The organism is Hyphomicrobium sp., from assembly GCF_035687085.1.
In the GTDB taxonomy this organism is placed as follows: Bacteria; Pseudomonadota; Alphaproteobacteria; order Rhizobiales; family Hyphomicrobiaceae; genus Hyphomicrobium_B.
On sequence record NZ_DASRYS010000002.1, the window covers coordinates 339,678 to 395,809 of the forward strand.

General features: G+C 62.0%; 56 protein-coding genes (2 of these 56 cut by a window edge). 20 read left to right on the top strand and 36 right to left on the bottom strand.

What is annotated here, in order from left to right; translation table 11 throughout:
* The 3 genes in view from metG to VFG26_RS02040 are tightly spaced (at most 54 nt apart) and all read left to right on the top strand, a layout consistent with a single transcriptional unit that may run on beyond the window.
* Positions 1-885, top strand: partial view of a methionine--tRNA ligase gene (gene metG, locus VFG26_RS02030; protein ID WP_325021678.1) — the 3' portion only. It extends 657 nt beyond the left edge of the window; only the last 885 of its 1,542 coding nucleotides appear in the window; its start codon lies beyond the left edge, outside the window; the stop codon is at positions 883-885.
* Between the two features lie 54 nt (positions 886-939).
* Entirely contained in the window at positions 940-1,749 is an 810-nt protein-coding gene (locus tag VFG26_RS02035) for a TatD family hydrolase (protein WP_325021680.1), read from the top strand.
* The gene (locus tag VFG26_RS02040) at positions 1,746-2,543 is read left to right on the top strand and encodes an MBL fold metallo-hydrolase (protein WP_325021682.1); all 798 of its coding nucleotides are present in this window, start codon (positions 1,746-1,748) and stop codon (positions 2,541-2,543) included. Before VFG26_RS02035 ends, VFG26_RS02040 begins: the two co-directional genes overlap by 4 nt.
* A 37-nt stretch (positions 2,544-2,580) precedes the next feature.
* Here VFG26_RS02040 and VFG26_RS02045 read toward each other — a convergent pair whose 3' ends face one another.
* The 10 genes from VFG26_RS02045 to rpsF form a co-directional block, all read right to left on the bottom strand.
* On the bottom strand, positions 2,581-3,351 hold the full coding sequence (locus VFG26_RS02045; protein WP_325021684.1) for an SDR family NAD(P)-dependent oxidoreductase: 771 nt from the start codon (positions 3,349-3,351) through the stop codon (positions 2,581-2,583).
* Positions 3,352-3,382: 31 nt separating this feature from the next.
* On the bottom strand, positions 3,383-4,870 hold the full coding sequence (gene purF / locus VFG26_RS02050) for an amidophosphoribosyltransferase (protein ID WP_325021686.1): 1,488 nt from the start codon (positions 4,868-4,870) through the stop codon (positions 3,383-3,385).
* Positions 4,871-4,955: 85 nt separating this feature from the next.
* Positions 4,956-5,591 (bottom strand): CvpA family protein, encoded by a 636-nt coding sequence (locus VFG26_RS02055; protein WP_325021688.1) that lies wholly within the window; start codon positions 5,589-5,591, stop codon positions 4,956-4,958.
* Positions 5,592-5,646: 55 nt separating this feature from the next.
* The gene (gene radA, locus VFG26_RS02060; protein WP_325021690.1) at positions 5,647-7,023 is read right to left on the bottom strand and encodes a DNA repair protein RadA; all 1,377 of its coding nucleotides are present in this window, start codon (positions 7,021-7,023) and stop codon (positions 5,647-5,649) included.
* A gap of 4 nt (positions 7,024-7,027) precedes the next feature.
* Entirely contained in the window at positions 7,028-8,170 is a 1,143-nt protein-coding gene (alr, locus tag VFG26_RS02065; RefSeq protein ID WP_325021692.1) for an alanine racemase, read from the bottom strand.
* A gap of 22 nt (positions 8,171-8,192) precedes the next feature.
* The gene (locus VFG26_RS02070) at positions 8,193-9,704 is read right to left on the bottom strand and encodes a replicative DNA helicase (protein WP_325021694.1); all 1,512 of its coding nucleotides are present in this window, start codon (positions 9,702-9,704) and stop codon (positions 8,193-8,195) included.
* A 146-nt stretch (positions 9,705-9,850) separates the two neighbouring features.
* On the bottom strand, positions 9,851-10,426 hold the full coding sequence (gene rplI / locus VFG26_RS02075) for a 50S ribosomal protein L9 (protein ID WP_325021697.1): 576 nt from the start codon (positions 10,424-10,426) through the stop codon (positions 9,851-9,853).
* 40 nt (positions 10,427-10,466) lie between these two features.
* The gene (locus VFG26_RS02080) at positions 10,467-11,417 is read right to left on the bottom strand and encodes a DUF2232 domain-containing protein (protein WP_325021699.1); all 951 of its coding nucleotides are present in this window, start codon (positions 11,415-11,417) and stop codon (positions 10,467-10,469) included.
* Positions 11,418-11,529: 112 nt separating this feature from the next.
* Entirely contained in the window at positions 11,530-11,784 is a 255-nt protein-coding gene (rpsR, locus tag VFG26_RS02085) for a 30S ribosomal protein S18 (protein WP_045836217.1), read from the bottom strand.
* Positions 11,785-11,787: 3 nt separating this feature from the next.
* The gene (gene rpsF / locus VFG26_RS02090; RefSeq protein WP_325021703.1) at positions 11,788-12,339 is read right to left on the bottom strand and encodes a 30S ribosomal protein S6; all 552 of its coding nucleotides are present in this window, start codon (positions 12,337-12,339) and stop codon (positions 11,788-11,790) included.
* Between the two features lie 371 nt (positions 12,340-12,710).
* On the opposite strand from rpsF, the gene VFG26_RS02095 reads away from it, so the two are divergent.
* The 8 genes from VFG26_RS02095 to gmk all read left to right on the top strand — a co-directional run bounded on the left by VFG26_RS02095 (position 12,711) and on the right by gmk (position 20,141).
* The gene (locus VFG26_RS02095) at positions 12,711-12,953 is read left to right on the top strand and encodes a hypothetical protein (protein WP_325021705.1); all 243 of its coding nucleotides are present in this window, start codon (positions 12,711-12,713) and stop codon (positions 12,951-12,953) included.
* Positions 12,954-13,189: 236 nt separating this feature from the next.
* Positions 13,190-14,137 (top strand): ACP S-malonyltransferase, encoded by a 948-nt coding sequence (fabD, locus tag VFG26_RS02100; protein WP_325021707.1) that lies wholly within the window; start codon positions 13,190-13,192, stop codon positions 14,135-14,137.
* Positions 14,138-14,147: 10 nt separating this feature from the next.
* Positions 14,148-14,894 carry a 3-oxoacyl-[acyl-carrier-protein] reductase gene (gene fabG / locus VFG26_RS02105; RefSeq protein ID WP_325021709.1) on the top strand — a complete coding sequence of 249 codons (747 nt, stop codon included), beginning with the start codon at positions 14,148-14,150 and terminating at the stop codon, positions 14,892-14,894.
* Between the two features lie 395 nt (positions 14,895-15,289).
* The gene (locus VFG26_RS02110; RefSeq protein WP_013215676.1) at positions 15,290-15,532 is read left to right on the top strand and encodes an acyl carrier protein; all 243 of its coding nucleotides are present in this window, start codon (positions 15,290-15,292) and stop codon (positions 15,530-15,532) included.
* Positions 15,533-15,665: 133 nt separating this feature from the next.
* Positions 15,666-16,928, top strand: a complete 1,263-nt coding sequence (gene fabF / locus VFG26_RS02115; protein WP_325022010.1) for a beta-ketoacyl-ACP synthase II — start codon at positions 15,666-15,668, stop codon at positions 16,926-16,928.
* A 205-nt stretch (positions 16,929-17,133) separates the two neighbouring features.
* Positions 17,134-18,420, top strand: coding sequence for an endolytic transglycosylase MltG (gene mltG, locus VFG26_RS02120; protein ID WP_325021716.1), 1,287 nt, complete (start codon positions 17,134-17,136; stop codon positions 18,418-18,420).
* A gap of 139 nt (positions 18,421-18,559) precedes the next feature.
* Positions 18,560-19,450: a YicC/YloC family endoribonuclease gene (locus VFG26_RS02125; protein WP_325021718.1), complete on the top strand. Its 891-nt coding sequence runs from the start codon at positions 18,560-18,562 to the stop codon at positions 19,448-19,450.
* Between the two features lies 1 nt (position 19,451).
* Complete coding sequence (gmk, locus tag VFG26_RS02130) at positions 19,452-20,141, top strand: guanylate kinase (RefSeq protein ID WP_325021720.1); 690 nt, start codon at positions 19,452-19,454, stop codon at positions 20,139-20,141.
* Here gmk and rsmA read toward each other — a convergent pair.
* The 6 genes from rsmA to lptF form a co-directional block, all read right to left on the bottom strand.
* Complete coding sequence (rsmA, locus tag VFG26_RS02135) at positions 20,138-21,019, bottom strand: 16S rRNA (adenine(1518)-N(6)/adenine(1519)-N(6))-dimethyltransferase RsmA (protein WP_325021723.1); 882 nt, start codon at positions 21,017-21,019, stop codon at positions 20,138-20,140. The two genes, gmk and rsmA, sit on opposite strands and share 4 nt — an antisense overlap.
* Positions 21,016-22,065 carry a 4-hydroxythreonine-4-phosphate dehydrogenase PdxA gene (gene pdxA / locus VFG26_RS02140; RefSeq protein WP_325021725.1) on the bottom strand — a complete coding sequence of 350 codons (1,050 nt, stop codon included), beginning with the start codon at positions 22,063-22,065 and terminating at the stop codon, positions 21,016-21,018. Before pdxA ends, rsmA begins: the two co-directional genes overlap by 4 nt.
* Complete coding sequence (locus VFG26_RS02145) at positions 22,049-23,407, bottom strand: peptidylprolyl isomerase (RefSeq protein ID WP_325021727.1); 1,359 nt, start codon at positions 23,405-23,407, stop codon at positions 22,049-22,051. The genes pdxA and VFG26_RS02145 overlap by 17 nt, the downstream gene beginning before the upstream one ends.
* Positions 23,408-23,548: 141 nt before the next feature.
* Complete coding sequence (locus VFG26_RS02150) at positions 23,549-25,987, bottom strand: LPS-assembly protein LptD (protein WP_325021729.1); 2,439 nt, start codon at positions 25,985-25,987, stop codon at positions 23,549-23,551.
* A gap of 96 nt (positions 25,988-26,083) precedes the next feature.
* Complete coding sequence (gene lptG / locus VFG26_RS02155; protein WP_325021731.1) at positions 26,084-27,178, bottom strand: LPS export ABC transporter permease LptG; 1,095 nt, start codon at positions 27,176-27,178, stop codon at positions 26,084-26,086.
* Entirely contained in the window at positions 27,175-28,365 is a 1,191-nt protein-coding gene (gene lptF / locus VFG26_RS02160; RefSeq protein ID WP_325021733.1) for an LPS export ABC transporter permease LptF, read from the bottom strand. The genes lptG and lptF overlap by 4 nt, the downstream gene beginning before the upstream one ends.
* Before the next feature lie 395 nt (positions 28,366-28,760).
* Between lptF and VFG26_RS02165 the strand changes: the two genes are divergently transcribed.
* The gene (locus tag VFG26_RS02165) at positions 28,761-30,281 is read left to right on the top strand and encodes a leucyl aminopeptidase (protein WP_325021735.1); all 1,521 of its coding nucleotides are present in this window, start codon (positions 28,761-28,763) and stop codon (positions 30,279-30,281) included.
* A 102-nt stretch (positions 30,282-30,383) separates the two neighbouring features.
* Here the strand turns inward: VFG26_RS02165 and VFG26_RS02170 are convergent, their stop codons facing one another.
* The 3 genes from VFG26_RS02170 to VFG26_RS02180 all read right to left on the bottom strand — a co-directional run bounded on the left by VFG26_RS02170 (position 30,384) and on the right by VFG26_RS02180 (position 32,694).
* Positions 30,384-31,232 carry a hypothetical protein gene (locus VFG26_RS02170; RefSeq protein ID WP_325021737.1) on the bottom strand — a complete coding sequence of 283 codons (849 nt, stop codon included), beginning with the start codon at positions 31,230-31,232 and terminating at the stop codon, positions 30,384-30,386.
* Between the two features lie 227 nt (positions 31,233-31,459).
* Positions 31,460-32,188: a hypothetical protein gene (locus VFG26_RS02175; protein ID WP_325021739.1), complete on the bottom strand. Its 729-nt coding sequence runs from the start codon at positions 32,186-32,188 to the stop codon at positions 31,460-31,462.
* An 80-nt stretch (positions 32,189-32,268) separates the two neighbouring features.
* Positions 32,269-32,694 carry a hypothetical protein gene (locus VFG26_RS02180; protein WP_325021740.1) on the bottom strand — a complete coding sequence of 142 codons (426 nt, stop codon included), beginning with the start codon at positions 32,692-32,694 and terminating at the stop codon, positions 32,269-32,271.
* An 82-nt stretch (positions 32,695-32,776) separates the two neighbouring features.
* On the opposite strand from VFG26_RS02180, the gene VFG26_RS02185 reads away from it, so the two are divergent.
* Positions 32,777-33,451: a DUF2306 domain-containing protein gene (locus VFG26_RS02185; RefSeq protein ID WP_325021742.1), complete on the top strand. Its 675-nt coding sequence runs from the start codon at positions 32,777-32,779 to the stop codon at positions 33,449-33,451.
* A 67-nt stretch (positions 33,452-33,518) separates the two neighbouring features.
* On the top strand, positions 33,519-34,424 hold the full coding sequence (mazG, locus tag VFG26_RS02190; RefSeq protein ID WP_325021744.1) for a nucleoside triphosphate pyrophosphohydrolase: 906 nt from the start codon (positions 33,519-33,521) through the stop codon (positions 34,422-34,424).
* Here the strand turns inward: mazG and VFG26_RS02195 are convergent.
* From VFG26_RS02195 to dusB, 9 genes are all read right to left on the bottom strand, one after another.
* Positions 34,421-35,647, bottom strand: a complete 1,227-nt coding sequence (locus tag VFG26_RS02195) for an FAD-dependent oxidoreductase (protein ID WP_325021746.1) — start codon at positions 35,645-35,647, stop codon at positions 34,421-34,423. The two genes, mazG and VFG26_RS02195, sit on opposite strands and share 4 nt — an antisense overlap.
* 11 nt (positions 35,648-35,658) lie before the next feature.
* Positions 35,659-36,963 (bottom strand): GTPase HflX, encoded by a 1,305-nt coding sequence (hflX, locus tag VFG26_RS02200; RefSeq protein WP_325022012.1) that lies wholly within the window; start codon positions 36,961-36,963, stop codon positions 35,659-35,661.
* Positions 36,964-37,073: 110 nt separating this feature from the next.
* Positions 37,074-37,322: an RNA chaperone Hfq gene (hfq, locus tag VFG26_RS02205; RefSeq protein ID WP_325021748.1), complete on the bottom strand. Its 249-nt coding sequence runs from the start codon at positions 37,320-37,322 to the stop codon at positions 37,074-37,076.
* A 184-nt stretch (positions 37,323-37,506) separates the two neighbouring features.
* Positions 37,507-38,367 carry a D-amino-acid transaminase gene (locus tag VFG26_RS02210; protein ID WP_325021750.1) on the bottom strand — a complete coding sequence of 287 codons (861 nt, stop codon included), beginning with the start codon at positions 38,365-38,367 and terminating at the stop codon, positions 37,507-37,509.
* A gap of 12 nt (positions 38,368-38,379) precedes the next feature.
* A complete protein-coding gene (locus VFG26_RS02215; protein ID WP_325021752.1) occupies positions 38,380-39,780 on the bottom strand; it encodes a sigma-54 dependent transcriptional regulator in 1,401 nt (466 codons plus the stop codon).
* A 32-nt stretch (positions 39,781-39,812) separates the two neighbouring features.
* Positions 39,813-42,143, bottom strand: a complete 2,331-nt coding sequence (locus tag VFG26_RS02220; RefSeq protein WP_325021753.1) for a PAS domain-containing sensor histidine kinase — start codon at positions 42,141-42,143, stop codon at positions 39,813-39,815.
* A 260-nt stretch (positions 42,144-42,403) separates the two neighbouring features.
* Entirely contained in the window at positions 42,404-43,849 is a 1,446-nt protein-coding gene (gene ntrC, locus VFG26_RS02225) for a nitrogen regulation protein NR(I) (protein WP_325021755.1), read from the bottom strand.
* Positions 43,849-45,015, bottom strand: coding sequence for a two-component system sensor histidine kinase NtrB (locus VFG26_RS02230; RefSeq protein WP_325021757.1), 1,167 nt, complete (start codon positions 45,013-45,015; stop codon positions 43,849-43,851). Before VFG26_RS02230 ends, ntrC begins: the two co-directional genes overlap by 1 nt.
* A complete protein-coding gene (gene dusB / locus VFG26_RS02235; protein WP_325021759.1) occupies positions 45,012-45,998 on the bottom strand; it encodes a tRNA dihydrouridine synthase DusB in 987 nt (328 codons plus the stop codon). The genes VFG26_RS02230 and dusB overlap by 4 nt, the downstream gene beginning before the upstream one ends.
* Before the next feature lie 274 nt (positions 45,999-46,272).
* Between dusB and VFG26_RS02240 the strand changes: the two genes are divergently transcribed.
* The 5 genes from VFG26_RS02240 (at position 46,273) to VFG26_RS02260 (ending at position 50,160) form a co-directional block, all read left to right on the top strand.
* The gene (locus VFG26_RS02240) at positions 46,273-47,460 is read left to right on the top strand and encodes a bifunctional 2-C-methyl-D-erythritol 4-phosphate cytidylyltransferase/2-C-methyl-D-erythritol 2,4-cyclodiphosphate synthase (RefSeq protein ID WP_325021761.1); all 1,188 of its coding nucleotides are present in this window, start codon (positions 46,273-46,275) and stop codon (positions 47,458-47,460) included.
* Entirely contained in the window at positions 47,457-48,077 is a 621-nt protein-coding gene (locus tag VFG26_RS02245; RefSeq protein WP_325021763.1) for a cation transporter, read from the top strand. Before VFG26_RS02240 ends, VFG26_RS02245 begins: the two co-directional genes overlap by 4 nt.
* 166 nt (positions 48,078-48,243) lie before the next feature.
* Positions 48,244-48,720, top strand: coding sequence for a MarR family winged helix-turn-helix transcriptional regulator (locus VFG26_RS02250; RefSeq protein WP_325021765.1), 477 nt, complete (start codon positions 48,244-48,246; stop codon positions 48,718-48,720).
* A 106-nt stretch (positions 48,721-48,826) separates the two neighbouring features.
* The gene (locus tag VFG26_RS02255) at positions 48,827-49,318 is read left to right on the top strand and encodes a CinA family protein (protein WP_325021767.1); all 492 of its coding nucleotides are present in this window, start codon (positions 48,827-48,829) and stop codon (positions 49,316-49,318) included.
* A complete protein-coding gene (locus tag VFG26_RS02260; RefSeq protein ID WP_325021769.1) occupies positions 49,315-50,160 on the top strand; it encodes a pentapeptide repeat-containing protein in 846 nt (281 codons plus the stop codon). Before VFG26_RS02255 ends, VFG26_RS02260 begins: the two co-directional genes overlap by 4 nt.
* Here the strand turns inward: VFG26_RS02260 and VFG26_RS02265 are convergent.
* From VFG26_RS02265 to VFG26_RS02300, 8 genes are all read right to left on the bottom strand, one after another.
* Positions 50,157-50,627, bottom strand: coding sequence for a type II toxin-antitoxin system RatA family toxin (locus VFG26_RS02265; protein ID WP_325021771.1), 471 nt, complete (start codon positions 50,625-50,627; stop codon positions 50,157-50,159). The genes VFG26_RS02260 and VFG26_RS02265 overlap by 4 nt on opposite strands.
* Positions 50,628-50,718: 91 nt before the next feature.
* Positions 50,719-50,973, bottom strand: coding sequence for a GlsB/YeaQ/YmgE family stress response membrane protein (locus VFG26_RS02270; protein ID WP_325021773.1), 255 nt, complete (start codon positions 50,971-50,973; stop codon positions 50,719-50,721).
* 72 nt (positions 50,974-51,045) lie between these two features.
* Positions 51,046-51,333, bottom strand: a complete 288-nt coding sequence (locus tag VFG26_RS02275; protein ID WP_325021776.1) for a hypothetical protein — start codon at positions 51,331-51,333, stop codon at positions 51,046-51,048.
* Between the two features lie 201 nt (positions 51,334-51,534).
* Positions 51,535-51,945 (bottom strand): hypothetical protein, encoded by a 411-nt coding sequence (locus VFG26_RS02280; protein WP_325021778.1) that lies wholly within the window; start codon positions 51,943-51,945, stop codon positions 51,535-51,537.
* A gap of 231 nt (positions 51,946-52,176) precedes the next feature.
* Positions 52,177-52,506, bottom strand: coding sequence for a DUF5076 domain-containing protein (locus tag VFG26_RS02285; RefSeq protein WP_325021780.1), 330 nt, complete (start codon positions 52,504-52,506; stop codon positions 52,177-52,179).
* Positions 52,507-52,646: 140 nt separating this feature from the next.
* Complete coding sequence (locus VFG26_RS02290; RefSeq protein WP_325021782.1) at positions 52,647-52,916, bottom strand: FtsB family cell division protein; 270 nt, start codon at positions 52,914-52,916, stop codon at positions 52,647-52,649.
* 169 nt (positions 52,917-53,085) lie between these two features.
* Complete coding sequence (locus VFG26_RS02295; protein WP_325021784.1) at positions 53,086-53,433, bottom strand: hypothetical protein; 348 nt, start codon at positions 53,431-53,433, stop codon at positions 53,086-53,088.
* A 267-nt stretch (positions 53,434-53,700) separates the two neighbouring features.
* On the bottom strand, positions 53,701-55,017 hold the full coding sequence (locus tag VFG26_RS02300; RefSeq protein ID WP_325021786.1) for a porin: 1,317 nt from the start codon (positions 55,015-55,017) through the stop codon (positions 53,701-53,703).
* 230 nt (positions 55,018-55,247) lie between these two features.
* Between VFG26_RS02300 and VFG26_RS02305 the strand changes: the two genes are divergently transcribed.
* A protein-coding gene (locus VFG26_RS02305; RefSeq protein WP_325021788.1) for an FAD-dependent monooxygenase crosses the window boundary here: on the top strand, positions 55,248-56,132 show its 5' portion. It continues 348 nt past the right edge of the window; only the first 885 of its 1,233 coding nucleotides appear in the window; the start codon lies at positions 55,248-55,250; the stop codon falls past the right edge of the window.

Consider the following 56,132-nt stretch of genomic DNA (forward strand, 5'->3'; position numbering starts at 1 on the left):
GGCGACCCCAAGCACGTGATGTACGTGTGGGTCGACGCCCTGACGAACTACATCACCGCTGCGGGCTATCCCGATACGAACGCGGATAAGTGGAAGTTCTGGCCGGCCGACGTTCACATGATCGGCAAGGACATCTTGCGCTTTCACGCCGTCTATTGGCCGGCCTTCCTGATGTCTGCCGGCATCGAGCTACCGAAACGCGTTTTCGCGCACGGATTCCTGTTCAACCGCGGCGAGAAGATGTCGAAGTCGGTCGGCAATGTCGTCGATCCGTTCGAGCTCATCCAAACCTACGGCCGCGACGCGATGCGCTACTTCTTCCTGCGCGAAGTGATGTTCGGGCAGGACGGAAACTGGTCGCAGGAAGCGATCATCAATCGCATCAATGCGGATCTCGCCAACAACCTTGGCAATCTCGCGCAGCGCTCTCTGTCGATGATTTTCAAGAATTGCGATGGCGCGATACCGGCTCCGGGTGCGCTCAGTGAAGCCGATCAAGCCATCCTGTCGGCGACGGATGGTCTTTATGTCGTCGCGCGTGCGGAGATGGAACGGCAATCCATCACCAAGTATCTCGACGCGGTTTGGGCCGTGATCGCCGACGCGAACCGCTATTTCGCGGCCGAAGAGCCCTGGGCGAAGAAGAAAACCGATCCGGCGCGCATGGCCACGATTCTCTACGTCACGGCGGAGATTGTTCGACAGTTCGCCATCCTGGTGCAGCCCGTGATGCCCGACAGCGCTGCAAAGCTGCTCGATCTTCTCGGCATTTCAACCGAGGCGCGCGATTTCGCGCATCTCGGCGAAAAGGGCCGTCTGCAGGCAGGCGCTAAAATCCCTGAACCGCAGGGTGTTTTCCCACGTTACGTGGAGCCTGCGGCGTAAACGACGACAACGCGCCGCACGGCCCAAACACGGCTCCGAAGAGTAAAAGACCTGATGCTTGTCGATCATCATTGCCATCTCGATTTCCCCGAGTTCGCACCCGAGCTCGATCAGGTCGTGGCGCGCGCAAAGCAGGCGGGCGTCGGAACTCTCGTGACCATTTCGACGCGTATCCGCAAGTTCGACGACGTGGAAGCCGTCGCCGAGCGCTTCGATGATGTGTTTTGCTCGGTCGGAACGCATCCCCACAACGCGCACGAGGAACTCGATATTCCACTTGAGCGGATCATCGAGCTGTCAAAGCATCCCAAAGTCGTGGCGATCGGCGAGGCGGGGCTCGATTATCACTATCAGCACTCGACGCCCGCGGCGCAGGCGGAGGGGTTTCGCCGGCACATCGCGGCCGCGCGCGAAACCGGACTGCCGCTCGAAATTCACACGCGCGAGGCTGACGAAGACACGATTGCAATTCTTGAGGAAGAGCACGCGAAGGGCGCTTTTCCTGCCGTGCTCCATTGCTTCACGGGAGGACGCGAGCTTGCCATGCGTGCGCTCGATCTCGGGCTCTACGTCTCGTTCAGTGGCGTGATCACCTTCAAGAATTCGGAGGCCTTGCGCGAGATTGCGCGCGATGTGCCGCTCGACCGGATGCTTGTCGAAACGGATGCGCCGTTCCTGGCGCCTATTCCGTTTCGCGGTAAACGCAATGAGCCGGCCTATGTCGTTCGCACAGCCGCGGCGCTTGCGGGGGTGAAGGGCGTCTCCGCCGACGACCTCGCGCGGGCGACGACGGACAACTTCTTCAGGCTTTACGGCAAGGCAAAGCGCCCAGCGTCCGATGTGAGCGGGTCCGCCGCTGCATGAGCTTTCGGTGCACCATATTGGGTTCCGGCTCGTCGGGCGGCGTTCCGCGTATCGGCATGAATTGGGGGTCGTGCGATCCCAACAATCCGAAGAACCGTAGGCTCAGATGTTCCGCGCTTATCGAGCGCACAGGGTCGAACGGCCGGACGTCGGTGATCGTCGACACGTCGCCTGATTTCCGCGAGCAGATTCTGTCAACGCGGCTGACCGCGCTCGATGGTGTTCTCTACACGCACGATCACGCCGACCATACGCACGGTATCGATGATTTGCGCATGGTCGCATTCGCGATGAAGCGGCGGGTGGACGTGTACTTCGATAAGGATACCGGGGCCAGCCTGCGCTCGCGCTTCGCCTATTGCTTCGAGACGCCTGAAGGTTCGGCGTATATGCCGATGCTCAACGGTCACGAGATCGATGGGTTCTCGCCGGTCGTCATCAAGGGCGCGGGCGGTCCGATTAGCGCGCAGCCGATCCCGCAATGGCACGGGTCGATGCAGACGCTCGGCTATCGCGTGTCCAATCTTGCGTATTCGCCCGACGTCAACGACATCCCGGAAAAGTCGATCCCGCTCTTGGAAGGGCTCGATGTTTGGATCGTCGATGCCTTGCGCCATCAGGGTCATGAATCGCATTTCAGCGTGAAACAGGCGCTGGCGTGGGCGGAGCGGTTGAAGCCGAAGCGCACGATCCTCACGCATATGACGAGCGAACTCGATTACGAGACGCTAAAGCGTCAGCTGCCGGAAGGTGTCGAGCCGGCTTACGACGGCATGATGATCTCGTTCACATGAACGGGGGGCGTTGCGTTTCGCCCGCTGTGAGCAGCTTTTACTGCGCTTCCGGCGATGCCGCGGCTGCTGCAACTTTCATCGATTGCTCATCGCGCCACTCGCGGAAGTTTATGACCTCGCCATTTCGCTGGCAGGCCGGAGACGCCAGTTCCACGAAAAGGGGCGCGAGCGCTTCCGGTGCGGGGAGCGTTGCGGGATCTTCGCCGGGGAAGGCTTTGGCGCGCATGCCGGTGCGCGTGGCGCCGGGATTGATGAGGTTCGCCTTGACGGGCGTATTGACGAGTTCTGCCGCCCAGGTTTTCACAAGCGCTTCGAGCCCCGCCTTGGAGGCCGCATAGGGGCCCCAGTAGGCGTACTTGCCGGTGGCGGCGCCTGACGTCACGAAAATGGCCCGGCCTGCATCGGAGCGCTTCAGAAGCGGATCGAGCGTGCGGATGAGCCGCCAGTTGGCAGTGAGATTGATGTCGAGCGTGGAGAGGAAGCCGTCATCCGTCGTATGTCCGAGGGGCGACAGGGGGCCCAAGATGCCGGCGTTCGCGACAAGGATGTCGAGGCGCTGCCAGCGTTGGAAGATCGTCGGCCCGACCTGATCGACGCGGTCGCCCTTCTTCAGATCGAGCTGGAGGAGCGTGGCCGCTCCGCCATTTGCCTGGATTTCGTCATCGAGGGATTCGAGTGCGCCGACCGAGCGGGCCGCGATGATGACGTGGGCGCCGGCATTCGCGAGTTCCAGCGCCACCGCACGGCCGATGCCCCGCGACGCCCCCGTGACTAGTGCTATGCGACCGGAAAGAGGGCTGTCGCTCATGGCTCACTTACGAAGTTGAAGGGCGCGCGGCTCAGCCGACTTCGGCCAGCAGCGAAAGCTGACGCGGGATGACCTCGCCACCGTGATCCGTCAGGTTGGTCGGGTAATCGCCCGTGAAGCAGTGGTCGGTGAACTGCGGCGCACGGTTGTCGCGATGGTCGAGACCGATGGCGCGATAGATGCCGTCGACCGAGAGGAACGCCAAGCTGTCCGCGCCCATGAAGTCGCGCATTTCTTCGAGCGACATGTTGGCGGCGAGCAGGTCTTTCTTGCTCGGCGTGTCGATGCCGTAGAAATCGGGATGCGTGATGGGCGGCGACGAAATCCGCATGTGGACTTCCGTTGCACCGGCGTCGCGGATGAGCTGCACGATCTTCTTGGAGGTGGTGCCGCGTACGACGCTGTCGTCGATGAGGACGACGCGGTTGCCGCGGATCACGCCCGAGTTCGCCGAATGCTTCAGCTTGACGCCGAGCTGGCGGATGCGCTGCTCGGGCTCGATGAATGTACGGCCGACGTAGTGGTTGCGGATGATGCCGAGTTCGAACGGAATGCCGCTCTGCTGGCTGAAGCCGATAGCGGCGGGAACGCCGGAGTCCGGGATTGGCACGATGACATCGGCAGCTGTCGGTGCTTCACGCGCGAGTTCAACGCCCATCCGCTTGCGGATGTCATAGACGGTCTGGCCGCCGACGATGGAGTCGGGGCGCGCGAAGTAGATGTATTCGAAGATGCACGGCCGCGCCGGGCGCAGCGGGAAGGGACGGTGGCTTTCGAGCCCTTCGTCGGTGATGACGACGACTTCGCCGTTATCGACTTCGCGGACGAATTCGGCGCCGACCATGTCGAGCGCGCAGGTCTCGGAAGCGAGGACGTAGGACTGGCCGAGGCGGCCGATGACGAGGGGGCGGATGCCGATCGGGTCGCGTACGCCGATCATCATGTCGTTCGTCAGGCAGACGAGAGCGTAGGAGCCTTCGACCTGGCGGATGGCATCGACGAGCCGTTCGACGATGCGGCGCTTCTTGGAGCGCGAGAGGAGGTGGAGGATGACCTCGGTGTCGGAGGTCGACTGGCAAATGGCGCCGGAGGAGATGAGCTCGCGCCGCAGCGTCAGAGCATTCGTGAGATTGCCGTTGTGGGCTACGGCGAAGCCGCCGGTATCGATATCTGCGAAGAGCGGTTGAACGTTGCGGATGAGTGCGTCGCCGGTGGTCGAGTAGCGAACGTGGCCGATGGCCATGCGACCTTTCAAGCGGGCGAGAACGTCGGCCCTGGAGAAGTTGTCACCCACGAGGCCCATGCGGCGCTCGGAGTGAAAGTTGCGGCCGTCGTAGGAGCATAGGCCTGCTGCTTCCTGGCCGCGGTGCTGGAGTGCGTGGAGGCCCAGCGCACTGATCGCTGCGGCATCGGGATGGTCGAAAATACCGAAGACGCCACACTCTTCCCGGAGCCGATCATCGCCGTAGCGAGTCATGGTCAGACCGTCGATTGTGGTCGTGCCGCCTTGCTGTGCCATGGGCACCCTCCCGCGATTGAGCCGTCCGCACCGGCCCGATATGTCGGTTAACTCAGAACGCCCTTGGCTACGTTCGACGCCCTTGTCACGCGAGCGTCATATAGAACCGGACGCCATCGATGACCAGCGCGACTGAACGACCCTTTGGAGCATTAAATCCTTGTTGCCCAGGCTGTTCGTTAGGCGAGGGCGGCGGCGGCGCCGTCGAAGGCTGCGGGATCACCTGCAGCAGAACATTGCGGATCGCTTCGCCCGTCTCCTTAACGTAGTCGCGGAAATATGCGTCGCGAACAAGGGGATGCTGCTTTTCCTTATCGGGCGAGATGAACGCCTCGTAGGCCATGTAGGGAATAACGAAGAGCAGGAACCCGCGCAGCACGCCGAAGATGAAACCCAGAATGCGGTCGATCATCCCGACCTGACTGTCGAGAATCGCATCTGATATGCGCGCAGTGATGAGGTGTACAATGATCAACACGATCAGGGCGACGACGAAGGCAACCGCGATCGTCGCAATCTGCGGCGGAAGGCCCGTCTGTGCCGCTATATCGGCGGTCATGTCCTTCTTGGTCGCGAAGATCCAATAGCCGACGCCGGCTGCGGCGATCCACGACACGATCGAAAGGAGTTCGCGTGCGAAGCCCCGGTACATCGCCAGAAGACCGGAAATGAACGCAACGGCGATCAATGCCAGGTCCAAGTAGGTAAATGGACCGATCATGGCCGTAATCCCTCGTTGTTCGACTGCTCCCCGCGCTTAAGACTCGCGCGAAAATTCAGTCGCATGGCGCGATAACCTCTGCAAGGGACTTGAGATGGGAGAGGCGCGATAGTGTCAACTTCATCCCCAGTGTGTCGACCTCGCCGCTCTCGGGCATAAAGGCCCGCCCGAACCCGAGTTTCGAGGCTTCTTTCAAGCGCGAGTTCGTCATGGATGCGGCGCGGACCGCCCCCGACAGGGAAACCTCGCCGAAATAGACGGCATCGCGCGGCAGCGTCACGCCGGACATGGACGAGAGCAGGGCTGCGGCGGCGGCCAAATCTGCTGCCGGTTCAGTGATCTTCAGGCCGCCTGCCACATTCAGGTAGACGTCGTGGCTGCTGAAGGAGACCCCGCAGCGGGCGTCCAAAACGGCGAGCAGCATGGCGAGGCGGTTGCTATCCCAGCCGACGACGGCGCGCCGCGGCGTCCCAAGGCCCGAGGGTGCGACAAGGGCCTGGATTTCGACGAGCAGGGGGCGGGTGCCTTCGACGCCGGCAAAGATCGAGGCTCCGGGGCTTCTGCTCTCGCGATCTCCCAGGAACAGCTCGGACGGGTTGGCGACTTCCTGCAGGCCGCCGCTGACCATTTCGAAGACGCCGATTTCGTCGCTCGGTCCGAAGCGGTTCTTGACGGCGCGCAGGATGCGGTAGGTGAGGCCGCGATCGCCTTCGAAGTACAACACGGTGTCGACCATGTGCTCGATGACTTTCGGTCCGGCGATCTGGCCGTCTTTGGTGACATGGCCGACGAGGAGCAGGGCGGAGCCTGCCATCTTGGCGTAGCGGATGAGCGACAGCGCGGCGGCACGGACCTGGCTGACGGTGCCGGGCGCTGCATCCAGCGTATCGGCCCACAGCGTCTGGATCGAATCGATGATGATGAGATCCGGCGGACGGTCGTCGCCGAGCGTCGCCAAGATATTCGAAAGGTTCGTTTCGGATGCGAGGCCAACAGGGGCGCTATCGAGCCCGAGCCGCGCGGCGCGCAGACGGACCTGGGCGACGGCTTCTTCTCCGGAGAAATAGACGGCGCGGCCGCCGCTTCGCGAAACGTGCGCGGCGAGCTGCAGAAGGAGCGTCGATTTTCCGATACCGGGTTCGCCGCCGATGAGGATTGCGGAACCGGGAACGATGCCGCCACCCGTTACGCGGTCGAGTTCGGCGATGCCGCTGGAGAAGCGCGGCGCTTCCTGGGCTTCGCCTTTCAGCGGCTCGAGCTTGACGATGCGGCCCTTCGATTGGCGGGTGACACCGGAACCGGGCGGGGGACCGGCGTCGGTCTCCTCGACCATGGCGTTCCATTCACCGCAGGCGGTGCACTTACCCGCCCAGCGCGATGAGGTCGCTCCACAGGATTGGCAGACGTAGAGCGATCGAGAGGCTTTTGCCATGGCGTTACGAATTGTCGTCCAGGTAGAGGCGCGCGAAGCGGTGCCCCAATCGCGTCAGGATTTCATATCCGATCGTGCCCGCCGCGAAGCCTGCGTCCTCGATCGTCAGGCCTTCGCCGATCAGCTTGGCGAACTCGCCGGGCATCGCTGCGCCTTCGGGCAGATCCGTAACGTCTACGGTGATGAGGTCCATCGAGACGCGTCCGACGATCGGTGCGAGATGGCCGCTGATGAGAACGTGTCCTCCTGGCCGGCCATCGGGGGCGCTCGCATTGCGCGGCACGCCGTCAGCATAACCGGCGGCGATGGTGGCGATACGGCTCGGGCGTTTGGCGCGCCATGTTGCGGAGTACCCGACCGTTTCGCCAGGCACCACGTCGGCGACGGCAAGAATGCGCGCTGAGACGGTGACTGCGGGTTTCACCGGCGCCGGATTGCTTTGTGAGGCCTGGCCGCCGTAGAGCGCATATCCCGGCCGTACGAGATCGAAGTGGAAGGCGTGGCCCAGCATCAACCCGTCTGACGCTGCGAGGCTGCGCGGTGTGCCCGGGAACAGGTTTGTCAGCGTTTCGAAAGCCAGCAGCTGATCGCGATTTTTCGGGTCGCGCGGATTATCTGCGGAGGCGAGGTGGCTCATGATCAGATCCACCGCCACGCCTTGCATCATCGAGGGTTCGGCCGCGAGACGGCGAACATCGCGGACAGGCAGTCCCAGACGATTGAGACCCGTGTCGATGTGGAGTGCTGCGGGCAACTCGCGGCCCCGCGCTCGGCTCAGCGCCGACCAGGCGACGACATCGTCGAGCGTTGACAGCACGGGTTTGACCGAGAGGCGGTCGAAGGCCACGGCGGAATTTCCGACGAGACCATCGAGCGCATAGATGCTGGCGTCCGGCGCAATTTTGCGCGCCTGTTCGGCCTCGCCTGGGGTGGCGATGAAGAACGTGGTGCAGCCTGCTCGCGCCAGCGCACCGATGACCCGCTCGGCGCCGAGGCCGTAGGCGTCCGCCTTCACGACCGCTGCGCAGCGGGCGGGCGCGACCTTGATCGAAAGCGCGCGCCAGTTCGCAACGATTTGCGCGAGATCAACCGTGATCGTGCCGGTGGCGCTGGCAAGACTTTCCGGCATGCGCGTGTTGACCGTCATTTCGTGGTTTCCACCCGATCTCTTATCGCTCGGGCACCATATAGTCTCGGGCCAGATTGCCGAAGCGGGTGTACTGGCCTTCGAATGCCAGTTCGACCGTGCCGACGGGACCGTGACGCTGTTTGCCGATGATAACTTCAGCCTTGCCAGATACCTGGCTCATCTTGGTCATCCAATCGGCAAATTCGGGCGTTCCTTCGGCGGGCTTCAGGCGTTCGACGTAATATTCCTCGCGGAAGACGAACATCACGACGTCGGCGTCCTGCTCAATCGAGCCCGATTCGCGAAGGTCGGACAGCTGCGGCCGCTTGTCTTCGCGCTGCTCGACCTGACGCGACAGCTGCGAGAGTGCAATGATCGGCACCATCAGTTCTTTGGCAAGTGCTTTGAGGCCCGTCGTGATTTCGGTGATTTCCTGCACGCGGTTGGCGCTGCTGCTCGATTTCGATCCGGCCAGAAGCTGGAGGTAGTCGACGATGAGCAGATCGAGCCCGTGCTGCCGCTTCAACTTTCTCGCGCGTGCGGAAAGCTGTGCGATGGTGATACCGCCCGTCTGGTCGATGTAGAGCGGGATGCGCGACATTTCCTGTGCGACTTCCGAGAGCTTCCGGAACTCGTTCTCGTCGATCATGCCGCGGCGGATCTTCTCCGAGCTGATCTCCGCCTGCTCGGCAAGAATACGAGTCGCGAGCTGCTCGGAGGACATTTCGAGCGAGAAGAAGCCGACGATGCCGCCGTCGATCGCCTTGTGCGTTCCGTCAGCCTGCACCTCGGACTTGTAAGCCTTGGCGACGTTGTAGGCGATGTTCGTGACAAGCGCCGTCTTACCCATCGAGGGACGGCCCGCGAGGATGATGAGGTCGGAGCGCTGCAGGCCGCCGAGTTTGTTGTCGAGGTCGGACAGGCCGGTCGAGGCGCCGGACAGATGGCCGGAACGCTGGAACGCGCTGTTGGCCATTTCGACGGCGGTGGCGAGCGCCGACTTGAAGGTTTCGAATCCCTTGCCGTACTTGTTCTGCTCGGCGAGCGAGTAGAGACGGCCTTCGGCCTCTTCGATCTGCGCGCGCGGCGGATGGTCGACGGGGCTATCGTAGGCGGCATTGACGAGATCTTCGCCGATGATGATCAGCGAGCGCCGCGTGGAGAGGTCATAGATCGTGCGGCCGTACTCAGCCGCGTTGATGATCGTCGTGGCGTTGGCGGCGAGGCGGCCGAGATACTGCGGCACCGTCATGTTGGCGTCGATCGGCTCGGCATTCTCGAAGAATGTCTTCACCGTGACCGGCGTCGCCGTCTTGCCCGCGTGAATGAGTGTGGCCAGCGTTTCGTAGATCCGCCCGTGCAGGGGATCGTAGAAATGTGCCGGGGTGAGAAAGCTCGAGACGCGATCCAAGGCCTCGTTATTGACGAGGATTGCACCAAGAAGCGCCTGTTCGGCTTCGATGTTGTGGGGCGGTTGACGGAAGGTCACCGCCTCTTCTGTCGAGACGGCCTGCTTCAGCCGCTCGGTTGCGAGGTATGCGGGATTTGCCATGGCTCGGATCTAGCAGATTCCGAGATCGCATTGGCGGCTCTGGGTCATACAACCCGTAAAGCATCCCCGTTATTAACACGGGCGCCGGGAAGTGCTTGGCCGTGGGAATCGAGCCACGACCAAGCACAGGTGTTGAAGGCCTGAGATCAGGCCGATTCTTCGTCGGAAGCCGGGCCGCGGTCTTCGAACTCTGCGTCGGGGTTGAACGTCTCGAGGTCGAGGCCCTCTTCCTTGACGACGGCGACGTCTTCGCCGCGCGCCTGCTTGTCGGCTTCGTCCTGCGAACGCGCGATGTTCAGTTCGATTTCAGCGACGACTTCCGGGTGCAGCTGGACCTTGGCGGCGGTGACGCCGAGCGTCTTGATCGGCTTGTCGAGGACGATCTGGTTGCGATCGACCGTGAAGCCGCCTTCGGTGATGACGGCTGCGATGTCGCGCGTGGAGACCGAGCCGTAGAGCTGGCCGGTGTCGCCGGCGGCGCGGATGAGGACGAACGACTTGCCCGAGAGCTTGGCCGAGATCGATTCGGCTTCAGATTTGTGCGCGAGGTTGTCGGCTTCAAGCTGCGCGCGGCGGCCTTCGAACACCTTCTTGTTTTCTTCGGTGGCGCGGAGGGCCTTCTTCTGCGGCAGCAGATAGTTGCGTGCGTAGCCGTTCTTGACGTTGACGATGTCGCCCATCTGGCCGAGGCGGCCGATACGCTGGAGGAGAATGACTTGCATGGTTTGAAGCTCCTAGTTTGATCGAGTTGGTGTTGAATTTTCAGGTGGGTGTTTCAGGTGGCCTGCCGGCCGCCCGATAGTTGAAGATGGTTTCGGCGATGCCGGTGAGGGCGAGCAGCAGGCCGATGTAGGGGACGAAAAGAACGCCGATATAGAGAGCGGTCAGAATGAACGTGCGCCACGGCGAGCCGCGCGTCAGGGCATGGACAACCGCAAGACCGACGAGTGCGAAGGCGAGCGTGAAAGGCGCCGCGACCGCTGCCGCGAATAGACCGGGCATGCCGCCGGCGAAGGTGAGGGCGATTGCGACGAGCAGCACAAATACCGTGGTTGTCGGCATCGCGAATGCCGCGAGGTCCGGCCACGGCCGCTGCAGCATTCCGGACGCGAGCGTGATCCGCCCCGCGAGCCAGAGATTGAGCAGGATCGTGGACATCGCCAGAAGGCCCAGCGCCCAGGGAAGCGAAGACAGCGTCGAGCGCGTGATCGCATCGATTTCGGCCGGCCCGACGGCGGGAGCGCCCGGCACCTGAGCAAGCTCGTTCTTGACGAAGGATTCTACGATCGTACGCAGGAGTTTCGTCAGCGAGTCGATGTCGCCGCCCATCAGCATCAAGGCGAGCATCGCGAAGATGGCTGCGAAGATCGCGGCCGCGACGGAGACGCGGCCCGGCGGATACCATTCGCGTTCGCCGTCGAATTCGCGGTTCAGAAGCGCAAGGCGTGTGCACACGACGGCTGGAAGCGCGGTGCTGATGGCATAGACGGATGCGGCCAACGGGTTCGCGATCAGCAAAACGACTGCGGTGGCGGCGATTGCGGCGATGGCAGCTGCGACGTAGCCGATCCCGAGACCGGCGAGATAAAGTGGCAGCGGCGTCAGCAGGAAGAGGACGACGCGAAGCAGGAACGCGCCGGTCGTCGCCGAAGCGAAGACGACTGCTGAGATTAAGCCCGCGGCTATGGCGAGCATGAAAGCTTTAGACTGCATTCGTTTGCTGTCCCGCGACCTTGGCGGTTAGAGGCGGATCCGGTTACCCGTCCCGACCCAACGTAAGAAGAGAGAAGGCGGAGCGAACGAAAAGCCCGCTCCGCCAGCTGGATTACTTGATCACGTACGGCAGAAGACCGAGGAAGCGGGCGCGCTTGATGGCACGGGCCAGCTCGCGCTGCTTCTTGGCCGAAACAGCCGTGATACGGCTCGGGACGATCTTGCCGCGCTCGGAGATATAGCGGCCGAGCGTGCGGACGTCCTTGTAGTCGATTTTGGGTGCGCCGGCGCCCGAGAACGGGCAGGTCTTGCGGCGACGTTGGAACGGACGGCGGGCTCCGCCGCCTGAAGAGGCGATTTCAGCCATTGGTTAGCCCTCCGAGCCAGGTGTGGAATCACGACGAGGTGCGCGCGGCGCTTCGCCTTCACGGGGCGGACGCGGACCGCGGTCGCCACCAGGTGCGCCGCCTTCACGGGGCGGGCGCGAACGGAACGTGGAGCCGCCTTCGCGACCACCACCAAAGCCGCCGCGGTCACCGCGCGGGGGGCCGCCACGGCCGCCGCCGAAGCCACGATCGCGATCGCCGCGGTCGTCACGGTCCTGCTTGCGCATCTGAACGCTGGGCTCGGTCTCGAGCTCTTCGACGCGGACGGTCATGAAGCGGATGACGTCGGTGTTGAGGCCCATGCGGCGTTCCATTTCGGTCACGGCGGCAGGGGGAGCATCGACGTTGAAGAAGGCGTAGTGAGCCTTGCGGTTCTTCTTGATCTTGAAGGCGAGGTTCTTGAGACCCCAGTATTCCTGCTTGGTGATCTTGCCCTGGCCTTCTTCGATAACGCCCTGAAATTCCTTCATGAGCGCTTCGACTTGGGCCTGGGTGATGTCCTGGCGTGCCAGGAATGTATGCTCATAGAGCGGCATACGTTTGGCCTTTCGGTTGGAGTTTCAAATGTCTTGCGACATCCGCTTTCCCGCCGGCGCAAAGCCCCAAAAGGCCGAGAAGGCCAATCTGGTACCAAATAGGAGAAGACACTGGGGGACGGCGCGCGAAGCGCCCCTCGGATATTAGCGGCCGTTCAGCCAGCACAACCCAAGCCCCCGTTCAGCCTCCTGCCGACACGGGAAAGCGGGCTTATACAGCAATTTGGGGCGAGGGCAAGCCGCGCCGACGCCCTCGCGGCCGTTAATTTCTACTCAGTAGCCGCGTAAGTGCCACCCGCCCAACACAGGAATCATGGCCTAGATGCGCTGCCGGGGGGAAGATCCCGGCGCGTGAAGGGAGACGAGAAGATATGAAGTATGCAGCTTATACCGAAGAAACGATCTGGGCGGTCGAGGACGATGAAGAGACCGCGCGGAGCGAAGGCGAGGCGGCGATGGAGGAGAACGGGGTCGAGGACGTCTCTGCCCTGAAGGTCGCGCCGATCGACGATAACCTCGTGGAGGCCCTTGCCGAGGCCGAAGAGTCCGGCGGCGACGTGCTCTTCGACCTGATCGACGGAGAGCTTTGCGAGGTCGAGACCGTCGAAGGCTGATTGAGACGCACGCCGCAGTTCGCCTTCAACGTTCGCCTTCACACATTCGACTTCAAATGGGGCGCCGCGTTCGCGCGGCGCTTTTCTTTTGGGCACTCTGGGAAGCAGACGCCCGGCGCGGCAGATTCGGGGCCGTCTCTTGACTCCGGCAGGGCGCAGGTGGACTAAGGCCGCCAAATCTCGCCGCGGGGGGAGCTTCCCCGGCAATCCAGCACAAGAGGGTGTTTTCCAAAACGATGGCACGTGCATTCGTTTTTCCGGGACAGGGCAGCCAGGACGTCGGGATGGGCAAGGCGCTGGCCGATGCCTTTCCGTCTGCGCGCGCCGTTTTCGACGAGGTTGACGAGGCGCTTGGCGAAAAGCTCTCGGCAATCATGTGGGAAGGGCCGAAAGAGACCCTGACGCTGACTGAGCACGCTCAGCCCGCTCTGATGGCGGTATCGGTCGCAGTCATGCGCGTGCTCGAGCAGGAGAAGGGCTTTTCTCTCGCCGGCAACGTGGCGTTCGTCGCCGGGCACTCGCTTGGTGAATGGTCGGCCCTGACGGCCGCCGGGGCGTTCTCGCTGGCGGATGCTGCACGCCTTCTCAGGCTGCGCGGTCAGGCGATGCAGAAGGCCGTGCCGGTGGGCGTCGGCGCAATGGCGGCGCTGCTCGGCGTCGGCGTCGACGTTGCCGAAAAGGTTGCGGCAGAAGCGGCGCAGGGCGATGTCTGTCAGATCGCCAATGACAACGAGCCGACACAGGTCGTGCTTTCGGGGCATAAGTCGGCCATCGACCGCGTGGCCGAAATCGGCAAGGCACACGGCGTCCGCCGCGCCGTACCGCTGCCGGTCTCGGCGCCGTTCCACTGCACGCTGATGCAACCTGCGGCCGACGCGATGGCGGAGGCTCTTGCCTCGGTCACGGTTCGCGCACCAACGGTGCCCGTGGTTGCCAACGTTCTTGCGCAGCCGATTTCAGATCCAGATGAGATCAAAAAGCGCCTCGTCGAGCAGGTTACAGGCACGGTTCGCTGGCGAGAATGCGTGGCCACCATGGCTGCCGCCGGCGTGACGGATTTCTACGAGATCGGCGCGGGCAAGGTCCTCGCCGGGCTCGTCAAGCGCACAGCGCCTAATGTCAACGCGACGAGCATCGGCACACCTGCCGACGTCGACGCGGCAATCGCCGCACTCACCAAGTAAGGAGACTTGAATGTTCGATTTGACGGGCAAGACCGCCCTCGTCACAGGCGCTACGGGCGGCCTTGGCGCGGAGATTGCGCGGACGCTGCACAAAGCGGGCGCATCGGTCGTGATTTCCGGCCGCAAGGTCGAAGCTCTTGACGCCTTGGCCAAGGAACTCGGCGAGCGCGTCCATGTTGCTCCCTGTGACCTCGCCGACCGCGCAAGCGTATCGAAGCTGGTCGATGAGGCGGTGAAATTGCTGGGCGGACGGCTCGACATTCTCGTCAACAACGCCGGTCTCACCAAGGACAACCTCTTCATGGTGATGAAGGACGATCAGTGGGACGACGTCATCGCCGTCAATCTGACGTCGACCTTCATGCTGTGCCGCGCCGCGTCACGCCACATGATGCGATCGAAGACCGGCTATGGCCGCATCATCAATATCGCGTCCGTTTCGGGCGTCTTCGGCAACCCCGGCCAGGGCAACTATGCCGCGTCGAAAGCCGGGATGATCGGCATGACGAAGTCGCTCGCCCGCGAAGTTGCCTCCCGCGGCATAACGGCCAACTGCATCGCGCCGGGCTTTATCAAAACAGCTATGACCGATGTTTTGACGGACAAGCAGAAGAGCGAGATTGCCCAGATCATTCCAGCGCAGCGCTTTGGCGAGCCTTTGGATATTGCGGCGGGCTGCCTGTACCTTGCGTCCAACGAAGGCGGCTACATCACCGGGCAAACGCTGCATATCAATGGCGGCATGGCTATGGTTTGATGTGATCGACGAGGTTGGTAAATGTCCAGAATGCCTGATTTATTGGCCATTTCGGCTTCAGGCATTCAGATGCTGAACGGTGCGTCACCACGTGCTTTGCATTGCTCCTGAAGTGTGTTAACGACACCTCGGTTTTGAGGCGTCAAAATCGCGTCATCGGGACGGTGCGAAGCTGGGGACAACTCAGCGCCGTGCAAGTTGGGGACGGTGCCTAGCGTTGAGACTCACGCTACGGCGACTAAGGAAAAAAGACTCAGAACGGGGCGAACCCCTATCCGAGCAGGCTAGACTTCTCGTAAGTTGATATCCTGTCATGCGGCTTTTAGCGGGTTCTGCAGGGCGAACAGGCGAGCAATAAAAGGCCGCCAAAAATTAGAAAGACACGAGGATTGACGATGAGCGATGTCGCAGAGCGCGTGAAGAAAATTGTCGTAGAGCATCTTGGGGTCGAGGCCGACAAGGTCACCGACAATGCAAGCTTCATCGACGACCTGGGTGCAGACAGCTTGGACACTGTTGAGCTCGTGATGGCGTTCGAAGAAGAATTCGGCTGCGAGATCCCGGATGATGCTGCTGAGCACATCCTGACGGTCGGCGACGCTGTTAAGTTTCTCGAGAAGAACGCGAGCGCGGCTTAAGAGCCCTGCTCTTCCGTTTCAGTCCGCAGCGCGATAGCGCATGATGGACAGACCTTCAGGGGGCTGGGCAACCGGCCCCCTTCACGCGCCCAGCGTGGTTTGCAATCAGATCAACGGTTATAAGAACACATCGATGCGCCGTGTCGTCATTACAGGAATGGGTCTCGTCTCGCCGGTTGGATGCGGTGTCGAGGCCTCGTGGTCCAACCTTCTGGCTGGGCAAAGCGGTGCACGGCGTATCGAAGAATTCGAAGTCTCCGACATAACGTGCCAGATCGCGAACTTCATTCCGCGCGGGGCAACGTCGGAAGGCAAGTTCAATCCCGACGATTGGATGGAGCCGAAAGAGCAGCGCAAGGTCGATGATTTCATCATCTACGCCGTTGCGGCTGCAGACCAGGCGATCGCCGATTCGGGCCTGAAGCTCGACACCGTCGAGGCGCAGGAGCGCGCCGGTGTTCTTATTGGTTCGGGAATCGGCGGCCTTTCGGGAATTGCCGACACGTCGATCCTTCTCAAGGAGAAGGGGCCGCGCCGTGTTTCGCCGTTCTTCATTCCCGGCCGTCTCATCAATCTTGCGGGCGGCTACGTTTCGATCAAGCATCAGCTGCGCGGGCCGAACAACGCGGTCGTGACCGCGTGTGCAACGGGCACGCATGCGATCGGCGATGCCGCGCGCATCATCGCGCTCGACGATGCCGATGTGATGGTCGCGGGCGGAACGGAAAGTCCGATCTGCCGGATCGCGATGGCTGGCTTTGCCGCTTGCCGTGCGCTCTCCACCGGCTTCAACGACGATCCAACGCGCGCTTCGCGTCCTTACGATAAGGACCGCGACGGCTTCGTCATGGGTGAGGGTGCCGGCGTCGTCATTCTTGAGAGCTACGAGCACGCCAAGGCGCGCGGAGCAAAGATCTACGCTGAAGTCATCGGCTACGGCATGTCGGCGGACGCCTATCACATCACGGCGCCTGCTGAAGATGGCGACGGCGGCTATCGCTGCATGAAGATGGCGCTGGCGCGTGCCGGCGTCGACGCGAGCGAAGTCGACTACGTCAACGCGCACGGCACCTCGACACCGATGGGCGATGAAATCGAGCTCAAGGCTGTTGAACGCTTGTTCGGCAACAGTGCGGGCAAGCTCGCGATGTCATCCACGAAGTCGGCGATCGGTCACCTGCTTGGTGCGGCCGGCGCCGTCGAGGCGATCTTCTCCGTCCTTGCCATTCGCGACAACATCGCTCCGCCGACGCTCAATCTCGACAACCCGTCGGTTGAGACGGCGATCGATCTTGTGCCTCACAAGGCACAAAAGCGTGACATCAATATCGCGCTTTCGAACTCGTTCGGCTTCGGCGGAACAAACGCCTCGCTGGTGCTTCGCCGCGTTGCTTAAAGCGGCGGCGAGTACGGGTTTTTGCCACATTTTACGTTGAGCGTCCCGACGGGGTGGGGGATGGAGCAGCGCAGTCCGGGGCGAACGGTCCGGTCTGCAGCGCTCTTTCAATGACGGTGCTCGCGGTATCATGAGTCAGAACAGGAAGCGTCCAGACGGTGTTAGAACGTCTCGGACTGCTGGGGCTCGAAGCCCTGCCGAACGATTGGAGCCTGGTCGCGCGCCGGGGCGGCCGCGCGGACTGCAGGCGCGCGAGCCATCGCGGGCGCTGGCGAGCTTCGTTCGCGTCATCAGCGGCGTTCTGACAGTCACGCTCGTCGTCATGCTGCTCGTGGGCGGCACGGTGTTCGCCATCTTCAACAACTTCGAAAGTCCGGGGCCGCTTGAGGGGCCGCGCATCGTCGTAATTCCCAAAGGCGAAGGCCGCATTGCCATCGCCGAGCGACTGGAACGGGAAGGCATCATTACCAATCGCTGGACATTCGTCGGCGGTTACCTGCTGCAGGGCCTTGTCGGTTCCAAGAAAGCGGCCGAGCTTCGTGCCGGTGAGTACGAGATCAAGGAACACGCCTCGATGCGAGAGGTGATCGACACCCTCGCCGAGGGTAAGTCGATCCTCTACAAGACGACGCTGCCTGAGGGCCTGACGAGCGAGCAGATCGTCGAACGCCTCAAGGCCGAGCCGAACCTCAGCGGTGAGATCACAAGCATTCCGCCTGAGGGTTCGCTCCTTCCCGATACGTACCATTTCTCGAAAGGCACGGCGCGGAACGAGATTCTCGACCGCATGCGCGAGGCCATGGAACGATCTCTGGCCGAACTCTGGGAGGGCCGCGATCCCGATCTTCCGATCCGGTCCGTCGAAGAGCTGGTGACGTTCGCCTCTATCGTCGAGAAGGAAACGGGACGTGACGATGAGCGTGAACGTGTCGCCGCCGTTTTTTACAATCGGCTGAAGAAGGGAATGCGGCTTCAGTCGGACCCTACGATCATCTACGGCATCGTCGGCGGACAGGGCGTGCTTGGCCGCGGGATTACGAGGTCCGACATCGAGGGGAAGACGCCTTACAACACTTACCAGATCAACGGTCTGCCGCCGGGGCCGATCTGCAACCCCGGTAAATCCGCATTGCACGCGGCATTGCATCCGGCGAAAACGTCGGATCTCTATTTCGTCGCCGACGGCACGGGAGGTCATACCTTCACGGAGACGCTGAAGGACCACAACTCGGCTGTGCAGAAATGGCGTGCGGTCGAGAAGCAGGCGAAAGCGAAACAGAGCGCGGCCGATGCTGCCGATCAGGCCGCGGGAGCTGCGCCCATTCCGCCGAGCAGCGAGGAAGGCCCCAAGACTGGTCCGGTGACGACGAAAGGCCAGAAAGCTGCGAAAGCGGCTTCGGCATCGAACGGCGCCGACGGCACGGTTTCGTCAACGGCGCCAGCGAACACGACGACTGTACCGTTGCCTGTCCGGAAGCCGAAAAAGGAATAGCCCATATCGGCGTAAGGCTACTCCGCGGCGCGGAGCCGGGCGGGGACAGCGAAATACCGGCATAACGCCTGTTGGCGGGCGCGGCGCTTCCCGTTAAGTTGCGCGCCGCATAACTCACCCCGTCAACGAGACCTTTTCCATGACAATTTCCAGTATGACGGGATTTGCCCGTGTCGATGGCTCGGCCAATGGGCTGGCCTGGACATGGGAAGCACGCAGCGTCAATGGCCGCGGGCTCGACGTCCGGCTGCGGCTGCCGCCGGGCTACGAATCTCTTGAGGTGGCGGCGCGTGAAGCCGTCTCGAAGCGGTTCGTGCGCGGCAACATCGCCCTCTCGCTCGCGCTCGAACGGCAGCAGGGTAACGGCTCGGTGCGGCTCAACGAGCTCGTGCTGGCCGACGTGGTGAAGGCAGCCGAACGGGTATCGGCGCTTTCGGGTGCGGCGAAGCCCGATGCGGCGCAGTTTCTGATGATCAAAGGCGTGCTCGAAATCGCCGATCAGGCGGCTGAGGATGCCGAGGCGCGCGCGGCGCGGGAGGCTGCGCTTCTGAGTAGCCTCGGAACGGCGCTGGACAAGCTTGCCGAAGCGCGGCGAGCGGAAGGCGCGCGTCTTGCCGAAATCGTTCGCGATCAGCTGGCGCAAATCGAGCGGCTGGCCGGAGAGGTGCGGGCCTCGCCATCGCGCACGCCCGAGGCGATCACCAACCGGCTCAAGGATGCGATCGCGCGTCTCTTTGAGACGACGGCGGCACTCGATCACGACCGGCTGCATCAGGAAGCGATGCTGATGGCGACCCGCGCCGACGTCGAGGAAGAACTGCAGCGGCTTGCCGCTCACGTCGCTGGCGCGCGCGATATCATGGGCGAGCCGGGGGCCGTCGGCCGCAAGCTCGATTTTCTCGCGCAGGAATTCAATCGCGAGGCCAACACGCTTTGCTCGAAGGCCAATGCGGTCGATATCACGCGGCTCGGGCTGCAATTGAAGACGGTCATCGACCAGCTTCGCGAACAAGTGCAAAATGTCGAATAAGATGACCAAAAACAGCGCGGAAAATTCAGCGAGCGGAGCAAGCAGCGAAGATATTTCCGAGCCGCACATCGCGCGCCGGGGACTGCTCTATATCGTCTCCTCGCCATCGGGAGCTGGCAAGACGACGCTGGCGCGGCGCGTGCTTGCTGCCGACAGCAACATCGAGATGTCGGTGTCGGTGACGACGCGGCCGCCGCGGCCGGGCGAACAGGACGGCGTCGATTATCACTTCGTCGACCATCGCGCCTTCGAAGACATGAAGGAACGCGGTGAGCTTCTCGAGTGGGCACGCGTGTTCGACAATTACTACGGCACGCCGCGCGCGCCTGTCGAAGCTGCCATTCGCGACGGCCGGGATGTTCTCTTCGATATCGATTGGCAGGGAGCGCAGCAGCTGTCGGAGAAGATGCCTCACGACGTCGTGCGCGTATTCGTTCTTCCGCCGTCCGGCGAAATCCTCGAAGGCCGCTTGAAATCGCGGGCGCAGGATTCCGCTGAAGTCGTCGCCAAGCGGATGGCTGCGGCGTCGTCCGAGATCAGCCATTGGCCGGAATACGATTACGTTCTCGTCAACGCGCAGATCGAGCAGAGCACGGCCGCGGCACTCGCCATCCTGACGGCGGAGCGGTTGAAGCGCGGGCGTCAGCTCGGGCTTTCCGAGTTCGTTCGGAAGCTGCAGTCGGCGCTTTAGGTTTGCGGCGGCGGCGCTTCGGCGCCTGCATCAAATATGGCGGCAAGGCGGGCAAAGTCGGAGACGGAGAGTTCCTCCGCCCGGCGCTCGGGCGAGAGGCCCGCACGCTGCAGGAGAAGCTCTGGGAAGGGCGTCAACTGCTTGAGGCTGGAGCGAAGCATCTTGCGGCGCTGGCCGAACGCTGCCGCTGTGACCCGCGCCAGGGTTTTGACATCGCAGGCGGGCTCGGGATTGGCGCGCGGGCGAAGCTCGACGATCGCAGAGGACACCTTCGGCGGCGGCGTGAACGCTTCGGGCGGCAGGTTCATGACGATTTTGGCTTCCGTCCGCCACTGGGCGAGGACGGAGAGCCTGCCGTAGGCCTTCGACCGCGGCGCGGCGACGATGCGTTCGGCCACCTCGCGCTGGAACATCAGGACCATGCGGTCATACCAGGGCGGCCAAGGCTCGGTTTCGAGCCAATTGACGAGCAGCAGCGAGGCGACGCCATAGGGGAGGTTCGCGGCGATCGTCACGGGACCTTCGCCTTCCAGGAGCTTCAGCCAATCGACCTCAAGTGCATCGTCGGCGTGCACCTCCAGGCGGCCGGGAAACGCTGCTGAAACTTCGGCTAGCGCTGGGAGGCAGCGATCGTCCCGTTCGATGGCGACGACGCGCTTGGCGCCTTCGATCAGGAGCGCGCGCGTCAGGCCGCCGGGCCCGGGACCGACTTCAACGACGGTGCGGCCGCTCAAGTCGCCGGCGAGGCGCGCGATTTTGCGCGTCAGGTTGAGGTCGAGCAGGAAGTTCTGGCCAAGCGATTTCTTGGCGCTCAAGCCATGGCGTTCGATGACGTCGCGCAGGGGCGGCAGACCGTCAGGCGCAGTGGAGGCGTTCATGATGCAGCCGCGTGGATCCGGCGCGCGGCCATTTCACCGGCGAGCTTCAATGCAGCCTTCAGACTGGCGGCCGATGCAACGCCCTTGCCTGCGATGCCGAAGGCGGTGCCGTGATCGGGTGAGGTGCGAACGAAGGGCAGGCCGATCGTTGCGTTGACCCCTTCGTCGAAGCTGAGCGTCTTGATCGGGATCAGTCCTTGGTCGTGATACATGGCGAGCGCCGCATCGTAGGTCTTGCGGGCCGCCGCATGAAACATCGTGTCGGCGGCGTGAGGTCCTGACACTTCGTGCGCCTCGGCCTTGAGAGCGTCAATGGCGGGCTTGATGATTTCGCTGTCCTCGGAGCCGAGCGCGCCATCTTCGCCTGCGTGCGGGTTCAATCCCGCGATGGCAATGCGCGGGCGCTCAATGCCGAAGTCGCGCCTGAGTGAGGCCGCCATGATGCGCGCGGTCTTGATGATCTTATCGCTACTCAGGAGGCCGGGCACGTCCTTCAGGGGGACATGGATCGTCAGCGGCACGACGCGGAGTTCGGACGAGGCGAGCATCATCACCGGCTCTGAGGGTTCGCCCGGCCAGAATTCTTCTGCCAGGGCACCGAGGTATTCGGTATGTCCGGGGAACTCGAAGCCCGCGCCGTAGAGCACAGATTTGGCGATGGGGTTGGTGACGACGGCCGACGCGCGGCCGGCTGCTACGTCGGCCACCGCGGTGCGGATGGCGCTGATGGTGGCGGGTCCGTTGCGTACCGAGGGCTGGCCGAGCTTAGCCGGTTCTGCGAGCGGGATCGGCAAAACAGGAAGCGCATCGGCAAAGATCGTTGCGCCGGTGGCGGCATCCGGCACAGGAACGATCACCGCTTCATCGAGGCCTGACGCGCGAGCGGCGGCGCGCATCAGATCGGCGTCGGCATAGAGCACGAACGCCGGCAACCGATCGGCAGCGCGGTCTTTCCAGGCTTTGATGGTGATCTCGGGGCCGATCCCCGCAGCGTCACCCATCGTGAGTGCCAGGGGCGGGGTCTGCTCCTTAACGGGAGCCGACATTAATCCGGTACTCGATGTGGGCGTCCTCGCGGAGGTCCTTGATGTAGCGCTTCGCCATCAGCTCGAACTCCTTTTGCTTGAGTTCGCCTTCTGCCGCCGTGCGCTTGGCATCAACCGCTTTCACGACCGTGCGTCCGCATACGACCCACAACTCGATGGCGCCCTCATTCACGGTCGGCGGCAGCATCTCGCCGTCGCTGGCGTTGACGAGCAGCGTTCGCGTGGGCTCGGAGATCGTTGAAGGACGGCGCTTGCCGAGATCTTCGAAGGTCGCGCCGGGAACGCCCGCAGCGGCTGCTGCCGTGGATTGGCAGCCGGAGAACTTCGCTTTGATCTTGTCGGCTTCCTGGATGCGGGCCGCGACGCCGTTTTCCTCGATCTTGACCGGCATCGCGATGCGAACGCGCTGGACGTTCAACTCGACATCGTCGTTACCGGCGACCGAGGAGGCGGCGACGAACTTGTCGACGTCCTTGTTGGAGACGTTGATCAAGGGGCCGAACCGGCGGCGCACGACCTCGTTCCACGAGAGCGTGGCCTTGATGCGCGATTTGATGGGCTCGAGGCTGCCGCCGATCTGCTTGGCGAACTGCTCGGTCGTCATCTTGTTGCGTTCGGCGATGCTGGCGACGATGCGATCGACCTCGGCGTCCTCAATGGTGACGCTCTGCTTCTTGGCTTCCTGCATCTTGAGGCGGTCGTCGATCAGCTCTTCGAGCGCCTGCTTCTTCATGGCAGGAAGCGCGGAGTTTCTCGCGTTTTCGAAAGCCTGCTTCTGCAGGTTCATGCCGAATTCTTTTTTGCGGCGCTCGAAGATCGCGATGATTTCCTCGCGCGATTTTCCTTCGTTGGCCTTAACGGTCTCCTGCAAAATCGCCTTCAGGCGTTCCGACGTCTTCGGATTTTTGACAAGAGCTTCGAAGTTGGTTTTTGCCTGCTGCTGGATGTTCGTGCCGCTCAGCATCATCGCGCGCTGATCGATCTCGAAGCCCGTAATCGGCTCGTCGTTGACGAGGGCCGCGATGGCGCGCTGATCTTTGGTCGGCGCGGCGAGGTCCTGGGCTGCGGAAGCTGCGGCAGCGGGCGGCGATTTCTTGGATTTTTTGCTTTTGCCTTTGGTCTCAGTCTCGGTGGCCGATGCTCCGGCCGCGCCACCCACCGACGGCTTGGGCAATGCGGAGGTGCCGTCGCCGGTCACCGCGACCGTCCCGGTCTGGCCTGCGGCGGCCAGCGGTGTTGTGACGGAAAGGCCCGCCAAGAGGGCAACGCCGGAGAGGCTCGCCAAGGCGCAACGCGCTGCAAAGCTTGAGAAATGTGCGGCAGTGGTGCGTGGCAAGGGCATGCTTAAGCGACATCCATAAGTCCGAATCGGCGTGGGCTTCAGGATAGCGTGCCTGCGGCCGATGATTGGGGGCTTATCCACATTAAGAGTGGCCAAAATCCGGTTCCCCTTGGCTCAAGGGCGTGGTCACCGCCAGCCGGATCAGTTCGTACGCTGGTCGCCGCCCATATTGAAGTCGAGATTGCCCGTCCTCGCCGCGAAACCGCCAAGGTGCTTAAATTCGAAGCGCAGCATAACCGTCTGGTCCGGCTCGATCGAGAAATCGGAGTAGTTGGACTCGATGTAGGACGCCGTCAGGACGAAGCAGTCGTCGGCGTATTTCACGTTGACGCTATCGTAGCGGAAGTTGCCGCTCTCGAGGTCGTAACGGGTCGAGCCGCCGATGCTCCAGTTCGCCGTTAGCTGCAGCGTGGCTGCCGCCAAGAGTTCTTCTTCGCGCGTTGGGACGGCGATGAAGTCAGGGTCCTCGGGGTTGGTGAACAGGGCCTGAGCGTCATACGAGTAGCCGGCCGTCATCGAGAGCGGACCGTATCTGGCGACGGCCGCCAGGTCTTCGCGTTTCAAAGCCAACGTCGATTGATCGAACCGGCTCTGCGAAATGATGCGGAAGTTCTCGATCGGAGCGAAGTAAGCACCCAGGACGTAGTCCGAGCGCGAGGTCTCGAGGCCGCTGTAGGGCGTGTAGACGAAGTTGCCGTCGTCCGTCCGGCCGGGATTGCGATAGATGTTATCGCCCGACAGTTGATAGCTCTGACCAGCGAGGAAGCGGGCGTAGCCGCCGTCATTGGACTGGAAGGTGTACTGCAGGCCGACGTTTGCGCGCGTGCCCGTTTCGATGCGGTCGTAGCCGGAGAACTTCGACGTTGCGAAGAGGTTGGTGTCGTCGAACACGAGGCTTTGCGCGTCTTCGTCCGGCATACGGCGCTGCGGCAGGCTTTCCTGGTGGAAGACCATCTGGCCGATCGGCTCGATGATGTGCGATCCGTTCGCCCTGTTGGCAACCCACGGATAGGACACGAGCAAGCCGCCATCGACGACGCCGCGCGTGATCGTGTCGTCATACACCCTGGTCGTCGCAGGATTCACCTCCAGCATGCCATCCTCGCCCTGTTGGAGGGTGACCGTGGTGGGATCACTGACGTTGCTCAACCCGTAGACGTCGCCCCGCACATCGGCGAACGGCGTGTAGCTGATGCCGATCGCGTCTGTCAGGCGGCGGCGCCAATTGAATTCGGTGATGATGCGATTGATATTCTGGTCGCGTTTGCGCGGATCCGTGATTGAGCCCTCTAGGGACCCATCGGCGCGCGTGAAGCTCAAGACGTTCGTGTTCCATTTGAGTTCGCCGCCCAGAACGGGATCAGCGAACACGTAATTGTAGTTGATGACGGGATGCGCATAGCTTTCGGTGCGCGGCGTGTCGTCCGTCAGCAAGCCGCCGAACTGATAGAACGTGGCGTTGAAGTAGTTCCGATCCGACTGGCCGGTCAGGTAGACCTGATTGACGCGATCGGTGACCAGAATGCTGTCGAGCTTATAGAAGCGGCGGAACTGATCGTCGCTTTCGATGATCGCATCCCAGCCGAATCTCCACCAGCTGGAGAGCGAGAAGAGGCCGTGGGTCTCGACGCTGCCGCGGAGGCCGTCGAGCTTTTCATTCTTTGCTCCACCACCCGGCAGATTGTCGGCGTCCTGATCGATGCCGGCGAGAATGACGTTGTATTCGCCGTTCGCCAGGCGATGCCGCCACTCGCCCTTCAGGAACAGGCCCTGCTCGCTCATGTAGAGCGGCTGGAACGTGACGTCGTAGTTGGGCGCGAGATTCCAGAAATACGGGATGCCGGTGATGTAGCCCAGCGTGCTGGAGTGACCGTAGTCGGGCGTCAAGAAGCCGGACTTCCGCTTCACCGAAGGATCGGGGCTCTGGAAGTAGGGCAGGTAGAAGATCGGCTGGCCGTAGATCTGGAAATACGCGTCCTGGTAGGTGAGGGTCGCGGCTTCCTGATCGTGGATGATGCGAGCGGCGCTGATGCACCAAAGGGGCGGCGTGTTGCCATCGCTTTGGCACGGCGTGAACTTGGCGTTCGCAAATTCGGTGACGTTGCCCTCGCGCCGTGTGGCGTGGTCGGCGGAGATATGGGACTTGTCGGCCGACACGATCGACAGGGCCGACACGAAGCCGTCACGGAAGTCGTCCGTCAGCGTGTAGCGGTCGGCATGGACGATGTTGCCTTGCGGCTCTTTCAGGGTGACGTTGCCGACGGCCGTCAGCGTCCCGCCGCTCTGATCGTAGACGACCTCATCGGCGGTGAGGATGTAGTTGTTGTAGAAGATCTCGACGTTGCCGCGTGAAATGACGCGATCGCCCGATTTGTCGTAGATCAGCTGGTCGCCCTGCAGGCGCAGAGGCTGCGCGCGGTCGATGTTCGTGTTGACCTTGCCGAAGATCGAGCTCGGCGAATTTGCGGCTCCGAACGACGATTGGTTTTTCTTCGTGCGGGTGGTGCCGCCCTGATCGAATTCCTGAGCGTGCGCAATGCCCGAGATCGCTGCAAGCGAAGCGAAGAGAACAACGCGCAAAAGCGCGCGACCGGCCTCGTGCGCCTTCCGGCGACGACGAGAACCTTCGCGTAACGGCCCGCAACCCCCTTGCGGTGTCCGCGCTTCACGCATCACTCAGCCGTCCTCCTGGTGCAACAGCACCGTGGTTGCAATGATCAAGACGAGCGCGACGGGCAACCATGCCGCCGCCCACGCGGGTGCCAGACCTGCGATTCCAATTTGTCTTGCGATTTCCGAAAGCAAGAAGAACCCGACCCCACCGATCATCCCTGTCGTAACCATAGTCTGGATGCCACCGGAGCGGAATGACCGCAATGACACAGTTGCTGCCAAAAGGACCATGGCGACACAAAGCAGGGGACGGACCAGCAGGGACTCGTACTGCACCTTCAGGCGTTCGGTCGAAAGTTTCGCTTTTTCAGCGGCTTCGATGAGTTCCGGCAGGTCCCAGAAGGAGACCGAAAACACCGTTCCCAGCGCGTCCTGGACCCGGTCCGGCGTGAGGTATGTCGATACAAGATAGGTGCTGAATTTTTCAGGCTGCTGGCCAAGGCGCGTGACCCAGGCGTCGGTGAGTTTCCAGTAGCCATCCTTGAGTTCGGCCTGCGCCGCGTCCACCCGTTCGGTGAAATGGCCGTCGCGGTCATAGGCGAAAATCATAACGCCGTTCAGGTTGAGACCCCGGTTTGTCGCCGCGGCGGCGCCCAGGACCGACTCGCCGTCAACGCCGTTCTGGGTGATCCAGGAGCCGCCGCCTTGGGCGCGAAGGAGGTTGGTATCGTTGCCGAAGGCCTTGGCGAAGACCTGTTCCGACTTGGCGCGGCCGCGGGCGGCCAGCGGGTTATAGACGGTCACGCCGAATATTCCGACGATAAGTCCGACCGCGATTCCCGGCGCTAGAAACTGCCAGACGGACATGCCGCCGGCGCGCATGACGGCAAGCTCGCTCTTCCGATTAAGGTAGAGGAGGGCGCTGATCGTGCCGACGAGGACCGCAAAGCCGATGAGAAACTCGACATAGGCGCTGAGGCGGAGGAGGGCGATGCCGATGAGCGTCGCCGCGGGGACATTACCGTACTTGCTCGATTGGCGCAGCAACTCGATGAAATCGATCATGAAGATCAGAAGCGCGCAAACCAGCAGCGTCGAGGCAATCGCGACGGTGAAAAGCTTGGCGATGTAGCGCGTGAGCGTGAAGGAGCGGATCATGTGGCCACCTTCCGGCGCGGCATGACGAGGCGAACCGCCAGATTCGCCGTCGTAGATATCGCGTCCGTGATGAGGCCCGGGATCTTACTCGCGCGCCGCTGCCGGTCCGCGCGCTTGATCATGATCAGCGAGAAAACGATTGCGCCGATGGGAACGCCGTAGAGTGCGATGAGCATCGAAGCGTCGCGCGCGACCATGTTGTTCAGCGCGAGGCCGGCCATGCGGCAGCCCGCGGCCACAAGGAATGTCACCACCAGGGTCTGCATGCGGCTCGATCGCGTCGATTTCGCCTGACCCACGAAGGCGACGATGAGAAACGCAAAGGCGATCGGATAGAGGGGACCCACGAGACGCTCGTGGATCTCGGCGCGGAACTGCCCAGGGGATGACTTGAAGAGGCGGCTTTCGGGGGCCGGCTGCGTGAGTTCGCTCCAATAGCGCTCGCGCGGCTTGCGCTCGCCCGAGCCGTCGTTCTGGGGCTCGAACCGGTCGAGGTCCACCACGTACTTGTCGAAGGCCACGATTTGCGGCGGCCCATCGGCATCGGAGCGGCGGATGATGTGGCCGGCGGACATGACGAGATAGGCGGTGCCGTCCTGCTTCACGAGCGTTCCGCGCTCAGCGAGATAGCTTTGCGACTGGGCCTTATCCCGCGTGTCGTGCATGACGAGGCCGAGAAGCTCACCGTCGACGGAGCGGTCACGGATGTGGAACATCAGGTCGGGTTCGGGGCTCGAAAAACGGCCCGGCTGGATGACCTGGGTCAAGAGATCGCTCCTGACCTGCACGAGATAATCGCTGAGCAGCCGCATGCTCCAAGGCTGGGCGATGTGACTGACGAAAGCGAGAAAGAGACTGACCAGCAGAGCAAGCAAAATCAGCGGCTTGGCCACGGTCCAGACCTTGGATCCGGCGGCCGAAATGACGATGAGTTCACTGTCGGTATTGAGGCGATTGAGGGTGTGGAGGGCAGCAATCAAGAACGAGAAGGGGGCGATGATCGCCATGAGATTGGGCACGGCGAGGGACGTCATCTTGATGAGCATCCAGGTGTCCTGACCCTGGCTGGTCACGACGTTGAACTGGCGCAAGGCCAGTGCAATCCAGACAACGCCCGTCAACGACGCCAAGATGAGCAGGAAAGAGCCCACGGCCTGGCGGAAGACGTATATCGAGAAAATGCGCATGCGTCAGCCGCTCTCCCCCCTTCGGCCCCATCAGCCGAAGCACTCTCCCCATCACCGGCTCCTGTGAGGAGGATACGTCCGGCTCCCATAGCACAGTGGCGGAATTTCGGCTGCGAGCCATCACCCGACCTTTTGGCAGATGGCAAGAAACGTTATGAGGGTACAGATGGTTAGATCGCGAAAGAGGCGTGGATAATAGAGCCATTGCACGCGTTCCCTTGCCACGCCCTTGCGAACGGCTAAGGTGTGCGGCCTTACCACCGGTTCTTGCCCATTCCGCCCCCAACGTGACAGGGTGCCGGAACGCCAGCGGATCGGCGTCCGCGTCCCAGCATTGCATCTCATCCTCAGCCTGTTCACGGCCTCGATCCTCTTTAACTTGGAGTCGTCTTGAAATGTCCGATCGCCTCGAAATCACTTTCGTGCCGCTCAACGCCGAGCCTGAATCCGTGACTGTCGTGCTGGCGGCCGAAGGTTTGGGCCTTGGAAGCAAGGCGCGCGAACTCGAGACGAAATCGGCCAGCGCGATCAGCAAGGCAGCCGCGGCCGCCGACTTCAAAGGCAAATACAAGTCGTCAATCGAGATTCTGGCTCCAGCCAAGATCGGCATCGATCGCCTGATCGTCAGCGGGCTTGGCAAGGCGACGGGGCTGACTGAACTGCAGCTCGTGGACCTCGGCGGCGCCATCGTCTCCGCCGTGCAAAGCCGCAAGACCTCAACCGCGGGCGTGATCGTTGACGCCGAGGGCGTGGATAATATCTCAGCCGATCAGGCCGGCGCGCTCATCGCTCAGGGCGCGATGCTGCGTCACTACAACTTCAAGAAATACCTGACGAAGAAGTCCGGAGAGGATGGCGCGGAAAAAGAGGGCTTGAAGAAGCTTGTCATCCACGTGCCGCATCCTGACAAGGCGAAGGCTGCGTTCCAGCCGCTGAAAGCCGTCGCCAACGGCGTCAACGTCGCCCGCGATCTCGTCAACGAGCCGGCCAACATTCTCGGCCCCGTTGAACTTGCAGATAAGACCAAGGCACTCGAGAAGCTCGGCGTCAGCGTCGAAATCCTCGACGTGAAGGACATGGAAAAGCTCGGGATGGGCTCGCTTCTTTGCGTCGGTCAAGGAAGCACCAGGCCGTCGCGTTTGGCGGTCATGGTGTGGAACGGCGCCAAGGGCAACAAGAAGCAGAAGCCGATCTGCTTCGTCGGCAAGGGCGTCGTGTTCGACACCGGCGGCATCTCGATCAAGCCGGCCGCCGGCATGGAGGACATGAAGGGCGATATGGGCGGCGCGGCCGCCGTGGTCGGCACGATGCACGCGCTCGCAGAGCGTAAGGCGAACATCAACGCCGTGGGCTTGATCGGCTGCGTTGAGAACATGCCGTCGGGCAATGCGGTCCGTCCGGGCGACATCGTGAAGTCGATGTCGGGTCAGACGATCGAGGTGATCAATACGGATGCCGAAGGCCGGCTCGTGCTCGCCGACGTGCTCTGGTACGCGCAGGATACGTTCAAGCCGAAGGTCGTCATCGATCTTGCGACGCTGACGGGCGCGATCATGGTCGCGCTCGGCAAAGAGTATGCGGGCCTGTTCGCCAACGACGACAAGCTCGCTGACGAGTTGCAGGCGGCGTCGAAAGCGACTGGCGAGAAGCTCTGGCGCATGCCGCTCGACAAGGCCTTCGACAAGATGATGGACTCCAAGAACGCTGACATGAAGAACACTGGCGGCCGCTGGGCGGGTGCTGCGACCGCTGCGGCGTTCCTGCAGCGCTTCGTTCAGAAGGACACGGCCTGGAGCCATATCGACCTTGCCGGTACGGCGATGGATGGCGCGCGCAACGACACGAACCAGAGCTGGGGCGCTGGCTGGGGCGTGAGACTGCTCAACGCGTTCGCCGAGCAGCACGAGAACAAGTAAGCGACTTGTATGAACAGAAACTGGACCGGCGTATCGTTTTGATACATATGCCGGTCCAGTCTCTACTTTCCATAATATCTATTATGCGAATCCAGGAGCCGCTCAGCCGAGGATGAACCTCTCAGGGTTCTGGCGGACAAAATCCGGTAGCTCGGTCAAGCCGACCACGTCGGTGTCCTTTGCGAGGCTGCTTGCATACGCCTCCGGACACTGGAAGCTGCGGGACAAGCGATGTTCCGAATGCGAATACGACTCCACCTTCCGGCGCCACGCTTCCCAGTCCCCTAGGCTCGTCATGTGCCAGCCGGCGTTCGGGATGACGCGGATGGGCGCCGCGATGCCCGTGTTGATCCAGTTCCAAACTCTGGCGTAGACGCGCTCCAATGGCGTACCGCGAAGCCGCGACGACGCGCTGATCTTGGTCAGCCGCAGACGTTGTGCGCCGGTGAACTGGGCATACTCGATGAGACGAGGCCCCTTGTCCCAGCACCGCTCCCTCACCCTTCGATTGGCCGAGCCGCGGAAGACCGGCATTTCGAAGATCGTCAACTCACCCGGCTTGCGTTCGGCAAGGGCGCGCTTCAGCGCCGTTGCGCTGATGATCTCATCGACGTCGGATACGATGATCAAATCGCTGGAGATCGCTTTGGATAATCCGCGGTGGATTTGATCGCGCTGATAGTGTTCGCGCGCCCAATTGGCGTCGAGCGGCTTCGTCTTCAATCCGTAAGCGGCGATCGTCTCGGGAAAGTCGACGGCGATCGGAATGATCTTGTCGGCATAGCGGTGAAAGAGCTGGGCGTTGTCAGCAAAATAGAGAGGTTTGGGCGCGCCCTGAAACGTTTGCCGGGCTTCTACGAGCACGAAGTAATCAACCAGCTCGTGCAATTCGTGCAGCCGTACTTCAAGCAAATCGAGTTCGTTGAAAAAACTGAAGCAATCGAAGAGCATCGCATCCCCTTATTCCAGATGCTGGCAATCCTCGGAATTCAATCGATTTCAAAGAAGATGCAGAGGGTTTCCCAACGTAGCTGATGAGAAGCACGCACGAGTCGTGACCACCGTGGGGCAGCGCTTTTTACCAAGCAAAAATGAAAGCGGAAAGAATTCCAGATCTGCACTGACAAAAATATGCAGCACACGTGGCAATGCTCATCCTGAAATGATCGCGACGCCTGTCATGGTTCCCGGCGCTCGAGTGTCCGGATACCCTCAGCGATCAAAACGGCATAGAGCGCCAGGACGAAGCCCGAGAGCATATTGACGGAGACGACGGCGCCGATCGCTTGAGCCACGGCCGGATCGAACACCCACGCCAGCATCCTCACCACGATCTCATCGAAGCTCTGCTTCAGAAGGAATAGAAACTCACTCGCCTGCTCCATCGAGGGCTTGGTGGGAAGTTCGAACGTCGCGCGTCTCGCCAACTCGGTGATGCCGGGCGCCGGGAGGAACGTCAGCCCGCCCGAGAACAAAAGCCCTAGCGGCGCTGCGAGCCGAAAATAGCCCCAGCGCATCGGACGGGCTTTCAGGCGGTCCATCAGGAAGCGAACGGCCTGCACGCCGAGGAAGAGCGAGACGGCGAAAATGATGGCGACGAACTTCAGCCGCTCTTGATCCGTGCCGAGGAATGTCAGCAACGCCACGACGCCCGCAAGGATGGCCTTCGTTATGGCCTCCAGCGCGCCCACCGCCACGATGATGATCATCGAGCGGCCTGGCGGGCGATCGAAGTAGAACGGGAACTCGTATCTGAGCCGGGCAATTTCGAGGGCCGCTCCGAGACCGAGCGCCAGCAGCGCCGTACCGGCGGCAAAGACCAACGGCGCGGTGAAGCCGATCCACGCGACAGCGACAATCGCCGCGAGTTCCAGCGCCATCATCAGGCCATTGAAGAGAATGTGCATCGATACCCCGCTCTGCGTTCGAGACTAGCAGAGCCGCATGGCACGGCAACGGGTGGTGCAACTTGGGAGCTTCCGCGCCGTCAGCTTGTGGCGTCATCGATTTTGCAGGTTGCATCTCCCGTACGGGTGAAGTTCGCCTCCAGCGGGAAAGAGCGTCTGAAGAGCATCAGCTCGGGTCCCGTATCGCCGATGAGATGGAGTTCACCTGTTTTGCTTTCGGGATCGGCTGAGTACCAGGCCGCGACCGAATATGGCGCTGCGCCCTTCGCCAGCTCCAGCTTACCCCTGAACTCGGTCTTGCCCGGTTCGGTGTTGGCTGAGAGATGGACGGCAACCGCGCCGCAGGTGTTGTCGTCCTTGATCGCGATCCCGCACCAGCCTTCTTTGCAGGCGACGATGTCGTAGGTGAGGTTGCAGCCGCCTGCTCCGCAGTCTTTTGCATCGCTGCTGCGGCCGTAGGCGTAATAGTGGCCGGCCCACCTGCCCGCGAGCGAGACGGGAGACATTTCACCGGCCTTTGCAACTGATGCGTCCTCTGCCGCCGCAGAGCCGCCCAATCTGCAAGCGATGCTCACTGCAATGAGCGATATGGCGAGCATACTTCCGGCTGCAGTCCGCAACGCGGCTTTCGCGTCTTTGCGATCTGGCGTGCCGTCAAGGTTGGTTCTACGCGTTACAATTCTGCTGATCATCGGCTGCCTCGTACTTCCGGTTGGAATGGTCGCGCTTGGATCAGGTACCGGCCTCATCGCGCTGCCCTACGAGATGTTCGAACTTGCCGGGCGTGCGCCCATCCTCTTTCCGGCGCACATGCTGTCATCGGGTTTGGCGTTGCTCTTCGCTCCGCTCGTCATCGCCGTCAGACATCGTCCTGACATTCACAGAGCGCTCGGCCGACTGTTGGGCGCCTTTGTGGTGATTGGTGGGCTGACATCATTGCCTGTCGCCATCATGAGCCACTCCCCCGTTCTCGCCCGCGCCGGGTTTGTCGTGCAGGGACTTGTCTGGCTCTTTCTCTTCGGCGGCGCGCTCATTGCGATCCGCCAACGGAATGTCTTGCGCCACGCTCATCTGATGATGGCGATGGCTGCCGTAACGACGGGCGCCGTCTGGTTTCGGGTCATCACGGGAACCGCAATCGCGCTGGGCCTGCCTTTCGAGCCTGTTTATTCGCTGGCAGCATGGGCCGGCTGGATCATTCCTTTGTCACTCGTCCTCTCGAGCCCTCGCCTTGTGTCCGCAATCTTGAGGCGGGCGACATAGCCGCAGGACCGGCTCTCGTCGGTGCGTGCGCGGTCGTCTACTGTCCCGCCATCGAAAGAGGACGGACATGGCGGACAGACTGAAACCCTCGCGTGACATTTCCCGGCTCGTCGAAATCATGGCCGCGCTCAGGACGCCGGTCACCGGCTGCCCCTGGGATCTCGAGCAGACCTTCGAGACGATCGCGCCCTACACGATCGAGGAAGCCTATGAGGTTGCCGATGCGATCGCGCGCGGAGACCTCGTCGATCTCAAGGACGAACTTGGCGATCTGCTGTTGCAGGTCGTTTATCACTCGCGCATCGCCGAGGAGCGGGGCGCGTTCGCGCTGGGCGATGTCGTGGAGTCGTCAACGCGGAAAATGATCCGGCGGCATCCGCACGTGTTCGGCGATAAAGCGGCGCGTGATCCGGCCGCCGTCCGATTGTCCTGGGAAGAGATCAAGGCGGAAGAGCGGGCGGAGAAAGCGCAAGAGCGGTTGCGCATGGGCGATGCCGCATCAAAGCCGACGGAGAAGCCCGCGACGCTGGCTGATGTTCCCGTCGGGCTTCCGGCTTTGACCCGGGCCATCAAGTTGCAGGACAAAGCGGCACGCGTCGGTTTCGATTGGCCGAACCTGCGCCCCGTGTTCGAGAAGCTGAAGGAAGAGATTGGCGAGTTGGAGGAAGTCGCCCTTCCCGCTGATCCTCGGGGAGATGCTTCCGTGGCGCCCGGCGACTCTCCTTCGTCGAGCAGGGCAAACGAAGACGCCATCAAGGAAGAGTTCGGCGACCTGCTGTTCGTGATGGCGAACATCGCGCGGCATCTGAAGCTCGATCCGGAGGATGCGCTGCGTGGTGCGAACGACAAGTTCGTCCGGCGGTTCGCTCACATCGAGAACGCATTAAGCGAACGCGGCAAAGCTCCCGAGCAGTCTTCACTTGAGGAAATGGACGCGCTTTGGGATGAAGCAAAGGCCTTGGAGAAGCGTTAAGCGCCCTTCGCGTTCCGTATCGCCTCGGAGATGTGCTCGGGCCTAAATCCGAGACCGATGAGGCGTGCGGGAATGCGCGACAGCAGCGGCAAGCTCGTCATGACGCTGACGAACAGCGGCGGCTTCACAGGGCGCTGCGCGGTGAGTGTCTTCGCGATCACCCTATTCTGGACAGCCAGCTGTAAACGTTGCGTTGCGCGCGTCGGAAACTCGCGCCGCGCCTGCACGGCTGCGAGATCCTTCAACGTCAGTCTACCGGCCTTGAGAGGTCCCCATAAAAGGTTGGCAGCGGCGACGGCGTCCTGAATTGCGAGATTGATACCGACACCGCCGACGGGGCTCATGGCGTGTGCGGCGTCGCCAATGCACAACAGGCCGGGCCTTGCCCACGTCTTCAAGCGGTCGACGACGACAGTCAGCAATTTGACCTGATCCCAATCTGCGATCGCATTGGCGCGCGCGGCTTCGAACGGCAGGAGCTTGCCCACCGCTTTGCGGAAAGCATCGAGGCCCGCCGCGCGTATTTTGGCCTCACCGCCCTTCGGAATGACGTAGGCGCACTGCCAATAGTCGCCGCGCTGAAGCATGACGAAGATATGTCCGGCATCGAAGCGGCCCTGCGTCTCCTCCGTGTCCGTCGGCAGCCGCGGCAGCCGGAACCACATCACGTCCATTGGCGCGCCGAAGTCTTCGCTGACGAGGCCGGCTGCGCTGCGCAGAACGGATGCGCGTCCATCAGCAGCGACGACGAGATCAGCTTGGATGGTCTTGGCACCTTCCGGCGTCTTCACTTTCACGCCGGTGACGCGATCGCCGTCAAAGGTGAGACCGGTTGCCTCCGCGTTCATCTCCAATCTGAATTTGGGGTACGCCCTCCCCTTCTCCGCAAGGAAGTTCAGAAAGTCCCATTGCGGCATGAGCGCGACGAACTTCGTGGTGATGGGGAGATGCGAGAAATTCGCCATCTCGAAGCGCTGGTCGCCGAACTGAGCGTAAATGCTCTTCGTCTCTTGGTGGGGCAGCTTCAGGAAATCGGTAAGCCAGCCGAGTTCCTCCATCAGACGCAACGTGGAGGGATGAATCGTATCGCCACGAAAATCGCGAAGGAAATCCTTGTGCTTCTCGAGCACAGTCACGCCAACGCCGGCCCGTGCCAGGAGCACGCCCAGCATCATCCCTGCGGGCCCGCCGCCCGCTATGCAGCATGTGACGCGCTCATCCACAACGGACGAGCTTAGACGGATATTCCGGCTTTGCGAAGCTGTCCGATTACGCGCGCCTGCTTTTCACTCGGTACCCGAAGACGCATTTCGATGCTTCCGTCCTTGCGTGATTCACGAGTGAGCACATCGCACGTCTCGTGCAGCCAATTGAGCAGCGCTCCATCCTTGGCCGGGACGACGACGTCGAGCATCTGGTCCGAGGCGCCCAAGCGCTCGTCGATCGTGTGCAGCAGCGGGGCCATCCCCTCGCCGGTCGCGGCAGAGACGAGCACGGGCGGGCGCTCATTCCGTTGCATCTCGTGTTGTAGCTCGGCTCGACGATCACTGGGCAGAAGATCGATCTTGTTCCAGACTTCAAGAATGTGCGTTTCGACGGGCAGCGTATCGATCCCAAGATCCGCCAGCACTTTCTCGACGTCTTGCGCCTGCGCTTCCGTCTCTTCGTGGGCAATGTCGCGGACGTGAAGAATGAGATCAGCCTCGACGACTTCTTCGAGCGTCGCGCGGAATGCTGCAACGAGCATCGTCGGCAGATCGGAAATGAAACCGACGGTATCGGACAGGATGATCCGCCGGGCGCTCGGAAGTTTAACTTCGCGCATCGTCGGATCGAGCGTCGCAAACACCTGGTCCATGGCGACGACACCGGCGCCAGTGATCTTATTGAACAGCGTGGACTTGCCAGCGTTCGTGTAGCCGACGATCGCGACGATGGGGTACGGCACCTTGCGCCGGCCCTTGCGATGGAGATCGCGCGTCTTCACGACCTCGGCCAAGTCACGCTTGATCGTATCGATCCGGTCTTGGAGCATACGGCGATCGAGTTCGATCTGGGCTTCGCCGGGGCCGCCGAGAAAGCCGCCGCCACCGCGCTGGCGTTCCAAATGGGTCCAGGCGCGAACCAGCCGGCCCTTCTGGTAGGTCAGATGCGCAAGTTCGACTTGCAGCACGCCTTCGCGTGTTCTTGCGCGTGCGCCGAAAATTTCAAGAATGAGCCCGGTGCGATCGAGGACCTTGGCGTTCCACGCCTTCTCTAGATTGCGCTGCTGGACGGGGGTGATGTTGTAATCGACGACGACGAGGCCAATTTCCAGCTCTGCGACGCGTTCCTTGATCTCTTCGACCTTGCCCGATCCCAACAGCGTGGACGGCCGCGGCTCTGATACGGGCACGATCGTGGAATCGATAATGTCCAGTTCGATCGCATTGGCGAGGCCGACGGCTTCGGCCAACCGGTTCTCAGGGGTATGTATCTGCGCGGACGATTTCGACGGCTGCCCGGACTTTGCCTTTGGCGCCCGCTTGAAAGCGGGCACAACAACGAGCGTGCGCGTTCTCGGTGCCCTCGTCTCCTTCGAGACGGGCCGCCGCTCCCGCTTTCTTCCACCCTCGTGCTTTTCGCCTTCCCCGTTTTTAGAACGTGAGTTCAACCTGCGGGGCCTTCATCCTGGTCGTTGAGATTGACGGGACCGCCAGGCATGATCGTAGAAATTGCATGCTTGTAAACGAGCTGCGAATGACCGTCACGGCGCAGGAGAACGCAGAAATTATCAAACCAGCTGACGATGCCTTGGAGTTTCACGCCATTGATGAGGAAGATTGTCAGAGGCGTTTTGTTCTTGCGAACATAATTTAAAAATGTGTCCTGCAGGTTCTGAGGTTTTTCAGCCGCCATTTTTGTTGTCCGTTTTTTATCTCGACGTCTTGTTTAAGCGTCTCTTGTAAACGACTGGCGCCGTCGCGTCTGGAAGTGCGATGGAGCACCGGTGCAGCGGTCACCATGAAATACGGTGAAGACGAAGCGAGCGCACTTTACATCCATTGTTGCCCCGCACAATGCGGCAACATTCGCACCTTCCTCACGCTGAAAATTCAGCAACCTGATGAAATCTCAATCGTAGTTGGCGGGTAAGCTCCCCCGGCCGGCCGTCTCCAATTACAGCGTTATCGATCTTCACGACCGGCATGACAATGTTTGTTGCTGAAGTTACGAACGCTTCCCGGGCTTTTATAGCTTCGTCCCGGTTGAAGGTTCGCTGTTCAATTTTAAATCCTTCTCTTTTTGCAACGTCCATGACGGTAGCCCGCGTGACGCCTGGAAGGATGTGATGATCGAGCTGGCGGGTGACAAGGGTGCCGTCTCCCGTCACGATCCAGGCGTTGCTGGAAGCGCCCTCGGTAATGCCGCCTTCGGCATCAACGAACCATGCTTCGCGGGCCCCTGCCCGGCGTGCTTCGTCTTTGGCGAGGACAGCGGGAAGCAGCATGACGGTTTTGATATCGCAGCGGCCCCACCGGTTATCAGGTATCGTTTTGACAGCAATGCCCGTTTCGGCAAGCTCGGCGGACCATCCGCGCCGTTGCGCGCGCGCCAGCACGACGAGCGTCGGCGGGGTCGTTGGCGGCGGCAAAGCAAAGTCTCGCGGCCCCGCTCCGCGTGAGACCTGCATGTAGACGATGCCGTCGCGAACGCGATTGCGGCGGATGACGGTATGCATGACCTGGAGCAGCGCCCGCTCGGACATCGGCGGTGGAATTGAGAGTTCGGCCAGCGATCGTGCAAGTCGGGCGAGGTGACGCGTTGCGTCGACCAAGCCGCCATCCCGTATCTCTATGACTTCGTAGATCGCGTCCGATAATTGGAAGCCGCGATCTTCGACATGGATTGTAGCCTGCGCATACGGTTTGTACGCGCCATTGACGTAGACGATGCGGGACAAGCGGGCCGGCTCCTACGAAGCTGACCGCAAGTCGCCGCTGCGCTGTTCGGACGAGACGCCCAACGCACGAAGCTTCCGGTGCAAGGCCGATCGCTCCATGCCGACGAACTCTGCGGTTCGCGAGATGTTGCCGCCGAAGCGATTGATCTGCGCAAGGAGGTATTCGCGCTCGAAGATTTCGCGCGCCTCACGCAGCGGCAGCGACATCAGATGTTCGGCGCCGCCATTGACGGGAAGCGGCACGTTGGAGCCGATTTCGTCAGGTAGCATATCCGCCGTGATCGCGGCATTGGGTTCGCCGCCCGCGAGGATCAACAGGCGCTCGACGTTGTTGCGCAGTTCGCGGACGTTGCCCGGCCAGTCGTGCGCCTGCAGCACGGCGATCGCGTCTTCGCCGATACGGCGCGGCGCGAGGCCCGACGTCTGGGCGACCTGGCCGATGAAGTACTGGATGAGTTCGGGAATGTCTTCCCGGCGCTCGGCGAGGCTCGGCACGCGCAGCGTCACGACGTTCAGGCGATGATAGAGATCTTCCCGGAAGCGGCCTTCGCGGATGTCCTGCTCGAGGTCGCGCGAGGTCGAGGAAATGATCCGGACGTCGACGGAGACTTTCTGCGATCCGCCAAGACGGAGGAATTTCTGCTCAACGAGCACGCGCAGGATCTTGCCTTGGGTTTCCATCGGCATGTCGGCGACTTCGTCAATGTAGAGTGTGCCGGTATGCGCCTCCTCGAGCGCGCCGACCTTGCGCGGGCCGCCCGTGCGATCCTCGGTGCCGAACAGTTCGTCTTCGACGCGATCGGGGACCATGGCTGCCGCGTTGAGCACGACGAACGGGCCGTCAGCGCGCAGCGACTTCTGATGCAGAACGCGGGCGGCGAGTTCCTTGCCCGTTCCCGAGGCGCCGCGCAGCATGATGCGGCTGTTGGTCGGGCCGGCCTTCTCGATATTGTTCTTCAGCTGATTGATGGCGGGCGACTTGCCGATCATTTCGGCGGAGACGACGGAGCGCTCTTTGAGTTCGCGCACTTCGCGCTTCAGCTGAGAGGCTTCGAGCGCGCGCAGGGCGACGAGAATGAGGCGGTCGGATTTGAACGGCTTCTCGATGTAATCGTAGGCGCCGCGCTTGATTGCGGTGACGGCCGTTTCGATGTTGCCGTGGCCCGAGATGATCACCACCGGCAGATCCGGATAGGTGCGCTTCATCACGGTCAGCACTTCGAGACCGTCGAGGCGGCTTCCCTGCAGCCAGATATCGAGGATGACGAGATGCGGTCTGCGGTCTTCAATGGCGCGGAGTGCTTCATCGCTGTCGCGAGCGAGGCGGGTGCGATGGCCCTCGTCCTGGAGAATGCCGGCGATCAAATCCCGGATATCTGCCTCGTCGTCGACGATCAATATATCAGCTGACATGCTGCGCTCCTGGGGGGTTAAGCGTTTTCATTTCATGCTCCGCCGGCGATGTGCACTGCGGAGCGAGTTTCATTGGGAGGCATCCCTCGTGACGGCCCTGATCTGATTGGCAACGTCAGCCGGACCAGAGCGCCCCGCTTTCGCGTATCGCTGACCGGCGCGTCTTCCAGGGCTAAGCTACCGCCGTGCTGCTCGACGACTTTCTGCACGATGGCGAGACCAAGACCCGTGCCCTTGGCCCTTGTCGTAACATAGGGTTCCAGAAGCTTGGCACGATTTTGTTTCGGAAGGCCGATGCCGTTGTCGATGACTTCGATTGCAACGCGATCGGGCGCCGGGACGAGCCGCACTTCGATCTGCCCCTTGTAGTCCGGTGGCCGGCCCTGCGCCTCGCCGAAGGACTCGATCGCTTCCGCGCCGTTCTTGATCAGATTGGTGACGGCTTGCGAGATGAGCCGCAAATCGAAGTGCGCGGTGACCGGGGCTTCCGGCAGAACGAGTTTGAAGTCGAGGTCCTTATGCCCTTCGCGGAAGAGGATGGCCGGCTCCTGTACGGCCAGTCTCAGGTCCTGGTCGGCCATGACGGGCTGCGGCATGCGGGCGAAAGAGGCGAACTCATCGACCATGCTTTTGATCTGGCCCGTCTGACGCTCGATCGTTTGCGTCAGCGTTTCGAACAGCTCGCGATTGTCACCAATCTGAGTGCCGAACTTCCGGCGCAACCGCTCGGCTGAGAGTTGTATCGGCGTGAGCGGATTCTTGATCTCATGCGCGATGCGGCGCGCCACGTCCGCCCACGCGCTTGTCCGCTGGGCTTGAACGAGTTCGGAAATATCGTCGAAGGTGACGACCGAGCCGACGTCGCCCTCACCCGCTCTCTCATGCGTAATCCGGACGGCGAAGGTCCGTTCCTCGTCGCCGATCTGCTTCTGGATTTCGTACTGCTTGTTTTTGCTTCCCGGCTCTTCGCCGGACGCGAGGACGGGTGCGAATTCGGGAATGACGTCCTTCATCGGCTTGCCGACGGCGCCGGCGGCGGAGAAGCCCAGCAGGCCTTCCGCCGACCGGCTGATGAGCGTGATGCGATCGGCGCTGTCGAGACCGATGACGCCGGCGGAGACTCCGGACAGAACGGCTTCGATGAAATTACGACGCTCCGTCAATTGCGCATTCGTCGCGACGAGCGCGCTCTGCTGCTGCTTCAGATCGCGCGTCATGACGTTGAAGGTGTGCGAGAGGCGCCGCAAGTCGCCTTCGCCACGGATCTCGGGCAGCGCGAACTCGAGATTGCCTTTCGACACTTCCTGCGCGCCCGCGATCAAGCGGCGGATCGGGGCGACGAAGCGGCCCGCGAACCACATGCCGACCCAGATCGCAGCCAGCAGCGACGTCATCGAGATCATGAAGTAGATAAGGCCGTGCGCCGCCTTCAGGCCGCCTTTGGCCTGTCTCAGCCGGGTATATTCGTAGACGTTCTGTTCGGTGCTTTGCAGATGGCCGATGACCTTCGGACTGACGCCGCGGGCGACGTAGAGATAGCGCCCAGGCATGCTGTCGATCTTGGCAATCGCCGAAATCCGGTAATCGCTTGAGGGCCGTGATAGCGCGACTTGGCCGGACTCGGCCTGCTGAATGGCAGCCGGCGGCGGCACGACATAGGGAAGCTTTGGATCATCGAGCGCGAGCACGATCGGCACGCCTTCGGCATCGATCACGTAGGCCGACGTCAGATCGCGCAAGCCCGCTTGGCCGATGAGAAACTTCTGAAACGCGTCACCTTCGGTATCAGCGTTGAGGGTCGCGGCCTCGCCGTTGATATCGCGGACCATGTTGACGATGTCGGTCCGGATGATCTGGCTGTGTTCGTCGACGTAGGCTTTGGCGACGTCGTAGGAGTTTTCGACGATCGCGCGCGTGCGGCCGGAGAACCAGCCGTCGAGCGAGCGTGAGAATGTCGTCGTTGCGGCGACCGCGAGAAGCACGGCGGGCAAGGCCGCCGTCAGCGTGAAGAGCGCAACGATGCGCGTATGCAGCCGTGCGCCCGGCACCTTCTGCTTCCACGCTCTGCGCAGGCCCAAGGCTTGCCAGACGATGGTGCAGAACATCGCAACGATGAGGACGCCATTCACCGCCAGCGCCGCCCACACGTATTCGTTGCGCGGTGTGATGGCGGTGAGGCCGGTCAGGATGAGGTAGCTAACGAGCGCCGAAATCAGAGAGAGCAGAACGACGCCGAGGCCGAACCAAAATGCTCGGTTCGAAGGATTGAGCGGTGTGGCGCCCTCCTCGACCAGCGCGGCAGCAGGCACCTTATCGCGGGGTGCGGTCGTGTCGGCTTTGCCATTGCTGTTGCTGGCGCTCATCAGTCGTCGACCAATCCAACTACTGCTCTGAATTCGTTCCCGATAGCCCCGGCTCCGGCCCACGCGGGGAAGCGATTCCCCACACGGCATCCGGCACCGGCCGAGCTACTAGCGACGACAACGCTACAGCTGCGAACTACCAACAGCCTAACTGTGACATTTTCGCGACGGGTGTGGCGCACATCAAGCGCCAAACGCAGCCGCGGTCAAGGTCTGTGGAAAACTTCGGGAGTCGAAGGCTGTGCGCGCCAGCGCCGTTGTCAGCCTTCGACAGTGCGGAACACCCGAATGTTGAGATCGCGAATGCGCGCGCGCAGCGTGTTCCGGTTGAGGCCCAGAAGCTCGGCGGCACGGATCTGGTTGCCGCGCGTGGCGGCCAGAGCCGCGCTCAGCAACGGCTTTTCGACGTCACGGATCACGCGATCATAGAGCCCAGGCGGTGGCAGATCGTTGCCGAACGACGAGAAGTACCGCTGAAGGTAGCGTTCGACGGCTTCACCCAGGTCGCCGCTTTCAGTTGCAGCTCCGCCCTGGGGTGCGATCGCGGAGCCGGCAAGTTCCTGCTCGACGATTTGCGCCGTCAGCGTGTCCTGCGTGTAAAGGGCAACGAGGCGGCGGACGACGTTCTCCAGCTCGCGAACGTTGCCCGGCCAGGGATGCGCCTTCAGCCGTTCGATGGCGGCGCTCTCGATCGACTTCTGGCCGAGGCCTTCGCGCGATGCCTGGCGCAGGAAGTGGCGGACCAGATCGCCGATGTCTTCCAATCGCTCGCGCAGAGGTGGCAGCCGGATCGGCACGACGTTCAGGCGATAAAAAAGGTCTTCGCGGAAGAGGCCCTGCTGGATCTGCGTTTTGAGATCGCGGTGCGTCGCGGCGATGATGCGGACGTTGGTCTTGATCGGCGTGCGGCCGCCAACGGTCGTGTACTCGCCCTGCTGCAAGACGCGCAGGAGCCGCGTCTGGGCTTCGAGCGGCATGTCGCCGATTTCGTCCAGGAACAGCGTACCGCCTTCTGCCTGCTCGAAGCGGCCGGGCGTGCGGGTCTGGGCGCCGGTGAAGGCACCCTTTTCGTGGCCGAAGAGTTCGCTCTCGATCAGCTCTCGGGGAATCGCGGCCATGTTGATCGGTACGAACGGGCCGTGGCGGCGCTTGCCGTAATCATGCAGCACGCGGGCGACGAGTTCCTTACCCGTGCCGCTCTCGCCGTTGATCATGACCGTCAGATCGCTCTGCGTCAGCCTTGCGAGGACACGGTAGATGTCCTGCATGGGCAGCGAGCGCCCGATCAGCGGCAGCTCGTCCGTCTCACGCTCCGTCGTGATCGTCTGGCGTTTGCGGCCGGGTTCGGACAGCGCGCGCGAAACGACGGCCACGACTTCATTCAAATCGAAGGGCTTCGGCAGATATTCGAAAGCGCCCTTCTCTGCGGCCGTCAGCGCCGTCATCAGCGTGTTCTGCGCGCTCATGACGATGATCGGCAGATCCGGACGCAGCTTTTTCATGCGCGGAATGAGATCGAATGCGTTCTCGTCCGGCATGACGACGTCGGTGATGACGACGTCGCCCTCGCCTTGGCTCACCCAGCGCCAGAGCGTCGCCGCGTTGCCTGTGGCGCGCGGTGCGAAACCGGCTCGCGCCAGAGCCTGGTTCAAGACGGTGCGGATTGCCGTATCGTCATCGGCGATGAGAATGGTGCCTCTGGCCATCAAGTCTCTCTTGTGGTCGGCACGGGAGCAGGCCGCGTGCGTTGCATGGGAAGCAGCACGCGGAAGATCGTGCGCTTGGGCTCACTTTCACATTCGATGATGCCACCGTGGTCGGCGATGATCTTGGCGACGAGGGCCAGACCCAAGCCGCTGCCGGACGCCTTCGTCGTGACGAAGGGATCGAACAGGTGCGGCTTCAGATGCTCGGGGATGCCGCAGCCGTTGTCTTCGATCTGGATCATCAGCGGAAGGCTGACGCGGGTATCGGAACCCGGAAGCGACAGGCGAACGCCCGGACGGAACGCCGTCTGCATGAGGATGCGGCCGGACTCGGTCTTATCGCCGATGGCTTCGGCGGCGTTCTTCAGAAGATTGAGGAAGACCTGCACGAGTTTATCGCGATTGCCGAGCACAAACGGCAACGAAGGATCGTAATCCTCGACGTAGCGGACGCGGCTGCCGAACCCATGCTCCGCAATGCGGCGCACGTGATTGAGGACGTCGTGGATGTTGACCGCGTCCTTCGTGATCGGGCGCTCGTCGCCGAACACTTCCATGCGATCGACGAGGTGGCGAATGCGATCGGTTTCGGAGCAGATGAGCTGCGTCAGCGCGCGATCATCATCGGAGAGCCCGGGCTCAAGCAACTGCGCGGCACCACGGATACCCGACAGCGGGTTTTTGATTTCATGGGCCAGGACGCCGGCCATCCCCGAGACGGAACGCGCGGCGGCGCGATGCGTCAGCTGCCGCTCGATCATTTGGGCCATCGAGCGCTGCTGCAGCATGAGGACCATGTTGCGCGGCTCTTCCGGCAGCGGTCCGCCGTAGACGTCGACGAGCTTGGCGCCGGAGAACCGTGGTGTCGCGACCTCAATCCCATATTCGTTGACGGTCGAGCTCGTGGCCTGCACCTGCTCGACCAAGCCGAGCAATGGGCAGCCGAAGGCCACGATGTCGGAGATCCGGCTTCGCATCAGCGCGGAGGCGCTCATGGAGAAGAACGATTCAGCCGCAGCGTTAGCGAAGACGATGGTCTGATCGCTGGAGATGACGAGGATCGGGTGCGGAAGCGCACTCAACAACTCTTCGCAATCGACGATGTTGGTCGGAGGCGGCGCCGGAGTGTGCTCCGACTTGCGTATTGAGGCCGACTTGCTGCTCATGCCGCGCGCAACTCCGTACTAGAGTAGAAGGTTTTCAGGCCATCGAACACGCGCTCGGGATCGAGCATCGTGCAGAGCTTGGCCCGCCACGACTTCACGACAGCTTCGTTCGCGCCGCTCGATGCGAGATACCAACCGATATGTTTGCGGGCGTTCCGGATGCCCAGGTCTTTGCCGTAGTGGGCGTACATCGCCTCGACATGCTCGAGCGCGATCTCGCACTGCTCATTGAGCGTGGGATCTCCAGCATCGCGGCCCGAGGCGAGGAAGTTTGCTATGCGGCCCGGCATCCAGGGCGCGCCGTAAGCGCCACGGCCGACCATGACACCCTTGGCGCCTGAGGCTTCCAGGGCCTGCGCCGCGTGCTGAGGCGAGAGAATATCGCCGTTGACGATGACGGGTACCGACGTGGCTTCAACGACGGGGCGTACCGCTGCCCAATCGGCGGTTCCGGTGAAAAACTGACATCTTGTCCGGCCGTGGACGGTGATGAGCTTCACGCCCTCCGCCTCGGCTCGCCTCGCGAGTTCGGGGGCGTTGAGGCTGTTGCCGTCCCAGCCAAGGCGCATCTTCAGCGTGACGGGGACCTTCACGGCGCCGATGACGGATTTGATCAGGGCCTGGGCATGATCGAGGTTACGCATGAGCGCGGAACCCGACAGCTTGCCCGTCACCTCTTTGGCCGGGCAGCCCATGTTGATGTCGATGACGTCGGCGCCCTTGGCTTCGGCAATGCGGGCACCCTCAGCCATCCACCGCTCTTCGCGGCCGGCGAGTTGTATAACGAAGGGCGTCAGGTCATTACCCTCGACGCGGCGCAGGACGTCGAAGCGGGACTTCACCAGCTCCTCGCTGGCGACCATCTCGGAAACGACCAGGCTCGCCCCCAGACGATGCGCGAGCCGGCGGAAGGGTAGATCACTCACTCCGGACATCGGCGCCAGCACTGCAGGCGGCGCACCGTTGCCTAAGTTGTCTAGCATGCAGACGAAACCAGCCCCCGTTCTGCCCATTCCATGTGCAGTTCGTATTTCTGCTGCGAGTTTGTGCAGACTAGAAGGCGGGCAGTAATTTCGCAAGAGTGAACAAGTGATTTCGGAATTGCCGATTTGACGCGGCTGAGCATTCTCGGAGATGAAACAAGGCGTTCCCGTTTCACAGCCGAAAACTTATGCACTGCTAGGTGTTGCGAAAGATCTCGGCAGCGGGCACGCAGTGCCCGGGGATGCATCATACTATGCTAAAAGGAGAAAGATCGTGCGCATAGCCGCTTTAATTGTCGCGGCCGGCCGGGGGACGCGCGCCGCTTCGGGAGCCGGCTCGGGCCCTAAGCAATATGCGGTGATCGGAGGTACGGCCGTCCTCACCCGGGCCATTGAAGCTTTCGCGCGGCATCCCGAGGTCGACGAGATCAAGGTCGTCATCCACGCCGATGATGCCGAGCTCTACGAACGCGCTGCCGAAGGAGCCGGTGCGGGCAAGCTTTCGAAGCCGGCGATCGGCGGCCCGAGCCGGCAAGCCTCAGTGCTGCGGGGCCTCGAGGCCCTCGCGCCAGGGGCGCCCGACCTTGTACTGATCCACGACGCTGCGCGGCCGTTTGTTTCTTCGACGACCATCTCTAAGGTGATCGCGGCTCTCAATTCGAAGTCCGCAGCACTAGCAGCGCTTCCCGTTACGGATACGTTGAAGCGAAGCGGTGGCGACGGGCTCATAACCGAGACGGTCGCGCGCGCCGGGCTCTGGCGGGCACAGACTCCGCAAGGCTTTCATTTTGCGCCGATCATCGAGGCTCATCGTGCAGCAGCTGAAAAAGAGCTGGACACTTTCACCGATGATGCTGCGATTGCGGAATGGGCGGGGCTCGGCGTTGCCGTCGTCGAAGACTCGGCCGCCAACATCAAGATCACAACGGCAGAGGATATCGAATTGGCCGACCAGCAAATGACAAGAACGCTTGAACCGCGCACGGGCACGGGATTCGACGTCCATTGCTTTTGCGAAGGCGACCACGTTTGGCTCGGCGGCGTGAAAATTCCGCACACGCACAAACTGGAAGGCCATTCCGATGCCGATGTCGTTCTGCACGCGCTGACTGATGCCTTGCTCGGGACGATCGGCGATGGCGACATCGGCCAGCACTTCCCTCCCTCCGATCCCAAATGGAAAGGCGCGGCCTCGCGGCAATTTCTGGAAGACGCCGCGCGTCGGATCCGCGAAATCGGCGGTCGCATCGGAAACGTCGATATTACAGTGCTAGCGGAGGCCCCGCGTATCGGCGCGCATCGGCCGGCGATGCAGGCTCTGATCGGCGAGGTCTTGGGGTTGCCCGCAAACCGCATTGGCATCAAAGCGACGACCATGGAAGGCATGGGCTTTGTCGGTCGCCGTGAAGGCATTGCCGCCATGGCGTCGGCGACCGTCTTCGTACCGGCTGAGGACACATGAGCGAAGAGCCAGACTCGAGTTTAGGTGACGTCGCGTCAAATCTCGCGCTGCGCACGGTTGTCCGCAACGTCGCCTTTCTCAATCTTGGCTATTTCGGAATCGAGTTTGCGGTCGCACTCGCGATCGGATCCGTTTCACTTTTCGCCGACAGTGTCGATTTCCTCGAGGACGGTGCAATCAACCTGCTCATCCTCGCAGGCTTGGGTTTTACCCCTCTGCTGCGGGCGCGGCTTGGAATGCTCCTCGCGGTCATTATCCTCGTCCCCGGTTTGGCGACGCTCTGGACGGCGTGGCAGAACTTTTTCGACGTTCACGTTCCCGAGGCCGTGCCGCTGAGCATTACCGGGCTCGGCGCCTTCGCGGTCAACCTTGCGTGCGAGCGGATGCTCGCGCCCTTCAAAACTTCAGGTGGAAGCTTGACGCGAGCGGCCTTCCTGTCCGCCCGCAATGACGTGTTGGCGAATGTCGCGATCGTGTTGGCCGGGCTGCTTACGGCGGCGACGGCTTCGCGCTGGCCGGATCTCATCGTCGGGCTGGGGATCGCAGCCATCAACGCCGGCGCGGCGCTCGAAGTCTATAATTCCGCGCGAGAGGAACACCTTTCGGCCAGACCGTGACAATTGAGTTGCATGCGCTTTCCAATTCGCCACGCGATGCGAATTGATGCTCATTTGCAATGGCTTTCGGCGTTGACCATCAAGGCAGAATCGCGGCATTCAAAGGTTAAGTGGTTGTATTGCCACGACCCACGAGAGTGCTCATACGGGAGCCGATATGAACATCATGCCCCAAAATCTAGAACCCAAGCCAGCCGATGAGGCCATCAGCACGATCGCTGAGGCGCAATCCGAGTCGTGCTTGGCGACCCGTGTGCGTCAGCTCTCGCGTATCGTCACGAGAGTCTACGACGATGCCTTGCGCCCACTCGGCATCACCGCGAGCCAGTATACTCTGCTCGCGCAGCTGGCTTCTCGCGACGGCATCACGGCCGTCGAGATCGGACACGAACTCGATATCGAAAAGTCGACGCTTTCGCGCAACTTGAAGCGACTCTTGGCGCTCGGCCATATCATCATGGATCCTCCCGCCGGACGGCGCGGACGCGGCTTGCACCTGACGCCCAAAGGCCAAGCCGTTTTGAAGGATGCCTATCCGATCTGGCAAGCCGCCCAGAAGCGTACTGTCGGAGCCATGGGATCCGATAGCCGGTCGGTACTCGATAGCCTGCTGTCACACGCGGAAGTTTTGGCCGCGGCTTGATCAGCCAAGCCGTTTGCACATTCTTCTCTCTCTAGATAGCGTTACCGGGGAGTGCTTCAGCTGAAGCACTCCCTGTTTTCTTTTCGGAGCGAAGGCGAGGTTCCACGTGTTTCCTGCTGACGTTCTCGAAGACGCTAGCCGTCTCCTCGAAATATTGAGAGCCAAACGGCGGTTTCTGGCGACGGCTGAAAGCTGCACAGGCGGTCTCGTCGCGGGTGCGATCACTGCAATTCCCGGATCGTCCGACGCCTTCTTCGGCGGCTTCGTCACCTACGCCGACGATGCGAAGACGGGCATGATCGGCGTCGATGCCGACCTCATCAAACATCACGGCGCCGTCAGCGAAGCCGTTGCCCATGCCATGGCTGACGGTGCCTTGCGCGCGAGTGGAGCGGATCTTGCGCTTTCGATCACGGGCATCGCTGGTCCGGGCGGTGGCTCACCGCACAAGCCGGTGGGCCTCGTTTATATCGGGACTGCTTCCGTCTTCGATGCGCCTCGCGTAGAACGTCACTTCTTTGGTGACATTGGGCGCGATGAAGTTCGTCTCGCCAGCCTGCGGGCCGCCCTTAGACTGCTTCAGGAGGCTGCCGCATGAGCCGGCCGACGTTTGGAATTGGCCGTGCCGGTCTCTTCGCAATGCTTGCAGCAGTGGTCGCCCTGGAATCGTGTCCGGCCGCGGCGGCGGATATGTCGGCACGCGAGGTCTCGAGCCTCGTGTTTCGTGCAGCGCCAGGCAGCCACCCCTCGCTCAACAACCGTGACCTGACGCGCCTCGATCTATCCGGTCTCGACTTCAAGGAGGCCGACCTCAGCCAGTCCAATCTGTTCGGGGCGGATTTGTCGGGTGCTGACCTGTCGAACGCTAACCTCACAGGTGCGAAGCTCGATCGCGTGACGCTCATCGGCACCCGGCTCGACGGCGCCCGGCTTGACGATGCCAGCCTCATGCGGCCATCGACCTTTTCGACGCTCGCCAATCTTTCCAGCGAGGCCCCGAGCCTTAAAGCTGTTTCGCTGCGCCGCGCACGATTTTTCGGAAGCTTCGCGGGTTCAGATTTTACCGGCGCAGACCTCACCGATTCCCATTGCGCGCCGAGCTATACGACGGGCTTCATCGAGCACATGTGGCGGACGGATTTCACAAGTGCGAAGCTCGAAGGCGCAATCCTGACCCGGGCCAACATGGGGCGCACACAGTTTTCCTTTGCCCGCCTCAATGGCGCGGTCCTGCGCGATGCCAATCTGCGCGAAGCGGATCTTTCGGGTGCGGATCTGTCCGGAGCTGACCTGACGAACGCGGACTTATCCGGTGCAGACTTGACAGATGCCAACGTGAGAGGCGCCGAGCTCTCGGGCACCAAGCTTCACGGGGCCAAGGGACTGGACCGGCTCAAAGGCTTGGGGCTCGCCCGGAACTCCGAGAAGATTGTGCGCTAGGTTCCAGCTGGCTGAGCCGACGGCGTGCCGTAGATTTGCGCTGCGCGTTCTTCGAAGGCGTGTGTGAAGCGCCGGAAGGCCTGATCAAACATCGCGCCCATGAGAGCGCCGAGCAATTTCGAGCGAAATTCGTAGTCGATGAAGAAGTCCACCATCGATCCGGACGGGCTTTCTTCGAACTTCCAGCGGTTCTCGAGGCGCTTGAAGGGGCCGTCTAGGTAGCTGACATCAATGCGGCGGTCTGCATTGTCGATGACGACGCGGGTCGTGAAGCTTTCGGCTATGGCTTTGTAGCCGATGCTCATGCGGGCGGTCAGTTCCTCGCCCACCGGGGTTTTCTGACGAGACAGGACCGTCAGGCCGGTGCACAGCGGGAGGAACTCGGGATATTTTTCGATGTCGGCCACGAGCGCGAACATCTGCTCGGCCGAGAAGCGGACGTGCCGCTGGGTGACGAAGGATGGCATGACCCCGGCCTTATGGCATGGCTGACGGCGGTTCGAAATGCGTATGCTTCAAGCCGCCGCACCATTGGCAAGCTCAGGTGCGCCGAGATGGCTACGCGATGAGGCGCGCAATCAGAACAACGATGATCGCCCCGAGCGCAGCAGTGACGACCTCCGAGACGAACGCATTTCTGATGCCGAGATTGATGCCGAACGCCCTGAAGACGTAGCCTCCGACGAATGCTCCGATAATGCCTGTGATCAAGTAACGGATCAGTCCGCTACCGCCCACGACAAAGGAGGCCAGAAAGCCCGCAATGATCCCGATGATCGCGAAAACGATCAGCTCGCGTGTTTGGGCATCCATTTCGGCTCCTATGCTCTCCACTTCGAAACATCAGCATCGAGAACCGGGTTCACCGGTTCTTCAATGTGCGTCTCAGACGTGGCAGCGAGCGCCCAGGTACTGGTTGAGCAAGTCGTTGTACTTGTCGACGTCGGAGCGCTGGGCCGGCGTGAGCTTCCCGCCGCTGCTCGCACGTTCGACCTGAGCGGGAACGCCCTTCGAATCCAGGCGGTTGAGTTCACCGCGTATAGAACCACACGACTCGCCCGGCGGCAGAGGCCGCGCTCCCGGATCGCCGCTGCTGCTTCCGGCAGCGCCGCCACATCCCTGCAGCGCCCCGGAAAGGGCGATGACAAGAGCAACAGCAAAACAACCCCGCATTATCAGTCCTACTCAGCTTGAATTTACGAAGAGAATTGCGAAGCAGAGCTTCTTCTGACGTCGCAGAGATCACAGCCAGGGAGCCTTCGCAATCCCCCGTGGCGTTCCTGTGGCAGCGCGGCAATAGCCAATCCAAAATGGCCGCATTTCATATGCCGGCGCTGCGCCTCGAGGCTGCACTTCTTTGAATACAGCGAACGATCAGTTCGCTGCTGGAGCCGCGAGCTGGGTGGCCGCCGGCGTTGATGCCGGAGCTGGCGCGGGTTTGGCCGGCTGCTGAGCCGCTGCGACCTGAGCCGTGCCAGCCGGGCTGCAGCGCGTCTGGAATTCGCCGTAGGCCTTGTTGAGTTCGGCCTGCTTCTGCAGCGCTGTGCGCTTGACCGAAACCTTGGCGCCTTTGCCATCGGCGGCCTTCTCAAGCCGGTCGATCGTGCCGTCTGCCTTCAGAGTGTTGATCTGGCTGGCGAGCGTCGCGCAGACCGGATCGGCCTTAGCGGCCGTGCTTTCGGGTGTAATGATGGATGCGGTCGACAGGTCGAATCCCGAGTTCGCGCATCCGCTCGTCACAACAGCTGCGAAAGCGACCATACCGATTTTGCCAATATATCTCATTGAATCCCCCGGGAGTTGCTTCCCACAACTCGATGCGTATGGGTTCAATGCTTAGCGATCGGACAGCGCGCGGCAAGGCGGCAGGGCCCGCTCATCCCCGGCCAAAGTGGCTGGAAAGCCCCGAAAAACGGCCGAAGGTGTGGACATCGGAGATTTGGCGCATACAGGCAACAGACCCAGAGCGCGCCCGACTCGTGTTGTAGCCGCCCGAGTGGACAGCCGCTTTCAGCGCTAGTGCGTGACGCGCTTTTTGATTTTCCCGTAGGCTGTCAACTCGTTCTTGGGAAACGCTTCGTCGAAACCTCTGCGAACCTCCGCGATCAAGCGCTGTTCGCCTGATTCGCCGTTCAGAGAGGCCGACCGCGCAACGTGCTGACCGATCTGCGCGAGCAACCTGCCCCATTCTTCCAATCGCGGGCCAAAGGCTTCGCCATTCAACGTCACAACAAGCGCTCCGTCGGCCACCCAGGCTCTGATGAGTTCGACAGCCTGCTCTGCTTCCGGCACTTCCTCGGGGATTTCAAGTTCGAGGAGTTCGTCCGCGTCTTGAAGGTCTGACATATTCAACGGACTCCCTCGATGCACCAAACGCATCCCGGACGTAACCAGTCCCAGCCCGATGCTCAAGCGGCGATTATCTCACGTGGAAATGCACGCTCGTCGCGGGGATGCCGTGCATTCATTGCAGCAAACTGCGGTGCTTATGGGGCGACTATGATTTTGTCGTCGCTGCGCACATAGCCCAGCATGTCGCGCGCAGTCTCTTCTACGATATCGGCATTGGGAATCTCGGGGGACAGCAGCGCAACGTCATGCCGGAGCTTCGTGCGGACGCTCTCGAGGCCTTTGATCTCGAAGTCGACCAGTGCCGAGCGCTCGATGATCTCCGCGCGCGCCTCCAGGCCATGGCGACCGTAGCGAATATGGTAGGCGAAGTACGCCGTCAGGGCGATGCAGGCCACGGTGACCATGAGTTGCTCGAGAAACCGGGCAGCTCCGTTTGGCCTGTTCGTCTGGCGGCTAAGATAACGCAAGCTTGGGCCCTGCGAGAAATGGACTATGCTTGCCGATAAAGCCCGATGCCGGCTTAAAGGTGGGTAAACCGGCGCCTCTGGCGGGACGTGATGGTTTCGCCGGCGATTAGAACCGGTGCTTGACCGAGCCGTGGATCGTCAGATCTTTCTGATCATCCGGAAGGGCTTCGGGGCGGTCGGATGCGCGATTGGTGTCCTCGGCCGCGCCGTAGAGGAGATCGAGCCCAAAATCCATTTTGGGCAGGGTGCCGATTTTGCCGAGGCCGGGAATGCGGATTTCCGTCCCCTCGGCCTTGGGGCGTCCAGCAGCATCCTGTTCTTGAGCCTTCGGAGCGTCGGGCACGGCAACGCCGCCGGGCAGAACCCCGCGCTGCTCTTCCATTGAGAACACATTGGTGCTCGCCGCGGCGGCGACAGCCGCCAGCATGCCAGTCACCAGTATCAATCGTCTCACGTCTACCCCGCCATGCCTCGAAAGCACGCACATAATCCAATGTTGCGCGGTAGATAGCAGAAGTTCAATGGCGATGGCCGTCCGTCTGCTGGAGAACGGCCGTTTCTTATCGTCGCTGTTGTACCGCAGCCATGTTGCCAGAACGCCACATGGGGTCTCGCCGTTCCGTGCTGCTGGTACGCGCCTTTGTTCCGGCATCAGGACGCAGAAAAAGGGGCCGCCCGCAGGCAGCCCCCCAGTACTCTGACGCAGACCGGGAGAAAGCGATCAGAATCTCATGAGCGCGCCAGCAATGACGGCATCGAACGCATCGAGGCTCACCGTATTGTCGTTGGTGCTGGTGATATCGCCGTCGGCGTGACGGTACATCACGTAGAGGTCCAGCGCAGCCGGCTCGATGTTCTGGATCACGCCGGCACCGATGAAGTTGAGGCTGGTGCTGGAAAGTGATCCCCCGCCAAAGCCGACCGGGATGCTGGCGTTATTCTTGCTGCCGCCGTCGTCATGACGATATTCGCCGAACACCGTCGTCTTGCCGAGGGCGAGCCACTTCTGCTCGATGCCGCCCTGGATGAAATACATGCTGCTCGTCGCTTCCGTGTTGGAGGCCCCGACATCTGCCACGCGGTTGTCGTGGTTCTGGCCGTAGCCGCCGTAGACAAAGAGGCCCGTGGGAAGGTGCTGGATGGTCGCTGCGGCACCGAACAGTTCACAATCCGTCGGTCCAGTCTTCGTCGAGCAACCGATGTTCTCGTCCGAGACCTGGCCATAGCCAGCCTTGCCGAGCACTTTGAAGTCGCCCCAGGTGTTGGCATAGGTCAACGCCATTCCCCAGTCGTCGTCCTCGCCCCACGACGCCGTCACAGTGAACCCTGCGATGGCCGGTGAGTCATAGCGGATGACGTTTCTACGGCCGTCCTGGCCCACGGTGCCGTTGTCGATGCCCTGGAGGACGCCGCCCCACGTCAGGCTGCCAATGGCACCGCCGTTATGGCGAAGGCCGAAGTTGCCCTGATAAACAGCCGCTGCCTGAGCGTCCGAGAAGTTGCGGGTGTTGACGCCGTCGGCGTCGTCGAGAAGGTGGTACAGTGCCGTGCCGTCCTGGCCGACGGTGATCTTGCCGAAGTCGTTGCTCTTGATGAACCAGCTGCTCTTGCGAACCGAGACGGCGTTATTGCCTGTGCCGTCGGGATTGTCCTGGTTCCAACCGGAAGAACCCGATGAGTTGGCCCCGAGGATACCGAGTTCCAAGGTGTAACCAGCTGACCAACCGGGAGCGATCTGCGCTTCGCCGATGAACCTGACGCGCGACTGCTCGAGCTTGTTCGTGCCGACGTAGGTGTTGCTCTCGGAGCCGTCGTCCCAGAACATCACCTGCTCGTTGACCCAGCCGGAGACGGTCAGCGAGACTTTGCGGTTGCCCTTGCGAGCTGTCGTGGCTTCGAGCTCGGCAACCCTCTCTTCGAGGTCGGCGCAGCAGTCGCCGCCCAAATCCGCCGCCGAAGCGGGTGTGATTGCGACGGCCAAGCCAATCGCTGCCATCAACGCGATAAAGCTACTGGACGATTTGAATACCGATTTCATCGGTGCCCCTCTGTTTACAGACCCCAAACTCACGACGCGCAATCCCCATCGCGCCGGGCGACTTTCGCCGTCTGCCCCCGAGTGTTTTTCTCGATGAGCAACTTACGGGCCTGCTAACCACGCGGATTTTACAGGTGCGTGACAGTTCGATTTGAACGGCGTTGCGCGGTCGCAACGTCTGCCAATTCAGGTGTTTCTGTGTTTCAATGGTCACACAGCAGGGGCAGCGAATGGCCGGACAAGACATTTTTGACATCGCCGTCGTGGGCGCGGGACCCGCAGGACTGATTACGGGACTGGCGTGTGCTACGTCCGGCCTGCGAACGGCCGTGATCGGCCCGCTCTCCGGTTCAGGAGACGGACGCACCTCGGCGCTTTTTGGCGGCTCGATCGATCTTTTGAAGAGCGTCGGCGTATGGCCTGAACTTGCCTACAAGTCTGCGCCCATCTCTGCGATCCGGATTGTGGATGCGACAGGCGGATGGCTTGCTGCGCCGGAGGTGCTTTTCAGGGCGAGCGAGATCGGATTGACGGCGTTCGGCTACAACGTGCCCAACGGGGCCCTGACGAGCGTCCTGGAAGCTGCGAGCCTCAACTGCTTGAGCCGCGTTGCGTGTGCTGGCGTCACACGCTTCGATGCTTACGTTGATGCTCATGGCGACCATATCGTTTTGTCGGATTCTGAGGATCTGCATGTTGCGGCAAGACTCGTCGTTGCTGCGGACGGCCGGAACTCAAAGGCGCGGCAGTTCGCGGGGATCGACGTGTCCTCGTGGTCTTACCCGCAGACGGCAATCGTCACGACGTTCCAGCACAGCCGGCCGCACCATGGCGTTTCGACTGAGTTGCATCGGCGCGCTGGGCCGTTGACGGTCGTGCCAGGGAAGGAGGGCGTTTCGCATCTCGTCTGGGTGGATACGCCTGAAGAGGCTGCGCGATTGGTGGCGCTCGATGACAAAAGTTTCGCGGAAGCGCTGAATGCGGAGCTGAAAAGCCATTTGGGCTCTCTCTCCGACTTCTCGCCGCGTCAGTCCTTCCCGCTCACCGGACAAACCGCGCGTTCGGTCGCGAAGAACCGCGTGGTTCTCGTGGGCGAGGCAGCGCACGTCATTCCG

Bases quoted from the DNA above. Each gene is read 5' to 3' on its own strand.
- VFG26_RS02035 (WP_325021680.1), top strand. From the start codon at position 940: ATGCTTGTCGATCATCATTGCCATCTCGATTTCCCCGAGTTCGCACCC.
- VFG26_RS02040 (WP_325021682.1), top strand. From the start codon at position 1,746: ATGAGCTTTCGGTGCACCATATTGGGTTCCGGCTCGTCGGGCGGCGTT.
- VFG26_RS02045 (WP_325021684.1), bottom strand. From the start codon at position 3,351: ATGAGCGACAGCCCTCTTTCCGGTCGCATAGCACTAGTCACGGGGGCG.
- purF (WP_325021686.1), bottom strand. From the start codon at position 4,870: ATGGCACAGCAAGGCGGCACGACCACAATCGACGGTCTGACCATGACT.
- VFG26_RS02055 (WP_325021688.1), bottom strand. From the start codon at position 5,591: ATGATCGGTCCATTTACCTACTTGGACCTGGCATTGATCGCCGTTGCG.
- radA (WP_325021690.1), bottom strand. From the start codon at position 7,023: ATGGCAAAAGCCTCTCGATCGCTCTACGTCTGCCAATCCTGTGGAGCG.
- alr (WP_325021692.1), bottom strand. From the start codon at position 8,170: ATGACGGTCAACACGCGCATGCCGGAAAGTCTTGCCAGCGCCACCGGC.
- VFG26_RS02070 (WP_325021694.1), bottom strand. From the start codon at position 9,704: ATGGCAAATCCCGCATACCTCGCAACCGAGCGGCTGAAGCAGGCCGTC.
- rplI (WP_325021697.1), bottom strand. From the start codon at position 10,426: ATGCAAGTCATTCTCCTCCAGCGTATCGGCCGCCTCGGCCAGATGGGC.
- VFG26_RS02080 (WP_325021699.1), bottom strand. From the start codon at position 11,417: ATGCAGTCTAAAGCTTTCATGCTCGCCATAGCCGCGGGCTTAATCTCA.
- rpsR (WP_045836217.1), bottom strand. From the start codon at position 11,784: ATGGCTGAAATCGCCTCTTCAGGCGGCGGAGCCCGCCGTCCGTTCCAA.
- rpsF (WP_325021703.1), bottom strand. From the start codon at position 12,339: ATGCCGCTCTATGAGCATACATTCCTGGCACGCCAGGACATCACCCAG.
- VFG26_RS02095 (WP_325021705.1), top strand. From the start codon at position 12,711: ATGAAGTATGCAGCTTATACCGAAGAAACGATCTGGGCGGTCGAGGAC.
- fabD (WP_325021707.1), top strand. From the start codon at position 13,190: ATGGCACGTGCATTCGTTTTTCCGGGACAGGGCAGCCAGGACGTCGGG.
- fabG (WP_325021709.1), top strand. From the start codon at position 14,148: ATGTTCGATTTGACGGGCAAGACCGCCCTCGTCACAGGCGCTACGGGC.
- VFG26_RS02110 (WP_013215676.1), top strand. From the start codon at position 15,290: ATGAGCGATGTCGCAGAGCGCGTGAAGAAAATTGTCGTAGAGCATCTT.
- fabF (WP_325022010.1), top strand. From the start codon at position 15,666: ATGCGCCGTGTCGTCATTACAGGAATGGGTCTCGTCTCGCCGGTTGGA.
- VFG26_RS02125 (WP_325021718.1), top strand. From the start codon at position 18,560: ATGACAATTTCCAGTATGACGGGATTTGCCCGTGTCGATGGCTCGGCC.
- gmk (WP_325021720.1), top strand. From the start codon at position 19,452: ATGACCAAAAACAGCGCGGAAAATTCAGCGAGCGGAGCAAGCAGCGAA.
- rsmA (WP_325021723.1), bottom strand. From the start codon at position 21,019: ATGAACGCCTCCACTGCGCCTGACGGTCTGCCGCCCCTGCGCGACGTC.
- pdxA (WP_325021725.1), bottom strand. From the start codon at position 22,065: ATGTCGGCTCCCGTTAAGGAGCAGACCCCGCCCCTGGCACTCACGATG.
- VFG26_RS02145 (WP_325021727.1), bottom strand. From the start codon at position 23,407: ATGCCCTTGCCACGCACCACTGCCGCACATTTCTCAAGCTTTGCAGCG.
- lptG (WP_325021731.1), bottom strand. From the start codon at position 27,178: ATGATCCGCTCCTTCACGCTCACGCGCTACATCGCCAAGCTTTTCACC.
- lptF (WP_325021733.1), bottom strand. From the start codon at position 28,365: ATGCGCATTTTCTCGATATACGTCTTCCGCCAGGCCGTGGGCTCTTTC.
- VFG26_RS02165 (WP_325021735.1), top strand. From the start codon at position 28,761: ATGTCCGATCGCCTCGAAATCACTTTCGTGCCGCTCAACGCCGAGCCT.
- VFG26_RS02170 (WP_325021737.1), bottom strand. From the start codon at position 31,232: ATGCTCTTCGATTGCTTCAGTTTTTTCAACGAACTCGATTTGCTTGAA.
- VFG26_RS02175 (WP_325021739.1), bottom strand. From the start codon at position 32,188: ATGCACATTCTCTTCAATGGCCTGATGATGGCGCTGGAACTCGCGGCG.
- VFG26_RS02180 (WP_325021740.1), bottom strand. From the start codon at position 32,694: ATGTCTCCCGTCTCGCTCGCGGGCAGGTGGGCCGGCCACTATTACGCC.
- VFG26_RS02185 (WP_325021742.1), top strand. From the start codon at position 32,777: ATGGCGAGCATACTTCCGGCTGCAGTCCGCAACGCGGCTTTCGCGTCT.
- mazG (WP_325021744.1), top strand. From the start codon at position 33,519: ATGGCGGACAGACTGAAACCCTCGCGTGACATTTCCCGGCTCGTCGAA.
- hfq (WP_325021748.1), bottom strand. From the start codon at position 37,322: ATGGCGGCTGAAAAACCTCAGAACCTGCAGGACACATTTTTAAATTAT.
- VFG26_RS02215 (WP_325021752.1), bottom strand. From the start codon at position 39,780: ATGTCAGCTGATATATTGATCGTCGACGACGAGGCAGATATCCGGGAT.
- VFG26_RS02220 (WP_325021753.1), bottom strand. From the start codon at position 42,143: ATGAGCGCCAGCAACAGCAATGGCAAAGCCGACACGACCGCACCCCGC.
- ntrC (WP_325021755.1), bottom strand. From the start codon at position 43,849: ATGGCCAGAGGCACCATTCTCATCGCCGATGACGATACGGCAATCCGC.
- VFG26_RS02230 (WP_325021757.1), bottom strand. From the start codon at position 45,015: ATGAGCAGCAAGTCGGCCTCAATACGCAAGTCGGAGCACACTCCGGCG.
- dusB (WP_325021759.1), bottom strand. From the start codon at position 45,998: ATGCTAGACAACTTAGGCAACGGTGCGCCGCCTGCAGTGCTGGCGCCG.
- VFG26_RS02245 (WP_325021763.1), top strand. From the start codon at position 47,457: ATGAGCGAAGAGCCAGACTCGAGTTTAGGTGACGTCGCGTCAAATCTC.
- VFG26_RS02250 (WP_325021765.1), top strand. From the start codon at position 48,244: ATGCCCCAAAATCTAGAACCCAAGCCAGCCGATGAGGCCATCAGCACG.
- VFG26_RS02260 (WP_325021769.1), top strand. From the start codon at position 49,315: ATGAGCCGGCCGACGTTTGGAATTGGCCGTGCCGGTCTCTTCGCAATG.
- VFG26_RS02265 (WP_325021771.1), bottom strand. From the start codon at position 50,627: ATGCCATCCTTCGTCACCCAGCGGCACGTCCGCTTCTCGGCCGAGCAG.
- VFG26_RS02270 (WP_325021773.1), bottom strand. From the start codon at position 50,973: ATGGATGCCCAAACACGCGAGCTGATCGTTTTCGCGATCATCGGGATC.
- VFG26_RS02275 (WP_325021776.1), bottom strand. From the start codon at position 51,333: ATGCGGGGTTGTTTTGCTGTTGCTCTTGTCATCGCCCTTTCCGGGGCG.
- VFG26_RS02280 (WP_325021778.1), bottom strand. From the start codon at position 51,945: ATGAGATATATTGGCAAAATCGGTATGGTCGCTTTCGCAGCTGTTGTG.
- VFG26_RS02285 (WP_325021780.1), bottom strand. From the start codon at position 52,506: ATGTCAGACCTTCAAGACGCGGACGAACTCCTCGAACTTGAAATCCCC.
- VFG26_RS02290 (WP_325021782.1), bottom strand. From the start codon at position 52,916: ATGGTCACCGTGGCCTGCATCGCCCTGACGGCGTACTTCGCCTACCAT.
- VFG26_RS02300 (WP_325021786.1), bottom strand. From the start codon at position 55,017: ATGAAATCGGTATTCAAATCGTCCAGTAGCTTTATCGCGTTGATGGCA.